52 protein-coding genes (2 of these 52 only partly in view) are annotated in these 57311 nt (G+C 71.6%); 15 read left to right on the top strand and 37 right to left on the bottom strand.

The genetic code is table 11. The annotated features are described in order from the left end of the window. The 9 genes from AB0B55_RS06825 to AB0B55_RS06785 form a co-directional block, all read right to left on the bottom strand. Nucleotides 1-3 carry the 5' end (the start) of a TIGR03086 family metal-binding protein gene (locus AB0B55_RS06825; protein WP_357134316.1) on the bottom strand. It extends 606 nt beyond the left edge of the window, so the window shows 3 of its 609 coding nt (coding positions 1-3); the start codon lies at nucleotides 1-3; the stop codon falls past the left edge of the window. A gap of 180 nt (nucleotides 4-183) precedes the next feature. Beyond that, nucleotides 184-618 carry a metal-sulfur cluster assembly factor gene (locus AB0B55_RS06820; RefSeq protein WP_357134314.1) on the bottom strand — a complete coding sequence of 145 codons (435 nt, stop codon included), beginning with the start codon at nucleotides 616-618 and terminating at the stop codon, nucleotides 184-186. Continuing rightward, nucleotides 615-1088: a Fe-S cluster assembly sulfur transfer protein SufU gene (sufU, locus tag AB0B55_RS06815; RefSeq protein WP_355049630.1), complete on the bottom strand. Its 474-nt coding sequence runs from the start codon at nucleotides 1086-1088 to the stop codon at nucleotides 615-617. The genes AB0B55_RS06820 and sufU overlap by 4 nt, the downstream gene beginning before the upstream one ends. Before the next feature lie 2 nt (nucleotides 1089-1090). Next, nucleotides 1091-2395, bottom strand: coding sequence for a cysteine desulfurase (locus AB0B55_RS06810; RefSeq protein WP_357170854.1), 1305 nt, complete (start codon nucleotides 2393-2395; stop codon nucleotides 1091-1093). A gap of 20 nt (nucleotides 2396-2415) precedes the next feature. Then, complete coding sequence (sufC, locus tag AB0B55_RS06805; protein ID WP_357134310.1) at nucleotides 2416-3189, bottom strand: Fe-S cluster assembly ATPase SufC; 774 nt, start codon at nucleotides 3187-3189, stop codon at nucleotides 2416-2418. Further along, entirely contained in the window at nucleotides 3189-3515 is a 327-nt protein-coding gene (locus AB0B55_RS06800; protein WP_357134308.1) for a non-heme iron oxygenase ferredoxin subunit, read from the bottom strand. The genes sufC and AB0B55_RS06800 overlap by 1 nt, the downstream gene beginning before the upstream one ends. Then, nucleotides 3515-4660 carry a Fe-S cluster assembly protein SufD gene (gene sufD, locus AB0B55_RS06795; RefSeq protein WP_357170852.1) on the bottom strand — a complete coding sequence of 382 codons (1146 nt, stop codon included), beginning with the start codon at nucleotides 4658-4660 and terminating at the stop codon, nucleotides 3515-3517. The genes AB0B55_RS06800 and sufD overlap by 1 nt, the downstream gene beginning before the upstream one ends. A 92-nt stretch (nucleotides 4661-4752) precedes the next feature. Next, the gene (sufB, locus tag AB0B55_RS06790; protein ID WP_357134304.1) at nucleotides 4753-6183 is read right to left on the bottom strand and encodes a Fe-S cluster assembly protein SufB; all 1431 of its coding nucleotides are present in this window, start codon (nucleotides 6181-6183) and stop codon (nucleotides 4753-4755) included. Then, on the bottom strand, nucleotides 6180-6977 hold the full coding sequence (locus AB0B55_RS06785; RefSeq protein WP_357134302.1) for a transcriptional regulator: 798 nt from the start codon (nucleotides 6975-6977) through the stop codon (nucleotides 6180-6182). Before AB0B55_RS06785 ends, sufB begins: the two co-directional genes overlap by 4 nt. A 116-nt stretch (nucleotides 6978-7093) precedes the next feature. Between AB0B55_RS06785 and AB0B55_RS06780 the strand changes: the two genes are divergently transcribed. Beyond that, nucleotides 7094-8035 carry a COX15/CtaA family protein gene (locus AB0B55_RS06780; RefSeq protein WP_357170850.1) on the top strand — a complete coding sequence of 314 codons (942 nt, stop codon included), beginning with the start codon at nucleotides 7094-7096 and terminating at the stop codon, nucleotides 8033-8035. Nucleotides 8036-9032: 997 nt separating this feature from the next. Here AB0B55_RS06780 and AB0B55_RS06775 read toward each other — a convergent pair. The 3 genes from AB0B55_RS06775 to AB0B55_RS06765 form a co-directional block, all read right to left on the bottom strand. Then, nucleotides 9033-9953, bottom strand: a complete 921-nt coding sequence (locus tag AB0B55_RS06775) for a hypothetical protein (protein ID WP_357134298.1) — start codon at nucleotides 9951-9953, stop codon at nucleotides 9033-9035. 14 nt (nucleotides 9954-9967) lie between these two features. Continuing rightward, a complete protein-coding gene (locus AB0B55_RS06770; RefSeq protein ID WP_357134296.1) occupies nucleotides 9968-10303 on the bottom strand; it encodes a hypothetical protein in 336 nt (111 codons plus the stop codon). Nucleotides 10304-10588: 285 nt separating this feature from the next. After that, on the bottom strand, nucleotides 10589-11542 hold the full coding sequence (locus AB0B55_RS06765) for a heme o synthase (RefSeq protein ID WP_357134294.1): 954 nt from the start codon (nucleotides 11540-11542) through the stop codon (nucleotides 10589-10591). A 265-nt stretch (nucleotides 11543-11807) separates the two neighbouring features. On the opposite strand from AB0B55_RS06765, the gene tkt reads away from it, so the two are divergent. The 6 genes from tkt to pgl all read left to right on the top strand — a co-directional run bounded on the left by tkt (nucleotide 11808) and on the right by pgl (nucleotide 20350). Then, a complete protein-coding gene (gene tkt / locus AB0B55_RS06760; protein WP_357134292.1) occupies nucleotides 11808-13946 on the top strand; it encodes a transketolase in 2139 nt (712 codons plus the stop codon). 15 nt (nucleotides 13947-13961) lie between these two features. Beyond that, nucleotides 13962-15137 (top strand): transaldolase, encoded by a 1176-nt coding sequence (gene tal, locus AB0B55_RS06755; RefSeq protein ID WP_357134290.1) that lies wholly within the window; start codon nucleotides 13962-13964, stop codon nucleotides 15135-15137. A gap of 117 nt (nucleotides 15138-15254) precedes the next feature. Further along, entirely contained in the window at nucleotides 15255-16904 is a 1650-nt protein-coding gene (locus AB0B55_RS06750; protein WP_357134288.1) for a glucose-6-phosphate isomerase, read from the top strand. 23 nt (nucleotides 16905-16927) lie between these two features. Continuing rightward, the gene (gene zwf, locus AB0B55_RS06745) at nucleotides 16928-18442 is read left to right on the top strand and encodes a glucose-6-phosphate dehydrogenase (RefSeq protein WP_357134368.1); all 1515 of its coding nucleotides are present in this window, start codon (nucleotides 16928-16930) and stop codon (nucleotides 18440-18442) included. Then, on the top strand, nucleotides 18439-19455 hold the full coding sequence (locus tag AB0B55_RS06740) for a glucose-6-phosphate dehydrogenase assembly protein OpcA (RefSeq protein ID WP_357134286.1): 1017 nt from the start codon (nucleotides 18439-18441) through the stop codon (nucleotides 19453-19455). The genes zwf and AB0B55_RS06740 overlap by 4 nt, the downstream gene beginning before the upstream one ends. 124 nt (nucleotides 19456-19579) lie before the next feature. After that, a complete protein-coding gene (pgl, locus tag AB0B55_RS06735) occupies nucleotides 19580-20350 on the top strand; it encodes a 6-phosphogluconolactonase (RefSeq protein ID WP_357134284.1) in 771 nt (256 codons plus the stop codon). Between the two features lie 54 nt (nucleotides 20351-20404). On the opposite strand, the gene AB0B55_RS06730 is transcribed toward pgl, so the two are convergent. The 10 genes from AB0B55_RS06730 to AB0B55_RS06685 all read right to left on the bottom strand — a co-directional run bounded on the left by AB0B55_RS06730 (nucleotide 20405) and on the right by AB0B55_RS06685 (nucleotide 28822). Then, nucleotides 20405-20746 (bottom strand): RNA polymerase-binding protein RbpA, encoded by a 342-nt coding sequence (locus AB0B55_RS06730; RefSeq protein ID WP_357134282.1) that lies wholly within the window; start codon nucleotides 20744-20746, stop codon nucleotides 20405-20407. A gap of 139 nt (nucleotides 20747-20885) precedes the next feature. After that, complete coding sequence (gene secG, locus AB0B55_RS06725; protein ID WP_357134280.1) at nucleotides 20886-21146, bottom strand: preprotein translocase subunit SecG; 261 nt, start codon at nucleotides 21144-21146, stop codon at nucleotides 20886-20888. 95 nt (nucleotides 21147-21241) lie between these two features. Then, nucleotides 21242-22033, bottom strand: a complete 792-nt coding sequence (tpiA, locus tag AB0B55_RS06720) for a triose-phosphate isomerase (protein ID WP_357134278.1) — start codon at nucleotides 22031-22033, stop codon at nucleotides 21242-21244. A 2-nt stretch (nucleotides 22034-22035) separates the two neighbouring features. Continuing rightward, the gene (locus AB0B55_RS06715) at nucleotides 22036-23235 is read right to left on the bottom strand and encodes a phosphoglycerate kinase (RefSeq protein ID WP_357170848.1); all 1200 of its coding nucleotides are present in this window, start codon (nucleotides 23233-23235) and stop codon (nucleotides 22036-22038) included. Beyond that, entirely contained in the window at nucleotides 23232-24236 is a 1005-nt protein-coding gene (gene gap, locus AB0B55_RS06710; RefSeq protein WP_357170846.1) for a type I glyceraldehyde-3-phosphate dehydrogenase, read from the bottom strand. The genes AB0B55_RS06715 and gap overlap by 4 nt, the downstream gene beginning before the upstream one ends. A gap of 265 nt (nucleotides 24237-24501) precedes the next feature. Further along, on the bottom strand, nucleotides 24502-25482 hold the full coding sequence (whiA, locus tag AB0B55_RS06705; RefSeq protein WP_030337350.1) for a DNA-binding protein WhiA: 981 nt from the start codon (nucleotides 25480-25482) through the stop codon (nucleotides 24502-24504). A 54-nt stretch (nucleotides 25483-25536) separates the two neighbouring features. Continuing rightward, nucleotides 25537-26688 carry a 2-phospho-L-lactate transferase CofD family protein gene (locus tag AB0B55_RS06700; RefSeq protein ID WP_357134272.1) on the bottom strand — a complete coding sequence of 384 codons (1152 nt, stop codon included), beginning with the start codon at nucleotides 26686-26688 and terminating at the stop codon, nucleotides 25537-25539. Next, a complete protein-coding gene (gene rapZ / locus AB0B55_RS06695; protein WP_357170844.1) occupies nucleotides 26685-27590 on the bottom strand; it encodes an RNase adapter RapZ in 906 nt (301 codons plus the stop codon). The genes AB0B55_RS06700 and rapZ overlap by 4 nt, the downstream gene beginning before the upstream one ends. Before the next feature lie 156 nt (nucleotides 27591-27746). Continuing rightward, a complete protein-coding gene (locus tag AB0B55_RS06690; RefSeq protein WP_357134270.1) occupies nucleotides 27747-27950 on the bottom strand; it encodes a DUF397 domain-containing protein in 204 nt (67 codons plus the stop codon). 23 nt (nucleotides 27951-27973) lie between these two features. Next, nucleotides 27974-28822 carry a DUF5753 domain-containing protein gene (locus tag AB0B55_RS06685; RefSeq protein ID WP_357170842.1) on the bottom strand — a complete coding sequence of 283 codons (849 nt, stop codon included), beginning with the start codon at nucleotides 28820-28822 and terminating at the stop codon, nucleotides 27974-27976. Between the two features lie 149 nt (nucleotides 28823-28971). On the opposite strand from AB0B55_RS06685, the gene AB0B55_RS06680 reads away from it, so the two are divergent. Beyond that, entirely contained in the window at nucleotides 28972-29460 is a 489-nt protein-coding gene (locus AB0B55_RS06680) for a hypothetical protein (protein WP_357170840.1), read from the top strand. A gap of 72 nt (nucleotides 29461-29532) precedes the next feature. Beyond that, the gene (recQ, locus tag AB0B55_RS06675; RefSeq protein WP_357170838.1) at nucleotides 29533-31374 is read left to right on the top strand and encodes a DNA helicase RecQ; all 1842 of its coding nucleotides are present in this window, start codon (nucleotides 29533-29535) and stop codon (nucleotides 31372-31374) included. A 54-nt stretch (nucleotides 31375-31428) separates the two neighbouring features. On the opposite strand, the gene AB0B55_RS06670 is transcribed toward recQ, so the two are convergent. The 5 genes from AB0B55_RS06670 to rsgA all read right to left on the bottom strand — a co-directional run bounded on the left by AB0B55_RS06670 (nucleotide 31429) and on the right by rsgA (nucleotide 40573). Next, nucleotides 31429-32103: a C39 family peptidase gene (locus AB0B55_RS06670; RefSeq protein ID WP_357170836.1), complete on the bottom strand. Its 675-nt coding sequence runs from the start codon at nucleotides 32101-32103 to the stop codon at nucleotides 31429-31431. Between the two features lie 1355 nt (nucleotides 32104-33458). After that, complete coding sequence (uvrC, locus tag AB0B55_RS06665) at nucleotides 33459-35513, bottom strand: excinuclease ABC subunit UvrC (protein ID WP_357170834.1); 2055 nt, start codon at nucleotides 35511-35513, stop codon at nucleotides 33459-33461. Between the two features lie 158 nt (nucleotides 35514-35671). Continuing rightward, nucleotides 35672-36154 (bottom strand): Rieske (2Fe-2S) protein, encoded by a 483-nt coding sequence (locus AB0B55_RS06660; protein WP_357134869.1) that lies wholly within the window; start codon nucleotides 36152-36154, stop codon nucleotides 35672-35674. 153 nt (nucleotides 36155-36307) lie between these two features. Continuing rightward, complete coding sequence (gene uvrA / locus AB0B55_RS06655) at nucleotides 36308-39253, bottom strand: excinuclease ABC subunit UvrA (RefSeq protein ID WP_357170832.1); 2946 nt, start codon at nucleotides 39251-39253, stop codon at nucleotides 36308-36310. A 249-nt stretch (nucleotides 39254-39502) separates the two neighbouring features. Next, complete coding sequence (gene rsgA / locus AB0B55_RS06650; protein WP_357170830.1) at nucleotides 39503-40573, bottom strand: ribosome small subunit-dependent GTPase A; 1071 nt, start codon at nucleotides 40571-40573, stop codon at nucleotides 39503-39505. Between the two features lie 258 nt (nucleotides 40574-40831). Between rsgA and AB0B55_RS06645 the strand changes: the two genes are divergently transcribed. Beyond that, nucleotides 40832-41485, top strand: a complete 654-nt coding sequence (locus tag AB0B55_RS06645) for an MBL fold metallo-hydrolase (protein ID WP_357170828.1) — start codon at nucleotides 40832-40834, stop codon at nucleotides 41483-41485. Nucleotides 41486-41726: 241 nt separating this feature from the next. Here AB0B55_RS06645 and AB0B55_RS06640 read toward each other — a convergent pair whose 3' ends face one another. Both AB0B55_RS06640 and AB0B55_RS06635 read right to left on the bottom strand, forming a co-directional pair. Then, complete coding sequence (locus AB0B55_RS06640) at nucleotides 41727-42335, bottom strand: VTT domain-containing protein (protein ID WP_355049579.1); 609 nt, start codon at nucleotides 42333-42335, stop codon at nucleotides 41727-41729. 101 nt (nucleotides 42336-42436) lie between these two features. Beyond that, a complete protein-coding gene (locus AB0B55_RS06635; RefSeq protein ID WP_357127292.1) occupies nucleotides 42437-43132 on the bottom strand; it encodes a 50S ribosomal protein L11 methyltransferase in 696 nt (231 codons plus the stop codon). A 185-nt stretch (nucleotides 43133-43317) separates the two neighbouring features. On the opposite strand from AB0B55_RS06635, the gene AB0B55_RS06630 reads away from it, so the two are divergent. Further along, nucleotides 43318-43521, top strand: a complete 204-nt coding sequence (locus AB0B55_RS06630) for a cold-shock protein (RefSeq protein WP_007072071.1) — start codon at nucleotides 43318-43320, stop codon at nucleotides 43519-43521. A gap of 48 nt (nucleotides 43522-43569) precedes the next feature. On the opposite strand, the gene AB0B55_RS06625 is transcribed toward AB0B55_RS06630, so the two are convergent. The 5 genes from AB0B55_RS06625 to AB0B55_RS06605 all read right to left on the bottom strand — a co-directional run bounded on the left by AB0B55_RS06625 (nucleotide 43570) and on the right by AB0B55_RS06605 (nucleotide 48757). Then, on the bottom strand, nucleotides 43570-44850 hold the full coding sequence (locus AB0B55_RS06625; protein WP_357127289.1) for an MFS transporter: 1281 nt from the start codon (nucleotides 44848-44850) through the stop codon (nucleotides 43570-43572). Next, the gene (locus AB0B55_RS06620) at nucleotides 44847-45422 is read right to left on the bottom strand and encodes a helix-turn-helix domain-containing protein (protein ID WP_357170826.1); all 576 of its coding nucleotides are present in this window, start codon (nucleotides 45420-45422) and stop codon (nucleotides 44847-44849) included. Before AB0B55_RS06620 ends, AB0B55_RS06625 begins: the two co-directional genes overlap by 4 nt. 111 nt (nucleotides 45423-45533) lie before the next feature. After that, nucleotides 45534-46406: a hypothetical protein gene (locus AB0B55_RS06615; protein ID WP_357127283.1), complete on the bottom strand. Its 873-nt coding sequence runs from the start codon at nucleotides 46404-46406 to the stop codon at nucleotides 45534-45536. A gap of 159 nt (nucleotides 46407-46565) precedes the next feature. After that, on the bottom strand, nucleotides 46566-48239 hold the full coding sequence (locus tag AB0B55_RS06610; RefSeq protein WP_357170824.1) for a CocE/NonD family hydrolase: 1674 nt from the start codon (nucleotides 48237-48239) through the stop codon (nucleotides 46566-46568). 2 nt (nucleotides 48240-48241) lie between these two features. Further along, a complete protein-coding gene (locus tag AB0B55_RS06605; protein WP_357127345.1) occupies nucleotides 48242-48757 on the bottom strand; it encodes a MarR family transcriptional regulator in 516 nt (171 codons plus the stop codon). A gap of 122 nt (nucleotides 48758-48879) precedes the next feature. Between AB0B55_RS06605 and AB0B55_RS06600 the strand changes: the two genes are divergently transcribed. Next, nucleotides 48880-51006 (top strand): efflux RND transporter permease subunit, encoded by a 2127-nt coding sequence (locus AB0B55_RS06600; RefSeq protein WP_357170822.1) that lies wholly within the window; start codon nucleotides 48880-48882, stop codon nucleotides 51004-51006. Nucleotides 51007-51055: 49 nt separating this feature from the next. On the opposite strand, the gene AB0B55_RS06595 is transcribed toward AB0B55_RS06600, so the two are convergent. Both AB0B55_RS06595 and AB0B55_RS06590 read right to left on the bottom strand, forming a co-directional pair. Next, entirely contained in the window at nucleotides 51056-51952 is an 897-nt protein-coding gene (locus AB0B55_RS06595) for a lytic transglycosylase domain-containing protein (protein ID WP_357170820.1), read from the bottom strand. Between the two features lie 33 nt (nucleotides 51953-51985). Further along, on the bottom strand, nucleotides 51986-53398 hold the full coding sequence (locus AB0B55_RS06590) for a DedA family protein (RefSeq protein ID WP_357127271.1): 1413 nt from the start codon (nucleotides 53396-53398) through the stop codon (nucleotides 51986-51988). A 133-nt stretch (nucleotides 53399-53531) separates the two neighbouring features. Here AB0B55_RS06590 and typA point away from each other — a divergent pair, with 133 nt between their 5' ends. Together typA and AB0B55_RS06580 are read left to right on the top strand one after the other, a co-directional pair. Continuing rightward, nucleotides 53532-55400: a translational GTPase TypA gene (gene typA, locus AB0B55_RS06585; protein WP_357127268.1), complete on the top strand. Its 1869-nt coding sequence runs from the start codon at nucleotides 53532-53534 to the stop codon at nucleotides 55398-55400. 107 nt (nucleotides 55401-55507) lie between these two features. Next, complete coding sequence (locus AB0B55_RS06580; RefSeq protein ID WP_357127265.1) at nucleotides 55508-56347, top strand: serine hydrolase; 840 nt, start codon at nucleotides 55508-55510, stop codon at nucleotides 56345-56347. 11 nt (nucleotides 56348-56358) lie between these two features. On the opposite strand, the gene AB0B55_RS06575 is transcribed toward AB0B55_RS06580, so the two are convergent. After that, on the bottom strand, nucleotides 56359-57156 hold the full coding sequence (locus AB0B55_RS06575; RefSeq protein ID WP_357170818.1) for a tyrosine-protein phosphatase: 798 nt from the start codon (nucleotides 57154-57156) through the stop codon (nucleotides 56359-56361). 44 nt (nucleotides 57157-57200) lie between these two features. On the opposite strand from AB0B55_RS06575, the gene AB0B55_RS06570 reads away from it, so the two are divergent. Next, nucleotides 57201-57311: the 5' portion of a dipeptide epimerase gene (locus AB0B55_RS06570; protein ID WP_357170816.1), read on the top strand. Its footprint extends 987 nt past the window's final position; the window shows 111 of its 1098 coding nt (coding positions 1-111); the start codon lies at nucleotides 57201-57203; its stop codon lies off the right edge, out of view.

Raw genomic sequence — 57311 nt, 5'->3', positions numbered from 1 at the left:
CATTGTCCCGACCCTCTCCGCTGATCCGCCGAGTTTCCCCGTGAAACGGAACGTTCCGCTCCGTTTCAAACTCAGCTTAGCAGACCGGAACGATCCGTTCCACAATAGATTTCACCTCTAAACACGACGAGCGCGGCACCCCGGAGGGCACCGCGCTCGAACGGAGAAGGTCGGGAGTCGGGGTCAGACGTTGAAGCCGAGGGAACGGAGCTGGTCCCGACCCTCGTCGGTGATCTTGTCCGGGCCCCACGGCGGGAGCCACACCCAGTTGATCCGGATGTCGTTGACCAGGCCGCCACCGGGGCCGGTGGTGAGGGCCTGCCGGGCCTGGTCCTCGATCACGTCGGTCAGCGGGCACGCCGCCGAGGTGAGCGTCATGTCCAGGGTCGCGACGTTCTCGTCGTCGACGTGCACCCCGTACACCAGGCCCAGGTCGACCACGTTGATGCCCAACTCCGGGTCGACGACGTCCTTCATCGCCTCCTCGATGTCGGCGATCATGGCCTTGCTGACGCCACCCGCCGGGGCGGCGGCGTCGCCACTCACCGCGCCGGTCTGCGCCGCGACGGTGTCGCCGGCCTCCGGCGTCGCCGCAGTAGCCGTATCCTCGCTGCTCATGCCTTCACCTCCGGGCTCACGCCCACACCGGCGCGTGCCGCGGCGTCCTTGAACGCCATCCACGGCAGCAGCGCGCACTTGACCCGGGCGGGATAGCGGGCCACACCCGCGAAAGCAACCCCGTCACCGAGTACGTCCTCGTCCGGCGTGACCTGGCCACGTCCGGACATCAACTCGACGAACGCCTCGTGCACCTCGAATGCTTCCCCGGCGCCCCGACCGCGCAGCAGTTCGTGCAGGACGCTCGCCGAGGCCTGGCTGATCGAGCAACCCATGCCGTCGTACGAGATGTCGTGCAGAACGGTGCCGTCGGTGGCCACCCGGACGGTGACCTCGTCACCGCAGGTCGGGTTGACGTGGTGCGCCTCGGCGACCTGGTCGCCCGGGTCGTCGGCGTCACGCAGGCCCCGCCCGTGCGGGTGCTTGTAGTGATCCAGGATGATCTCCTGGTAGAGCTGGTCGAGCTGCACCATCAGTCGAACACCTTCCGTACCTGCTCCAGACCGCCCACCAGGGCGTCGATCTCCCCGGTGGTGGTGTAGAGGTAGAACGACGCCCGGGTCATCGCCGGAACGCCGAACCGGCTGCACACCGGCTTCGCGCAGTGGTGACCCACCCGCACCTGCACGCCCAGCGAGTCGAGCACCTGGCCCACATCGTGCGGGTGCACGTCACCGAGGGCGAACGAGATGGTGCCGCCCCGGCCGATCGGTACGGTCGGGCCGAAGATCCGAAGGTCGGGCACCGACCCGAGGGCGTCCAGCGCGTACGCAGTCAGCTCCTTCTCGTGCCACTGGATGGCCGGCATGCCGATCCCGGTGAGGTAGTCGACCGCCGCGCCGAGCGCGACCGCCTCGGCGATCGGCGGAGTTCCCGCCTCGAAGCGGGCCGGCGGGGCGGCGAACGTCGACCGGGCCATGGTCACCGTCTCGATCATCGAGCCGCCGCCCATCACCGGCGGCATGGCCGCCAGCAGCTCGCCCCGGCCCCAGAGCACGCCGATGCCGGTCGGACCGAGCATCTTGTGCCCGGTGAACACGATGTAGTCGGCGTCGAGGTCGACCACGTCGATGGGCAGGTGCGGCACCGACTGCGAGCAGTCCAGCAGCAGCAGCGCGCCCACCTCACGGACCCGCGCGGTGATCCGGGAGGTGGCGTTGACGGTGCCCAGGATGTTCGACATGTGCACCAGCGAGACGATCTTCGTCCGTTCGGTGACCAGATCTTCCAGGCCCGACTCGTCCAACCGGCCCTGGTCGGTGACCGGGAACCAGCGCAGGGTCGCGCCGGTGCGCTCGCAGAGCAGCTGCCACGGGACGATGTTCGAGTGGTGCTCCATCTCGGAGATCACCACCTCGTCCCCGGGGCCGAGCCGGAACCGCGGGTCGCCGTCCGGACGCAGCGAGGCGTTGGAGAAGGCGTACGCCACGATGTTGATCGCCTCGGTGGAGTTCTTGGTGAACACCACCTCGTCGACGCTCGGGGCGTTGATGAACGCGGCGAGCTTGGCCCGCGCCCCCTCGTACGCCTCGGTGGCCTCGGTGCCCAGCGTGTGCACCGAGCGCGAGACGTTGGCGTTGTGCCGCGCGTAGTGCTCGTCGAGCACGGTGAGCACCTGACGCGGTTTGTGCGAGGTGTTGGCGCTGTCGAGGTAGACCAGCGGGTGCCCGTTGATCTCCCGGTCGAGAATCGGGAAGTCGGCGCGCACCCGGGCCACGTCGAAACGCGGCACGTCGTCGTACTGCGGCATCCCCTCGGGGATCGCGATGCTGGTCATCTCGACAGCGCCTCTCGCACTCAGGCCTTGGCCGAACCGGCCCCGGCGGCGTACCGCTCGTAACCCTCGGCCTCGAGCTTGTCGGCAAGCTCCGGGCCGCCCTGCTCGACGATCCGACCGGCGACGAAGACGTGCACGTGGTCCGGCTTGATGTAGCGCAGGATCCGCGTGTAGTGGGTGATCAGCAGCACGCCGGTGTCGCCGGTGTCGCGGACCCGGTTGACGCCCTCGCTGACCACGCGCAGCGCGTCCACGTCGAGACCCGAGTCGGTCTCGTCGAGGATGGCGATCTTCGGCTTGAGCAGCTCCAGCTGGACGATCTCGTGCCGCTTCTTCTCACCGCCGGAGAAGCCCTCGTTGACGTTGCGCTGGGCGAACGCCGGATCCATCTGCAGGCGCTCCATCGCGCCGCGCAGCTCGCCGCCCCAGGTGCGCAGCTTCGGCGCCTCGCCGTCGATGGCGGTCTTCGCGGTGCGCAGGAAGTTCGCCACCGAGACGCCGGGGACCTCGACCGGGTACTGCATGGCCAGGAAGAGGCCGGCGCGAGCGCGCTCGTCGACGGTCATGGCGAGGACGTCCTCGCCGTCGAGGGTCACCGAGCCGCCGGTGATCTCGTACTTGGGGTGGCCGGCGATCGAGTACGCCAGGGTGGACTTGCCGGAGCCGTTGGGGCCCATGATGGCGTGGGTCTCACCGGACTTCACAGTCAGGTTGACGCCGGCCAGGATCGGCTTGAGCTCACCCTCGGGCAGCTTGACCGACACCTTCAGGTCGCGGATCTCCAGGGTGCTCATTATCGGGTCACTCCATTACTCGGCGTCAGGCTCAGGTAGATGTCGCCGTCGCGGACTTCGACGGGGTAGACGGGTACGGGTTCGGTGGCGGGCAGGCCGGTCGGCGCGCCGGTGCGCAGGTCGAAGCGCGAGCCGTGCAGCCAGCACTCCAGCGTGCAGCCGTCGACCTCACCCTCGGAGAGGGCGACGGCGGCGTGCGAGCACTCGTCGTACGCGGCGTAGAACTCGCCGTCCTCACCGTGCACCAGGGCGATCGGGGTGCCGTCGACGTCCGCTCTGATGGCGGTGCCCTTCGGCACGTCCTCGGTGGAGCAGATCCGGATCATCAGGCGCCGGCCTTGCTGAGCCGGGCCTCGATCGCGTCGCCCAGGCGCTCGCGCAGCGACTCCACCGGGATCTTGTTGATCACCTCGGCGAAGAAGCCACGGACCACCAGGCGACGGGCCTCACCCTCCGGGATACCCCGGGCCATCAGGTAGAACAACTGCTCGTCGTCGAAGCGGCCGGTCGCGCTGGCATGGCCAGCGCCGGCGATCTCGCCGGTCTCGATCTCCAGATTGGGTACGGAGTCCGCGCGCGCGCCATCGGTGAGCAGCAGGTTCCGGTTGATCTCGTACGTGTCGGTGCCGGTCGCCTCGGCCTGGATCAGCACGTCGCCGACCCAGACGGTGTGCGCGTCCGCGCCCTGCAGCGCGCCCCGGTAGCCGACGTAGCTGCGGCAGTCCGGCACGTTGTGGTCGACGAGCTGCCGGTGCTCCAGGTGCTGGCCGCCATCGGCGAAGTAGACGCCGTACAGCTCGGCCTCGCCGCCCCGACCGGTGTACTCCACCGAGGTGAACTGCCGGACCAGGTCCCCGCCCAGGGACACCTGGATGTGGATGACCTTGGCGTCCCGACCCAGCCTGACCTTCAGGTGCTGGGCCTGGACCGCGTCGTCGGCCCAGTCGGCGACGGTGACCAGGGTCAGCTTCGCGCCGTCGGCCACGACCACCTCGACGTTGTCGGCCAGGGTGGCCGATCCGACGTGCTCCAGCACCAGGGTCGCCTCGGCGAAGCGGCCGATCTCGACGAACGTGTGCCCGAACGCCGGCTGCCCCGCGCCCGTGCCGACCACCCGCAGGCCCACCGACTGGCCGAGCACCACGTCCGGGGCCACCCGCACCAACAGGGCCTCGGCGGCAGCGCCGTACGCCAGCGCGCTGACCCGGTCCACCGGAGTGAGCACGCTGCCGATCCGCTCGTCGTCGCGGCCGATCCGGCTGATGGCCACGCCCTCGGGCAGGTCGCCGTACTCGTGCCGGACCGTGCCGGTCTCGGCCGGCACGTCGCCCGAGAGGCCGCGGAGGCGCTTGAGCGGGGTGAAGCGCCAGTCCTCCTCCAGGCCGGTGAGGGCCGGGAAGTCGGCGACGTCGTACGAGCGCAGCGCCTGCGACTTGGTGCTGGGCGGCGGCGCGGAAGCCTGGGTAGTCATGTCTTCCTTGGTCTGTCTGTTCCGTGACGGCGAGGTTGGGCTTCGTGCGGGCGGGCCGGCGTCGCCGGCCCGCCACGCGGGGAACGGCGGCGTCAGCCGACCGCGCCCTCCATCTGGAGTTCGATCAGGCGGTTCAGCTCCAGGGCGTACTCCATCGGGAGTTCCTTGGCGATCGGCTCGATGAAGCCGCGCACGATCATCGCCATCGCCTCGTCCTCGCTCAGGCCCCGGCTCATCAGGTAGAAGAGCTGGTCGTCGCTGATCTTGGAGACGGTCGCCTCGTGGCCCATCGACACGTCGTCCTCGCGGATGTCGACGTACGGGTACGTGTCGGAGCGGGAGATGGTGTCGACCAGCAGCGCGTCGCACTTGACCGTGCTGCGGCTGTGGTGCGAGCCCTCCAGCACCTGCACCAGACCCCGGTACGAGGTGCGGCCGCCGCCCCGGGCGATCGACTTGGAGATGATGCTCGAAGAGGTGTGCGGAGCCGCGTGCACCATCTTGGCGCCGGCGTCCTGGTGCTGACCCTCGCCGGCCATCGCCACCGAGAGCACCTCGCCCTTGGCGTGCTCGCCGGTCATGTAGACCGCCGGGTACTTCATGGTCACCTTGGAGCCGATGTTGCCGTCGACCCACTCCATGGTCGCGCCCTCGTGGCAGACGGCGCGCTTGGTGACCAGGTTGTAGACGTTGTTCGACCAGTTCTGGATGGTCGTGTAGCGGCAGCGCGCGTTCTTCTTGACGATGATCTCCACTACCGCGCTGTGCAGCGAGTCGGAGGAGTAGAGCGGCGCGGTGCAGCCCTCGACGTAGTGCACGTACGCGCCCTCGTCGACGATGATCAGCGTCCGCTCGAACTGGCCCATGTTCTCCGTGTTGATCCGGAAGTAGGCCTGCAGCGGGATCTCCACGTGCACGCCCTTCGGCACGTAGATGAACGAGCCACCGGACCACACGGAGGTGTTCAGCGCGGCGAACTTGTTGTCGCCGACCGGGATCACCGTGCCGAAGTACTCCTTGAAGACGTCCTCGTGCTCCCGCAGCGCGGTGTCGGTGTCCAGGAAGATGACGCCCTGCTCCTCAAGGTCCTCACGGATCTTGTGGTAGACGACCTCCGACTCGTACTGCGCCGCGACACCCGCGACCAGCCGCTGCTTCTCGGCCTCCGGGATGCCCAGCCGGTCGTACGTGTTCTTGATGTCCTCGGGCAGGTCCTCCCAGCTGGTGGCCTGCTTCTCGGTGGACCGCACGAAGTACTTGATGTTGTCGAAGTCGATGCCGGTGAGGTCCGCGCCCCAGGCCGGCATCGGCTTGCGGCCGAACAGCCGCAGGCCCTTCAGGCGCAGGTCGAGCATCCAGGCCGGCTCGTTCTTCTTGGCCGAGATGTCCCGCACCACCGCCTCGTTGATGCCGCGCTGGGCAACCGCCCCGGCGGCGTCCGGGTCGGACCAGCCGTACTCGTAGCGACCCAGGGCGGCGAGCTGCTCTTCCTGGGTCAGGGGCTGGACGATCTGCTCGGTCATCTATCTGTCCTCACAGTGGTGACGGGATTACCGGATGAAGCACGGCCCGGCTGGGTCGGGATGTGCGTGGTGCACACCCCGTCGCCGTGCGCGATGGTGGCCAGGCGCTGCACGTGGGTGCCGACCAGACGGGAGATAACCGCGGTCTCGGCCTCGCACAGCTGAGGAAACTCGGCGGCCACGTGCGCCACCGGGCAGTGGTGCTGACAGAGCTGGCCGCCGGAGGCGATCGTGGTCGCGTTGGCAGCGTAACCCTCGGCGGTCAGCGCTCCGGCGAGCGCCTCGGCCCGCGCGAGAGGGTCGTCGCCGGCGTCCTCCATGGCGGCGCGACAGCGCGACTCGAGCGCGGAGACCTGCTCGGCCGCGAACGTCTCGACCGCGTCCGCACCACCGTTGCGGGCGATCCAGCGCAGCGCCGCTGTGGCCATGTTGTCGTAGTGGTGTGTGCCACAGCGAACCCGAGCCGCCTCGGTCAGGACGAACACCTTGGCCGGACGACCCCGACCCCGGCTGCCCTGCACCGCCTGCTCGCGGGCGACGACGTCACCGTCGGCGAGCATCGCGTCCAGGTGCCGGCGGATCGCCGCCGGGCTGAGGCCGAGCGCGAGACCGAGCTGCGCGGCGGTCGTCGCGCCCCGCTCCAGGAGCAACTGGGTGACGCGGTCCCGGGTGGAGGTCTCCGTCGCGGAGCCACCCAGTACGGACGGCGAGGCCCCGACGAGGGCGGACGCGGACGCGCCGACGGCCGGGACAGCCGCCGGCTGGTGCCCGGAGAGCGCCGCCGCGTTTTTCACAACGCCAACGTTACGTAATTGCCCGGAGGGTCGCAAACCCGGGCCCCGGTGATCCGAACCACCGAGCCGACGGAGTCGGACGGACCTCGATCACTACAGTGCGTAGGATTTGCGCCGTGAACCGATTCGTCCGTCCGGTATCCAGCGTCCTGCTGCGCCGCCTCGCGCTCGCCTCGATCATCGCGAACGTGGCCATCGTCGTCACCGGCGGGGCGGTCCGGCTGACCGCATCGGGCCTCGGCTGCCCCACCTGGCCCCGGTGCACCGACGACTCGTACGTCACCACACCCGAAATGGGCGTGTACGGCGTGATCGAGTTCAGCAACCGGATGCTGACCTTCGCGGTCGGTCTCATCGCGCTGGCCACCGTGCTGGCAGTGCTGATCCACCGGCCCCGCCGGCCCGGGCTCCTCGCGCTGTCCGTCGCCGTGTTCCTGGGCATCCCCGCCCAGGCGGTGATCGGCGGCATCACGGTGCTCACCAACCTCAACCCGTGGGTGGTGGGGCTGCATTTCCTCTCCTCGATGGCGGTGATCGCCGCCGCGTACGCCCTCTGGCGGCGGATCGGCGACCCGGACGGCCCGACGGTCGCCGCGGTACCCACTCCCCTGCGCGCGCTCGCCCGGATCACCACCGGCGTCACCGTCGCGGTACTGGTGATCGGCACCTGGGTCACCGGCAGCGGCCCACACGCCGGCGACCACGGCGCGGCCCGCAACGGCCTGGACCCGGAGGCCATCTCCCAGGTCCACGCCGACGGGGTATTCCTGTTGATCGGCCTGTCGGTGGCGCTCATCTTCGCGTTCCGCGCGGCGGAGGCGCGGCGGGCCACCCGGGCCGCCGTCGTCCTGGTCGCGGTGGAGTTGGGTCAGGGACTCATCGGCTTCGTGCAGTACTTCACCCACGTGCCGGCGCTCCTGGTCGGCGCGCACATGCTGGGCTCGTGCCTGGTGCTGCTGGCCGCCCTGTCCGTCCAGTGGTCCACCCGCGAACGCCACCCGGCCCCCCCGGCACCCCAGCCCACCACAGCGACGGAAGCCCAACCCGTCCCCGCCTGACCCCCGCGCCCCGGCCCACCCCCGCGCCCCGCCCCGCGCGCCTCGCCGGGCCCCGCGCCAAGCACGCCCCGCCCTACACGCGTCGATCTTGCACTTACGAACGCCGAAGTGCCCATATTCGCGCGATAGGTCGGGACAGAAAGTGCAAGATCGGCGCGATGGGCGAGACGTGCGGGGCGCAGCCCTTGCGTCCTGCGCCCGCCGGTGTCCCCTCTCGGGTGCACGCCTGCGCCTCGCGCGCTGTCGTGCGTCCGCGCCTGCGCGCCGCCCCGCCTGCGCTATCGCGTCTGCACGCCTGCCCAAGATTTACGCAAGTTCAGGGTTGTTGCTGCCTCCGGGACGCGGGAGGCAGCAACATCCCCGAAGTTGCGCGGATCTTGACGAGGGGCGAGAGGGGCGAGGGCCGAGAGGCGGGAGGGGCGAAGGGCGATAGGTGCGCGGGTGCGCGGGTGCGCGGGTGCGCGGGTGCGCGGGTGCGCGAGGACTGGCGGGCGTCGCGACAGAGCCGGCGCTGCGGCGGGGCACCCCGCAGGGCTCATGGTCACGCTCGAACCAGGATGTAGTGGCATCGACGTGTCCGCGATACCACTACATCCTGGATGCAGCGCGACCTTGCGGGCGCCGCCGCCGTCGAGGCGGTGCTGGGCCAGCCGCCAACGTCGAGGCAGCGCCGCATCGGCGCCCCGCCCGGCATCCGCGCACCTCCAGGGCGGTCACCGCCTCGCCACGCCACGACACGGCACGACACGACACGGCACGGCACCCACGCCACGGCACGGCACCCACGCCACGGCACGGCACCCACGCCAGGGCACGGCACGGCACGCCACGGCACGCCACGACGCGGCACGGCACGCCACGACGCGGCACGCCACGGCACGGCACGCCACGGCACGGCACGGCACGCCACGGCAGGGCGCGACACGGCACGGCGCGACACGCCACGCCACGGAGCTCGTAGGGGGCACGCCGGGACACCGCCCTACCTCGACCGTGGTCAGGCCGGGTGGGTCAGGTGGGTGGCGATCGCGGTGGCCAGGCGGTCGGGGGCGTTCTCGGCGTACCCGAGGAAGAGCGACGGCTCGGTCAGCTCCAACTCGACCAGGACCGGGTCGCCGGCCGGGCCGGAGATCAGATCCACGCGGGCGTAGAGCAGCTGCCGGGTGCCGCCGGGGACCGCCGCTAGGGTCCGGTCCGCGACGGCCAACTGCTCGACCGCGGCGGTGCGGGCGGTGATCTCCTCGGCCTTGTACAGCTCGTCCGGACCGAGGTCGGGGCCGGTCAACATGGCGCCCTTGCGGATGGCGTGGCTGAACGCGAGACCGTCCGGGCCGGCCAGGAAGAGCAGCGCGGTCTCGCCCTCGGTGTCGACGGCGCTCAGGTACGGCTGGACCATCGTCGTCCGGCCGGCGGCCGAGAGGCGACGTACGTGCGCGTCGGCGAGGGCCCGGTGCTCCGGGTCGGCCAGGTCGTAACGGCCGGTGTCCTGGCTACCGGAGCTGACCGCCGGTTTGATCACGTACTCGCCGGTGTCGGCGGGCGGCGACCAGCTCGCGCCCGGCTCGACCCAGGCGGTCGGCACGGTGGGTACGCCGGCGGCGCTCAGCTCGCCGAGGTAGCGCTTGTCGGTGTTCCACCGCACCACGTCGGCGGGGTTGACCAGGGTGGGCACCGTGGCGGCCCAGGCGACGAACTCGTCGCGGCGCAGCGCGTAGTCCCACGGCGAGCGGAGCACGACAAGGTCGTACGCGGACCAGTCGACGTCCGGGTCGTCCCAGACCGCCGCTTCGGCGATGATCCCCCGCGCGGCGAGCGGGTCGAGGACGAGGCGGTCGTCGGGGTCAAGGTCGACCAGGCGGGAGCAGGTAACGAGAGCGACCCGGGGTTCCCCCCGGGTCGACTGGTGGTGGTTGGTCAATCCAGCTAGCTATCTCAGCGGGCCATCGTGCGCCGGGCCATCGACCGCCAGAGGTCGTTGCTCGGTCGCATCTGGTCCATCAGTTCACGCTCCCAGGCGTTCTCGACGGTGACTCCCGCCTTGGCGCACGCCTCCCGGGCCGTGACGGTGTCCTCGGCGAACTGGTCGCCCCACTCACCGTCGGCGCCCACGAGGACGATCCGCGCGCCGCGCTTACCGACGTACTCGATGACGGCCTTCGCGCCGCCGTGCCCGGCGGCGAACGACTTGAGACCCGCGACCAGACCCTGCGGGGCCTGCTCGCCGGAGCTCTGCTCGGCCGTCAGCGTCGTATCGGAACCATCTGCCATGACGCGAAGCCTAAGCAGAGTTCCACTCGCGCGGGCGAGAACCATGAAGCTTTTGTGATGCCAATTACCTAGAGGTTTAAGGAACAGCAGGGACACTTTGTCCGCTTAAATCAGGACTTTCCCGCCTCAACTTCCGGAGCAAACCAGGCTGCAACTCCCGCAGGTTGAGCCGATCCGACTCATGCCGAAAGTTACTCTGATGTGACGTTAAAGCGGGACAACTCATCCATGACGGTGACTGTTCGCAGGATTGGCGGCGAAACGCGGGCCGCGCGCCGGGCGGCGTCAGATCAGCGCGTCGAGCGCGACGGCCACGAACACGATCGTCAGGTACGTCGTGGACCAGTGGAACAGCCGCATCGGCTTGACCGCTTCGCCGCGCGTCGCCCGCCGGCAGAGCTTGTGCGCCTCAAGGATGAAGATGGCGCCCACCACCAGGGTCGGCACGCCGTAGATCGCGCTGAGCCCCAGCGGCCAGACCGCCAGGGAGGTGAGCACCGTGAGCCAGGCGAAGATCAGAATCTCGGCGTTCACCCGACGGGTCGAGGCCACCACGGGCAGCATCGGGATGCCGGCGCGGGCGTAGTCGTCCTTGTACTTCATGGCGAGCGGGTAGAAGTGCGGCATCTGCCAGAAGAAGACCACCGCGAACAGCGCCCAGGCCGCCGGAGCGAGCCCACCGGTGACCGCCGCCCAGCCGATGAGCACCGGCGCCGCGCCGCAGGCCCCACCCCAGAACGTGTTCGTCGGGGTGGAGCGCTTGAGCCACATGGTGTAGACGACGTCGTAGTAGACGATCGCGGCGAGCGTCAGCCCCGCGGCGAGCAGATTGGTGAACGCCGCCATCAGGACGATCGAGACCGCCGCCAGCACCAGACCGAAGACCAGCGCGTTACGGGGCGACACGGTGTGCGCCGGCAGCGGACGCCGCTTGGTGCGCCGCATCAACTGGTCGATGTCGCGGTCGATGTAGCAGTTGAGGACGCTGGCCGCCCCGGCCGCGAGCGAGCCACCGACGAGCACGACAGCCATCAGCCACAGCGACGGCAGGCCGCCCTCGGCGAGCATCATCGCCGGGACGGTGGTGACCAACAGCAGTTCGACGATGCGCGGCTTGGTCAGCGCCACGTACGACGACACGATCGCGCGCACGTCCCGCCGCGCCACCGGACCCTCGGCCGCCCGTGCCGGGGGCTGCCCGGCGGGGTTGCTCGCGGGGCGCTCGGTGATCATGCTCACGGATTGCCACCTTCCGGCATCGGCACGGGGAGATCGGATCGGCGGGGCCCCGCTCGGGCACCGCACACCGACCCACACACTACGCGTCGTCGTTTTGGCTGCCCGGCCGACCCGACAACGGTGCGGGCCGTCACACCACCGGGTTGAACGACCTGGGCCGCCGTCACGTACCGCACACCATGCGAGATCCCCGGGCGGACGTTTAGTCACGCTCGATAGGGTCACCAGTGAGGGTTCCGCCCATCTGCCGAGGAGCACAACCATCGTGGCTGCCAACCGACCCGAGCACTCCGCACTCAACTGGTCCGACCTCGATCGCCGGGCCGTCGACACCGTCCGCGTGCTGGCCATGGATGCCGTGGAGAAATCCGGCAACGGCCACCCGGGCACCGCGATGAGCCTCGCGCCCGCGGCCTATCTTCTCTTCAACCGGGTCATGCGGCACAACCCGGCCGACCCGAACTGGCCCGGCCGGGACCGGTTCGTGCTCTCCGCCGGCCACTCCAGCCTGACGCTCTACATCCAGCTCTTCCTCTCCGGCTACCCGCTGAGCCTGGACGACCTGAAGTCGCTGCGCCAGTGGGGCTCGATGACCCCGGGCCACCCGGAGCACGGCCACACGCCGGGCGTCGAGACCACCACCGGCCCGCTCGGGCAGGGTCTGGGCAACGCCGTCGGCATGGCCATGGCGGCCCGCCGCGAGCGGGGCCTATTCGACCCGGAGGCCGAGCCGGGCACGTCGGTCTTCGACCACAACATCTGGTGCATCGCCTCCGACGGCGACATCGAGGAGGGCATCAGCCACGAGGCCAGCGCCCTCGCCGGGCACCAGCAGCTGGGCAGCCTCACGCTGATCTACGACGACAACGAGATCTCGATCGAGGACGACACCCGGATCGCCAAGAGCGAGGACGTGGCGGCCCGCTACGAGGCGTACGGCTGGCACGTGCAGACCGTCGACTGGCGCAGCGGGGACGCCGACCAGGGCGACTACCACGAGAACGTCGAGGCGCTGTACGACGCGCTGGTGGCCGCCAAGGCGGAGACCACCCGCCCCTCGTTCATCGCGCTGCGCACCATCATCGGTTGGCCCGCGCCCAACAAGCAGAACACCGGCAAGATCCACGGCTCCGCGCTCGGCGCCGACGAGGTCAAGGCCACCAAGCGCATCCTCGGCTTCGACCCGGAGCAGACCTTCCAGGTCGACGAGGAGGTGCTGGGTCACGCCCGCACGGTGATGGGTCGCGGCTCGGACGCCGAGCAGGCGTGGACCGCGTCGTTCGACGCCTGGAAGAAGGCCAACCCCGAGCGCACCGCGCTCTACGAGCGGCTCGCCGGCCGGGTGCTGCCCGACGGCTGGACCGACGCGCTGCCGGTCTTCCCCGCCGACGCCAAGGGTGTGGCCACCCGGGCCGCGTCCGGCAAGGTGCTGGAGGCGCTCGCGCCGGTGCTGCCGGAGCTGTGGGGCGGCTCGGCCGACCTGGCCGAGAGCAACAACACCACCATGAAGGGCGAGCCGTCGTTCATCCCGGCCTCGCACGCCACCAAGGACTTCCCGGGCCACGAGTACGGCCGCACGCTGCACTTCGGCATCCGTGAGCACGCCATGGGCGCGATCCTGAACGGCATCGCCCTGCACGGCGGCACCCGCCCGTACGGCGGCACGTTCCTGGTGTTCAGCGACTACATGCGCCCCTCGGTGCGGCTGGCCGCGCTGATGAAGCTGCCCGTGACGTACGTCTGGACGCACGACTCGATCGGTCTGGGCGAGGACGGCCCGACCCACCAGCCGGTGGAGCACCTGACCGCGCTGCGCGCCATCCCGGGCCTGGACGTGGTCCGCCCGGCGGACGGCAACGAGACGGTGTGGGCCTGGCGGCAGGCGCTGGAGCACACCGACCGACCGACCGCGCTGGCGCTGAGCCGCCAGGCCCTGCCGACCCTGGACCGGGAGGTTCTGGGCGATGCGTCAGGTGTGGCCAAGGGCGGTTACGTGCTGGCCGAGGCGTCCAACGGCAAGCCCCAGGTGATCATCATCGGCACCGGGTCCGAGGTGCAGCTCGCCCTGACCGCCCGGGAGCGGCTGGAGGCCGACGGCACCCCGACCCGGGTGGTCTCGATGCCCTGCCAGGAGTGGTTCTACGAGCAGGATGAGGCGTACCGGGAGTCGGTGCTCCCGCGTGGGGTAAAGGCACGGGTGAGCGTGGAGGCGGGCATCGCGATGTCCTGGCGCGGGATCGTCGGCGACCTGGGCGAGAGCGTCAGCATCGAGCACTACGGCGCGAGCGCCCCGCACACCGTGCTCTTCGAGCAGTTCGGGTTCACCCCCGACCGGATCGTGGCGGCGGCGCACGCCTCGCTGGCCCGGGTGGGCGACATCACCGGTTTCACCACCGGCAACTGAGGGAGCGTAAACGGCATGACCGACAAGCTGAATGAGCTCACCGCCGCGGGTGTGGCGGTCTGGCTCGACGATCTCTCCCGGGTGCGTCTGAGCTCCGGCGGGCTGGACCAGCTCCGCCGCGAGAAGCACGTGGCCGGGGTCACCACCAACCCGACGATCTTCGCAAAGGCGCTCAGCGACGCCGACGAGTACAACTGGCAGCTTCGCGACCTGGCCACCCGTGGCGTGGACGTCGAAGAGGCCGTCCGGATGCTCACCACGTACGACGTACGGTGGGCGTGCGACGTGATGCGCCCGTCCTACGACGGCAGCGCCGGCGTGGACGGCCGGGTCTCCATCGAGGTGGACCCGCGCAGCGCGCACGACGCCGACAAGACGGTCGCCGAGGCCAAGGCGCTGTGGTGGCTGGTCGACCGGCCCAACCTCTTCATCAAGATCCCGGCCACCGAGGAGGGCCTGTCGGCGATCGCCGACACGCTCGCCGAGGGGATCAGCGTCAACGTGACGCTGATCTTCGGCCTGGACCGCTACTCGGCGGTGATGGAGGCGTTCCTGGCCGGCCTGGAGCGGGCCAAGGCCAACGGTCACGACCTGTCCACCATCGGCTCGGTCGCGTCGTTCTTCGTCTCCCGGGTGGATTCCGAGGTCGACAAGAGGCTCGAGAAGATCGGCTCGGACCAGGCCAAGGCGCTGCGCGGCAAGGCCGCCGTGGCCAACGCGCAGCTCGCGTACGAGCGGTACACCGAGGTCTTCTCCTCGGACCGCTGGAAGGCGCTCGAGGCCGCCGGCGCGCACCCGCAGCGGCCGCTGTGGGCCTCCACCTCGACGAAGAACCCGGACTACCGGGACGTCATCTACGTCGAGGAGCTGATCGCCGCCGGAACGGTCAACACCATGCCGGAGTCGGTCATCCACGCGTACGCCGATCACGGCGAGACCCGCGGCGACACCGTCACCGGGTCCTACGACGCGGCCCGGAAGGTCTTCGCGGACCTGGAGTCGGTCGGGGTGGACATGGCGGACGTGATCGTCACCCTGGAGCGCGAGGGCGTGGAGAAGTTCGAGGCGAGCTGGCAGGAGCTGCTCGACGGCGTCAGCAAGTCGCTGAAGGCCGCGGCGAAGGGCCAGGGTGCGCCGAACAAGGCCGCCGAAGGCAACGCCAAGGCCGCCGAGAAGGCCGGTGGCGCGTGAGCGAGCCGATCAGCACCCAGCGAAGTGGAGTGGCGGCATGAGCGAGCGCAGCGAGCGAATCGGCAAGCCCAGCGTGAAGGCGCCTCATGACGGCACGGAACGAAGTGGAGTGGCGGCATGAGTGATCTTCTTGCCGGGCCGGCGGAGGCCGCCGCCGGGCTCGCCGTCTACGGCGCGGACGCGGTCGACAAGGCCGCGCCCGCCTCGACCCGGGAGGCGCTGGTCAAGGCCGGCGTCCCCGGGCGGCTGGCCGCCAAGGACACGACCCTGTGGGGTTCGGACGCCGAGGCCGAGGCGAAGATCCGGCTCGGTTGGGTGGATACCCACCAGCGCAGCCGGGAGCTGCTGGCGCAGCTCGCCGAGCTGAAGGCGGAGCTGGCCGACCTGGACCACGTCGTGCTCGCCGGCATGGGTGGCTCGTCGCTCGCCCCCGAGGTCATCACGCGGACCCTGGGCCGGCCGTTGACGGTGCTGGACACCACCGACCCGGGCCAGGTCCGGGCGGCCCTCGGTGACCGGCTGGAACGCACCGTGGTGGTGGTCGCCAGCAAGTCCGGCTCGACGGTGGAGACCGACAGCCACCGCCGCGCCTACTGGCAGGCGTTCCTGGACGCCGGGATGACCGAGGCGGAGGCCGGCCGGCACTTCGTCATCGTCACCGACCCGGGCTCGCCGCTGGAGGCGACCGCGACCGAGATGGGCGCGTTCACCGTGCTCGCCGACCCGAACGTGGGCGGCCGGTACTCGGCGCTGACCGCGTTCGGGCTGGTGCCGTCCGCGCTGGCCGGCGTCGACGTGTCGGAGCTGATCGACCAGGCCGACGCGTTGGCCCGGTCGCTCGCCGCCGACAGCGACAACCCGGCGCTGGCGCTGGGCGCCGCGCTGGGCGCCGCCGCCACGCTGGCCCGCGACAAGGTCGCCCTGGTGTCCGACGGCACCGGCATCGACGGTCTGGGCGACTGGGCCGAGCAGCTCATCGCCGAGTCGACCGGCAAGGCCGGCGTGGGCATCCTGCCGGTGGTCGTGGAGTCACCGCAGAGCCCCGGCGCGACCGGCCCCGACGTGCTGACCGTCAGCTACGGCGGCGCGCTGGCCGCCGGTGACGTGCCCGGCGGCGGCGCCGACCCGGACGTGGCCGTCAACGGCCCGCTCGGCGCGCAGTTCCTGGCCTGGGAGTACGCCACCGCGGTGGCCGGCGTGGTGCTCGGCATCGACCCGTTCAACCAGCCGAACGTCACCGAGTCCAAGGAGAACACCAACAAGATCCTGGCCTCGGGGCTGCCGACGGAGGAGCCGTCGTTCACCGAGGGCGCGATCGAGGTGTACGCGCCGCAGGGCGCCCCGGGTGACCTGGCCGGGGTGCTGCGGTGGCTGCTCGACGGGCTGGGCGACGACGGTTACCTCGCGGTGATGGCGTACCTCGACCGGTTCGCCGACGCCGACACGGCCGGGTTGCGGCCGTTGCTGGCCGGCGCGTCCGGCCGGCCGGTCACCTTCGGCTGGGGGCCGCGGTTCCTGCACTCCACCGGCCAGTACCACAAGGGCGGCCCGCAGGTGGGCAGCTACCTGCAGGTGACCGGCGCGGTCGCGGAGGACCTGGACGTGCCGGGCAAGCCGTACACCTTCGGCGAGTTGCAGGCGGCGCAGGCCGCCGGCGACCGGCAGGCCCTCGCCGGCCGGGACCGGCCGGTGCTGCGACTGCACCTGACCGACCGGGCCGCCGGGGTCGCCCAACTGCTCGACGCGGCCGGTCAGCTGCGCACGTGAGGATGGACGACGTGACCCAAGGCGTGAACCCGCTACGCGACCCGCAGGACCGCCGGTTGCCCCGGATCCCCGAGCCGTGCGCTCTGGTGATCTTCGGGGTGACCGGCGACCTGGCCCGCAAGAAGTTGCTGCCGGCGGTCTACGACCTGGCGAACCGGGGGCTGCTGCCGCCCGGTTTCGTGGTGCTCGGCTTCGCGCGCCGCGACTGGGGCGACGGTGACTTCGAGACCCTGGCCTGCGAGGCGGCCAAGAAGCACGCCCGTACGCCGTGGCGGGACGAGGTCTGGGCGCGGCTGGCCGGCAACATCAAGTTCGTGGGCGGCTCGTTCGACGACGACGCCGCCTTCGACCAGCTCGCCTCGACCTTGGACGACCTGCGCCAGACCCACGGCATCGCCGGTAACGCGGCGTTCTACTTCTCCATCCCCCCGGCCGCCTTCCCCGTCGTGCTCAAGCAGTTGGCCCGCACCGGGATGGCCGACAACGACAAGTCCGGCGGTTGGCGGCGGGTCGTGGTGGAGAAGCCGTTCGGCAACGACCTGCCGTCGGCGAAGGCGCTCAACGACCTGGTCGACGACGTGTTCACCCGGCAGGACGTCTTCCGGATCGACCACTACCTGGGCAAGGAGACCGTCCAGAACATCCTGGCCCTGCGGTTCGCCAACAACCTGTTCGAGCCGCTGTGGAACTCCAAGTACGTCGACTCGGTGCAGATCACCATGGCCGAGGACGTCGGCATCGGCACCCGGGCCGGCTTCTACGACACCGTCGGCACCGCCCGCGACGTGCTGCAGAACCACCTCCTGCAACTTCTCGCCCTGGTGGCGATGGAGGAGCCGACCAGCTTCGACGCCGACGAGATCCGGGCCGAGAAGCTGAAGGTGCTCAAGGCGATCACCCTGCCGAAGGACGTGGCCCGGGACACCGTCCGGGGCCAGTACCTGCCCGGCTGGGTGGGCGGCGAGCGCGCGGTCGGCTACCGGGAGGAGCGGGACGTGCCCGCCGACTCCACCACGGAGACGTACGTGGCGGTGCGCCTCGGCATCCAGAACCGGCGCTGGGCCGAGGTACCGTTCTACATCCGGGCCGGCAAGCGACTCCCCCGGCGGGTCACCGAGGTCGCCATCATGTTCAAGAAGGCGCCGCACCTGCCGTTCAACGACGCCGACATGGAGTCGCTGGGCAACAACCAGTTGGTCATCCGGGTGCAGCCGGACGAGGGCGTGGTGCTCAAGTTCGGCTCGAAGGTACCGGGCACCACCATGGAGGTCCGCGACATCGCCATGGACTTCCAGTACGGCGAGGCGTTCACCGAGTCCAGCCCGGAGGCGTACGAGCGGCTCGTCCTGGACGTGCTGATCGGGGACCGCACGCTGTTCCCGGACGCCGCCGAGGTCGAGCAGAGCTGGCAGGTCATCGACCCGCTGGAGCACGCCTGGGTGGGCACCACCCCGGAGCCGTACCGGGCCGGCGAGTGGGGTCCACGGGCGGCTGACGAGATGCTGGCCCGTGAGGGCCGCGCTTGGAGAAGAGCATGATCGGGCTGTGGGACACCACCGGCAACGAGGTGGTCAAGGCGCTGGCCGCCGAGCGGCGTAGCGCCGGTGGTGTGGCCAGCGGCATGGCGCTCACCCTCATCGTGGTGGTGGACGAGAAGCGCGTGCGCGAGGCGGAGGCGGCGGCGACCATCGCCGCCGCCGCCCACCCGTGCCGGCTGGTGGTCGTGGTCCGCTCAGACATCGAGCGGGACCGGAACCGGCTGGACGCGGAGATCGTGGTCGGCGGTCGTCTCGGCCCGTGCGAGGCCGTGGTCACTCGGATGTACGGGCGGCTCGCCCTGCACGCCGAGTCGGTGGTCATGCCGCTGCTGGTGCCGGACGTACCGGTGGTGACCTGGTGGCACGGTGAGCCGCCCGCGGAGATCGCCACCGACTTCCTCGGTGTGGTCGCGGACCGGCGGATCACCGACTCCGCGCAGGCCGCCGACCCGGTGGAGGCGCTGCGCCAGCGGGCCCGGGACTACGCCCCGGGCGACACCGACCTGGCGTGGACCCGGATCACCCCGTGGCGGACCCTGGTCGCCGGGGCGTTCGACACCACCAGCGAGCAGGTCACCGAGGCGACCGTCGTCGCGCCACCCAGCGACCCGACGGCGGCCCTGATGGTCGGTTGGCTGTCCAGCCGGCTCGGCATCACCCCGCGCCGGGTGGACACCGACGAGTTCCCCCGCATGCGCGAGGTGCAGTTGACCTGCGCCAACGGCGACAAGCTGACGCTGACCCGCGAGGACAGCCTGGCGGTGTTCCGGCGGACCGGTCAGGAGGATCGGGCGCTGCCGCTGGTCCGTCGGCCGCTCGGCGACGAGCTGGCCGAGGAGCTGCGCCGCCTCGACGCCGACCAGGTGTACGCGGAGGCGTTGGGCGCGACCGCCGGCCTGCGCGGTCTGGAGCAGCGCCCGCCGCAGCGGGTGCACGTCTGGAAGGATCCGGCCACGGCCCAGCGCGCCGAGGCCGGGGTCACCGCGCACACCGGCACGAGCGGCGAGAGCTGAGCAGTACGACACCGGCAGGGCCGGGACGCACCGTCCCGGCCCCGCACCGCCACCTCCGGACGCTCGGCGTCCGGGCACGACGCGACAGCGACCGCCCAGCGGTCCGGAAACGAAGGCACAACCCATGAGTGAGGCGAGTGTCGCCGTCCACGCCGACGCCGATCTGCTGGCGCAGGCCGTGGCGGCCCGACTGCTGGTGAAGGTGCTCGACGCCCAGGCCGACCGGGGCGAGGCCGCGGTGGTCCTCACCGGTGGTCGGGTCGCCGCCGCCGTCTACCGGGCGGTGGCGCAGCTGCCGGCCCGCGACGCGGTCGACTGGTCCCGGGTCGACGTGTGGTGGGGCGACGAGCGGTTCCTGCCGTCCGGTGACCCGGAGCGCAACGAGACCCAGGCGCGGGCCGCCCTGCTGGACTCGGTGCCGCTGGACCCGGCCCGGGTGCACGCCATGCCGGCCTCCGACGGCCCGGCCGGCAACGACCCCGAGGCGGCCGCCGCCGCGTACGCCGAGGAGCTGGCCCGCGCCGCCCGGCCGGGGCACGCCGCGCTGCCGCACTTCGACGTGCTGATGCTCGGTGTGGGCGAGGACGGGCACGTCGCCTCGGTCTTCCCGGAGCACCCGGTGCACCACGACACGCGGCCGGTCAGCGCGGTGCGGGGCAGCCCGAAGCCGCCGCCGGTGCGGACCACCCTCACCCTGGGGGCGATCAACACCGCCGAGGAGGTCTGGCTGGTGGCCGCCGGCGCCGACAAGGCACGCGCGGTGGGCATGGCTCTGGCCGGCGCGGGGCCGGTGCAGCTCCCGGCCGCCGGGGTGCACGGCGTGGACCGTACCCGCTGGTTGCTGGACCGCGCGGCCGCTGCGGACGTGCCGGCCCGCCTGCGCAGCCTGCGGTAAGTGAAAGGAAGGGCCCCTTATTATCGCCTGGCGTTGAATAAGGGGCCCTTCCTTTCACTCGCCGCGTCGGCGGCGCAGCGCGGCGAGGGCCTCGGCCAGCAACGCCTCCCCCTCCTCGGCGGTACGCCGCTCCTTCACGTACGCCAGGTGGCTCTTGTAGGGCTCGGCGCGGACCCGTCCGGGCGGGTTCTCGGCGTCCAGGCCGGCGGGGAGCCCGCAGCGGGGGCAGTCCCACAGCGGCGGCGCCGTGGCGTCGGCCGCGATCCGGATGTCGGTCTGGTGATCGTTGCGGCACCAGTAGGTGACGGCCTGTCGGGGGGCCGGCTGGTGCCGCTCGTCCGGGCGCATGGGCGCGGACCCGACGCGGGCGCCACGGATGACATTGCCACTGGGCACGGCTGCTCGCTCCTGTCGTCGGAGGGGACCCGCCGCCGTCGGGGATGGGCGGCGGGCGACGCGGTGCAGCGGAGAAAATACTGCGCGCGGCCCGTCGAGTGACGGACCGCGCGCAGATTGTACGACTTGGCGGGCTTGCTCAGGTGCCGCTGTTCATCTGGAGACGGAGCCAAAGACCCAGCCCGACGATTGCCGCGAACCAGACGACACCCACCAGAACGGTGTACCGATCCAGGTTCTTCTCGGCCACCGAGGAGCCGGCGAGGCTGGAGCTGACACCGCCGCCGAACATGCTCGACAACCCGCCGCCCTTACCGCGGTGCAGCAGGATGAGCAGGGTGAGCAGAATGCTCGTGATGACCAGCAACACGATCAACGTGTATGCGAACCAGATCGGCATGGCTGGGGGCAGTCCTCTCGTAGCGATCCTCGCCCGGACAGGTCGGGCACTCCGGCACCGGCCGGTGGACGGGCGGTGTCCAGAATAGCGAGCGATCAGCGAGCGATGTGCTCGGGGAAGCGGCAGATCTGCGCGAATTCCTCCGCGTCCAGGCTCGCGCCGCCCACCAGGCCGCCGTCCACGTCCGGCTGGGCCATGATCGAGGCGACGTTTGACGCCTTGACCGAGCCGCCGTAGAGGACCCGGACGGCGTCAGCGGTCTCGGCGTCGAAGCGCTCAGCCAGCCGCTGGCGGACCGCGCCGCAGACCTCCTGGGCGTCCTCCGGCGTGGCCGTCTTGCCGGTGCCGATCGCCCAGACCGGCTCGTACGCGATGACCACCTGGCGTACCTGCTCGGGCGTGAGCCCGGCGAGGCCCCCGTCGAGCTGGTCGGAGCAGTGCGCCACGTGGGTGCCCTGCTCGCGCACGTCCAGCCCCTCCCCCACGCAGAGGATGGGGGTCAGGCCGTGCGTGAGCGCCGCCTTCACCTTCGCGTTGACGACCGAGTCGTCCTCGTGGTGGTAGGCCCGCCGCTCGGAGTGCCCGACCACCACGTACGTGCAGCCGAGCTTGGCCAGCAGCGGCCCGGAGATGTCACCGGTGTACGCGCCGGAGGCGTGCGGGGACAGGTCCTGCCCGCCGTAGCCGATCAGCAGCTTGTCGCCGTCCACCGCCGTCTGCACGGTGCGCAGGTCGGTGAAGGGCGGCAGCACCACCGTCTCGACCTCGGTGAGCTGCTTCTCGGTGAGGCTCGCGGCCAACTTCTGCACGAGCAGGTTGGCCTCGAGGTGGTTGAGGTTCATCTTCCAGTTGCCGGCCATCAACGGCCGGCGGGTCGTGCTCGCCATGCTCAGTTCTCCAGGGCCGCGATGCCGGGGAGGGTCTTGCCCTCCAGGTACTCCAGGGAGGCGCCGCCACCGGTGGAGATGTGACCGAAGCTCGACTCGTCCAGGCCCAACGCCCGCACGGCCGCCGCGCTGTCACCGCCGCCGACGACGCTGAACGCGTCGGCCTTGGTGATCGCCTCGGCGACACCCCGGGTGCCGGCCGCGAAGGCGGCCATCTCGAACACGCCCATCGGCCCGTTCCAGAAGATCGTCTTCGCCTGGGACAGGGCGGCGGCGAAGCCGGCCACCGTCTCCGGGCCGATGTCCAGGCCGAGCCGGTGGCTCGGGATGCCGTCGACGCGGACCGTGTCGTGCGCGGCGTCCGGCGCGAACGCGTCCGCGACCACCACGTCGACCGGGAGCAGGATCTTGCCGTCGGCCCGCTCCAGCAGGTTGCGGCAGGTCTCGACCATGTCCTTCTCCAGCAGCGAGGTGCCCACCTCCAGGCCCTGGGCCTTGAGGAAGGTGAAGCACATCCCGCCGCCGATGAGCAGCCGGTCGACCGTCGGCAGCAGCGCCTCGATCACGGCCAGCTTGTCGGAGACCTTGGACCCGCCGAGCACCACCACGTACGGCCGCTCGGGCTCGCTGGTCAGCTTGGAGAGCACCTCGACCTCGCGCAGCACCAGCCGGCCGGCCACGTGCGGCAGCCGCGCCGGCACGTCGTACACGCTGGCGTGCTTGCGGTGCACGGCGCCGAACGCGTCGTCGACGTACGCGTCGCCGAACGCGGCGAGCTGGTCGGCGAACGCGCCCCGGTCGGCCTCGTCCTTGCTGGTCTCACCGGCGTTGAAGCGCAGGTTCTCCAGCAGGGCGACCTGGCCGTCGGCCAGGTCGGCGACGGTCGAGCGGGCGGAGTCACCGACGGTGTCGGTGGCGAAGTGCACCGGCGCGCCGAGCAGCTCACCGAGCCGGTCGGCGACCGGGCTCAGGCTGAACTGCGGGTCGGGCGCGCCCTTCGGGCGGCCCAGGTGCGAGCAGACGACCACCTTCGCGCCGGCCTCGACCAGCGCGCCCAGGGTCGGCAGCACGGCGCGGATGCGGCCGTCGTCGGTGATGGCACCGGACTGCTTGTCGAGCGGGACGTTCAGGTCGGCGCGCACCAGCACGCGCCGACCCGACACCCCCTCGGCGAGCAGGTCGTCGAGGGTCCGGATGCTCACAGCGAGGTACCGACCAGCTTGACGAGGTCGACGAGGCGGTTCGAGTAGCCCCACTCGTTGTCGTACCAGCCGACGACCTTGACCTGGTTGCCGATGACCTTGGTCAGCGGCGCGTCGAAGATGCACGACGCCGGGTCGGTGACGATGTCGGAGGAGACGATCGGGTCCTCGTTGTAGACCAGGATGCCCTTGAGCGGGCCCTCCGCGGCGGCCTTCAGCGCGGCGTTGACCTCGTCCACGGTGGTCTCCCGGCCGACCTCGACGGTCAGGTCGGTGGCCGAGCCGGTCGGGATCGGCACCCGCAGCGCGTACCCGTCGAGCTTGCCCTTCAGCTCCGGCAGCACCAGGCCGATGGCCTTCGCGGCGCCGGTGGAGGTCGGGACGATGTTCAGCGCGGCGGCGCGCGCCCGGCGCAGGTCCTTGTGCGGCGCGTCCTGCAGGTTCTGGTCCTGGGTGTACGCGTGGATCGTCGTCATCAGACCCTTGGTGATGCCGAACGTGTCCTGCAGGACCTTCGCCATCGGGGCGAGGCAGTTCGTCGTGCACGAGGCGTTGGAGATGATGGTGTGCTTCGCCGGGTCGTAGGTGTCGTGGTTGACACCCATGACCACGGTGACGTCCTCGTTCTTCGCCGGGGCGGAGATGATGACCTTCTTGGCGCCGCCGTCGATGTGCGCCTTGGCCTTGGTGCCGTCGGTGAAGAAGCCCGTCGACTCGATGACGACGTCCGCGCCGACCTCGCCCCACGCCAGCGCCGCCGGGTCCTTCTCGGCGAACGCCTTGATGGTCTTGCCACCGACGGTGATCTCGTCGGCGGTGGCCTTCACCTCGTACGGCAGGCGACCCAGGATGCTGTCGTACTTGAGCAGGTGGGCGAGCGTGCCGTTGTCGGTCAGGTCGTTGACCGCCACGACCTCGATGTCGGCGTCGGACGCCAGCACTGCCCGGAAGAAGTTACGGCCGATTCGGCCAAAGCCGTTGATGCCAACCCGGATGGTCACAGGTCCCATCTCCTCGCGTTCTGGTCCGCCGGCTTGACTCAACGGGCCGGCGGGAATGGTGTGCGCCGACCGTTGGAGCCGGCCGTCGACGGTTCATCTCGGCCACCCCGCCGCGCGGTCTGAGGACCTGACCGCCCGAGGCGGTGGGCACGACGAGAGGTGCCGATGTCGGCCCCCTTGCCGTACTCAGCGACCCTATCCGAGCGTGCGGGAGCACGCCGCGCCGGGGCGTGCTCCCGGCGCACCGTACGGGCCCACCGTCCTATCAGACCACGAGCATGTCGGGCGTGACGGCTGCTTCCGTATCCGGGATGCCGAGGTCCCGGGCCCGCTTGTCGGCCAGCGCCAGCAGGCGGCGGATCCGCCCGGCGATGGCGTCCTTGGTCAGCGGCGGGTCGGCCAGCGCCCCCAGCTCCTCCAGCGACGCCTGCCGGTGCTCCAGGCGCAGCCTCCCCGCGTCGGTGAGGTGGTTGGGGGCCTCGTCGGCCAGGATCTCCAGGGCGCGGGTGACCCGGGCGGCGGCGGCCACCGCGGCGCGCGCCGAGCGGCGCAGGTTCGCGTCGTCGAAGTTCGCGAGCCGGTTGGCGGTGGCCCGCACCTCCCGGCGTACCCGACGTTCCTCCCAGGCCAGCACGCTGGAGTGCGCGCCGATGCGGGTGAGCAGCGCGGCGATCGCGTCGCCGTCCTTCACGACGACCCGGTCCACCCCGCGTACCTCACGGTTCTTGGCCGTGATGCCGATCCGGCGGGCCGCGCCGACCAGCGCGAGCGCCGACTCCGGCCCCGGGCAGGTGATCTCCAACGCGCTGGAGCGGCCGGGCTCGGTGAGCGAGCCGTGCGCCATGAACGCGCCCCGCCACGCCGAGACCGCGCAGCAGACGTTCGCCGCCACCACGTGCGGGGGCAGCCCCCGCACCGGCCGGCCGCGCACGTCCAGCAGGCCGGTCTGCCGCGCGAGCGCCTCGCCGTCCTTGACCACCCGGACGATGAAGTGGCTGCCCTTGCGCAGCCCGCCGGAGGCGAGCACGTGGATCTCGCTCGGGTAGCCGTAGACCTCGGCGATCTCCCGGCGCAGCCGACGCGCCACCGCGCCGGTGTCCAGCTCCGCCTCCACCACCACCCGGCCGGAGACGATGTGCAGCCCTCCGGCGAAGCGCAGCAGCGCGGCCATCTCCGCCCGCCGACAGCAGGGCTTGGGCACGTCGACCCGACTCAGCTCGTCCTTGACCGCAGCCGTCATCGCCATTGTGCGTCCCCTCACGGACCTGTTCCGGCGTGTCGCCGGTGATTACGTACGTGTCTAACGATCGGCGCCCAGGACAGGCACCAGCGCGGCGCCCAGGGCAGCCGGATCATGGCGGGGAGTGCCGTCGGTGACGGCGACGGGGGCTAGGACCAGGCGGGCACCCAGCGATTCTGCCGCACGTTCGACCGGTTCCGGGTCACCCACCGCCTTGGCGTCCGCCAGCACGAGATCAACCTTCAGCTCCGGCAGGTACCAGTGCAGCGCCGCCAGATGATCGGCGACCGAGAGGCCGAGGGTCTCCTTCTCCGCGGCCAGGTTCAGCGTGACCAGGCGTCGGGCCGAGCTGGACACGATCGCGTCGGCCAACTGCGGCACCAGCAGGTGCGGCAGCACGCTCGTGTACCAGCTACCCGGCCCGAAGATCAACCAGTCCGCCGCGCCGATCGCGGCCAGGGCCTCGGCGCAGGCCGCCGGGGCGGCCGGCGTCAGGCGCAGCGACTCGACCCGCCCGGTCGTGACCGCCACCTGGTGCTGACCGCGCACGGTCCGCACCTCGTCCGGGGCGTCCGGGTCGACCCCGCGCACCCGCGCCTCGATGTCGACCGGCTGGCGCGACATCGGCAGCACCCGCCCGACCGCGCCGAGCATCGCCCCGGCGTGCTCCAGCGCCGCCACCGGGTCGCCGAGCAGCTCCATGAGGCCGCTGAGCACCAGGTTGCCCACCGCGTGCCCGGCCAGGCCGTCCGCGCGGGCCCCGTCACCCGCCGCCGGGTCCGCGTCTGTCGGCTTTCGGGCAACCGGGTCCGCGTCCGTCCGCAGCGCGTCGCCGGCTGCCGGGGTCGCGTGCGCTCGGGCAACCGGGTCCGCGCCCACGCCGGGCGCGTCGCGCGCCGCCGGGGCCGCGTCGGTCCCGGCATGCTGGGGTACGCGGACAGCCTGCGCCGCCGCGAAGCGGTGCTGGAAGAGCCCGGCGCTGCGTCGGGTGGCCGGATGGTCGCCGGCCAGCGCGACCAGGGCCTGCCGCAGGTCACCCGGGGGCAGGCCACCCCGTTCGGCGCGCAGCCGGCCACTGGAACCGCCGTCGTCGCCGACCGTCACCACGGCGGTGATGTCCAGGTCGAGTTCGGGGGCGCAGTGCCGCAGCGCGCGCAGCGACGCCGACAGGCCGTGCCCGCCGCCGAACGCCACCACCCGGCGCGTCGTCATTCCCGCCCCAGGTCGCGGTGCTGGGCGTTCGCCGCCAGCCCCGACTGACGCAGCCGGCCGGCCAGCTCCTCGGCGATGGCCACGCTGCGGTGCTTGCCGCCGGTGCAGCCCACGGCCACGGTCAGGTACCGCTTGCCCTCCCGCTCGAACCCCGTGGTGGTGGCGTTGACCAGGTCGGCGTACGAGGCCACGAAGGCGTCCGCGCCCTCCTGCCCCAGCACGTACGCGCTGACCGCCTCCTCCCGGCCGGTGTGCTCGCGCAGCTCCGGCACCCAGTACGGGTTGGGCAGAAACCGGGCGTCCAGCACGAAGTCGGCGTCCGGCGGCAGGCCGTACTTGAAGCCGAACGAGAGCACGGTCACCCGCAGCCGCCGGGCGTCCTCGCCGCCGAACAGCTCCTCGATGCGCCGGCGGAGCTGGTTGACGTTCAGGTGGCTGGTGTCGATGATCACGTCGGCCTGGTCGCGGGCCTCCTCCAGCAGCCCGCGCTCGACGGCGATACCGTCGGCGAGCCGCCCGTCACCCTGCAACGGGTGCGAGCGCCGGACACTCTCGAACCGACGGATCAGCACCTCGTCGTCGGCGTCGACGAACACCACCCGGGGCGAGAAGCCGCGCTCCTTCAGCTCCCGGATCGCCCCCGCCAGGTCGGTGGAGAAGGCGCGCGAGCGCACGTCCAGGACCATCGCCGTACGCCGGGCGGCGCCGCCGGCCTTGAACGCCAGCTCGGCCATGTCGAGCATGAGCGCCTGCGGCAGGTTGTCCACGACGTAGTAGCCGACGTTCTCCAACGCGCGGGCGACGGTGCTGCGACCGCCACCGGACAGCCCGGTGACCACCACCAGGGTGGTCTCCGACTCGGCCGTCGGCTGCCCGTCACCGACAGTGTGCGCCTCGCTCACCCGTACCCCCAAGACGTGGCGCCGCGGCCGCCATCGGCCGCGATTGGTCAATCAGCGACTCTATCCCGCCGGTCGGGGTGGGCACGGGCACGCCCGCCGCCGCGCGCCGCGGGCGGGCCGGGGGCGTGGTAGCGCCGCCCTCCGGCGACGGAACGTTCAGCCGCGCGGATCGCGTCGCAGGCCGGTCACGAACGACGACCAGGCGTCCCGGCCGAAGACGAGCGCCGGGCCGCCCGGGTCCTTGGAGTCCCGCACCGCCAGCCCCTCGGGGAGTACGGCCACCTCGACGCAGTTCGAGCCGCTTGCACTGCTCCGGCTGCTCTTACACCACGTGGCCGTGGGAGTGTCCGGAGCCGTCATCGGTCAAACCCCTTGCGTCCCGGTCAGTAGTCACCCGCCACCCGTGCCAGGAAGCCAGCCGACTCGTCAGGGTCGAGCGCCTTGGCCATGAGGTGATCGAACATGAGTCTATATCGGGCGACGTGCCTCTCCTCTTCGAGCAGGAGCGTGCTGGAGTCGTTGTCGAGATAGACGACGGTGGGGTCCAGGCTCGGATCGGCATAGTCGAGCAGGGTGAACGGGCCGCCCATTCCCGCGTGCGCGCCGGCGGCGAACGGCAAGATCTGGATCTCGACAGTAGGCAGCTCACATGCCTCGATCAGGCGGGCGAGCTGCGCTCGCATCACGTCCCTGCCACCCACGACGCGACGGACAGCCGCCTCATCAAGCACCATCCACAGCTTCGGCGGCACGTCGCGCGAGAGCATGGCCTTGCGGGCGAGTCGGGCTGCCACCCGCCGGTCGGTCTCGTCCTGGTCGGCGGTGCTGCGACCCGCTCTGACGATGGCGCGGACGTACTGCTCCGTCTGCAACAGGCCGGGAACGTACAGACACTCGAACGCGCTGATCGACGTCGCCTCCGCCTCGAAGCCGACGAAGTCGTCCGGCAGCACGTCGCCGTACGCGCTCCACCACCCCTTCTGCCGGGACTGCCGCAGCAGCGCGTTCAGCGACTCCCGCTCGCCCTCGGATGCGTCGTAGAGGTCGAGCAGCGGGGGCAGGTCCTTGGGCATCACCCGCGAGTGTCCGAGTTCGAAGCGGATGACCTTCGTCCGGTGCCAGCCCAGGATCTTGGCGACCTCCTCGGCGGTGTGCCCGGTGCGGTCCCGCAGGCGGCGCAACTCGCGCCGCAGCCGGCGGGCTCTGATCGTCGGACTGGGCACCTGTGCCATCGCCGCCGTCACCTCCACTGTGAGTGATCGATTCTTACCCAAGAGCGACGACACCTCAAGCATCTGTTTCCAAAGAATGGCGACGTTGCATTTTTGCCTCGCCTGGTCCAGGCTCTTGACGAGGATCCGCTACGGAGAGGCAGGGCATCGTGACGGACAATCGATCGTCTCGTTGGGATGGTGAGTCCCGGCGGCCCCGTGACGGCCAGGACGACCTGACCGACCTGCTCGACCGGGCCGACGTGTCCGAGCGGGTCCGGGCCGCCATCGAATTCGCGTTGGCAACGCCGGAGACACTGTCGTCGTACCTCATCGCTCTGGGTCCGACGGAGCGCGAGCGGCCGGCGGCCCGGCGCTGGACGCTGCACCTGTCCTACCTGGCGACGGACCTGACGGAGGCCCGCGACCAGGCCGTCGTCTACACGGAGGGGTTGACCGCCCTGCGCCCCGAGGTGGCCGCCGGGGCCGCGCTGCTGTCCCGGGCCGACGCCTGGCACCACGTCGAGCCGGTGTTCTGCGGCCGGAGCGGCCCCGACAACGAAGTCTGCATGGACGTCAACGGACACCCCGGCTTCCACAGCGCGGCCGGCATCGGTGGGCTCTGCTGGGGCGACGGAGACGGCACGTCGGCGCAGTGACCGTCGCGGCGCGGCGGACGCGCCGGCCGCCGTGCGGGCGATGCTGTCGGGGAGGGCTCGTAGACTCCCCGGATGGCTTCCCCGACCGAGCTGCGGACCGACGACGCGCTGGCGGCGCTGCGCCGGGTGTTCGGCTACGACGCCTTCCGCGGCTTCCAGCAGCAGGTCATCGACCATGTCGTCGCCGGCGGCGACGCGCTGGTGCTGATGCCCACCGGTGGCGGCAAATCGCTGTGCTACCAGATCCCGGCCCTGGTCCGCGACGGCGTCGCGGTCGTCGTGTCGCCGCTGATCGCGCTCATGCAGGACCAGGTGGACGCGCTCACCGCGGTCGGCGTACGCGCCGGCTTCCTCAACTCGACGCAGACCCTCGACGCCCGCCGCCGGGTCGAGGCGGCCTTCGTGGCCGGCGAGCTGGACCTGCTCTACCTGGCGCCGGAGGCGCTCGGCGTCCGGTCCACCCTCGCCCTGCTCGACCGGGGGCGCATCTCCCTGTTCGCGATCGACGAGGCGCACTGCGTGTCGCAGTGGGGGCACGACTTCCGGCCCGACTACCTGGCCCTGTCGATGCTGCACGAGCGGTGGCCGCAGGTCCCCCGCATCGCGTTGACCGCCACCGCGACGAGCGCCACCCGCCGCGAGATCGCCAGCAGGCTGGGCCTCGACGACGCGCGACACTTCGTGGCCAGCTTCGACCGGCCCAACATCCAGTACCGGATCGTGCCCAAGCGGGAGCCCCGCAAGCAACTGCTCGCCCTGCTGCGCGACGAGCATCCCGGTGACGCGGGCATCGTCTACTGCCTGTCCCGCGCCTCGGTCGACAAGACCGCCGAGTTCCTGACCGCCAACGGCATCGCCGCGCTGCCCTACCACGCCGGCCTCGACGCGGCGACCCGCGCCGCCAACCAGCACCGCTTCCTGCGCGAGGACGGCCTGGTCATGGTGGCCACCATCGCCTTCGGCATGGGCATCGACAAGCCCGACGTCCGCTTCGTGGCCCACCTCGACCTGCCCAAGTCGGTCGAGGGCTACTACCAGGAGACCGGCCGCGCCGGCCGCGACGGGCTGCCGTCCACCGCCTGGCTGGCGTACGGCCTGCAGGACGTGGTGCAGCAGCGCAAGCTGATCGAGACGTCCGACGGCGACCTGGCCCATCGCCGCAACCTCGCCGCGCACCTCGACGCGATGCTCGCGCTCTGCGAGACGGTCCGGTGCCGCCGGGTGCAGCTACTCGAATACTTCGGCGAGAGCGAAACCTCGGCCTGCGGCAACTGCGACACCTGCCTCAACCCACCGGAGTCCTGGGACGGCACGGTCGCCGCCCAGAAGCTGCTGTCCACCGTGTTCCGCCTCGACCGCGAACGCAACCAGCGGTTCGGCGCCGGGCACTGCGTCGACATCCTGCTCGGCAAGCAGACCGACAAGATCAGCCAGTACGGTCACGACGCGCTGACCGTCTTCGGTATCGGCACGGAGTTGAGCGAGGCCGAGTGGCGGGGCGTGGTCCGGCAGCTCCTCGCCGAAGGGCTGCTCGCCGTCGAGGGCGACTACGGCACGCTCGCGCTGACCGAGGCGAGCGCCGACGTGCTTGGCCGTCGTCGTACCGTCACCATGCGCCGCGAACCGGAGAAGCCGGCGTCGAGCCGCTCGTCGAAGCCGCGCGGCTCGTCCACCGTCGCGGCCGAGCTGACCCCGGCCGCCGCGTCCGTCTTCGAACGGCTGCGCGCCTGGCGGGCGGCCACCGCCAAGGAGCAGGGCGTGCCGGCGTACGTCATCTTCCACGACGCGACGCTGCGCCAGATCGCGAGCGACGAGCCCACCTCGCTGGCCGAACTGTCCCGCGTCAACGGCGTCGGCGAGAACAAACTCGCCAAGTACGGCGAGCAGATCCTGGCCGTCCTCGCTGGCGAGTGACCTTATGCCGAAAGGGCCGGACCCCGTGGGGTCCGGCCCTTTGCGGTGTGGTTGTCAGCTGGTGGCGTAGCCGCGGGTGGCGATCCAGTCGGCGAGGTGTTCGACGGTGATGTCGTAGGCGGCGGTGTTCGCATCGGCGGAGTCGGCGATCCGCACGGTGTTGCCGTCATCGCGGTAGCCCACGACGCTGATGTAGTGCCCGCCCTCGAAGGAGTGCGTGTTGCCGTCGGTGTCGACGCTGGTGCCGGCGATGTTCGCGACCACGGCCCGACCGTCATCAACGGTCTTGACGATGTCGGCGCGCAACCGGTCGGTCTGGGTGGCGTCGGCGTCGGGCTTGCTGATCTCCACGCTGTGGTAGGCGTCCGACTTACCGGTCTCCTTGTTCAACACCGGCGTGATGTCGTTAATGCTGTTGGTGCCGGCCTCGGTGGTGCCCATCTCCTTGGCCATCGCGTCCACGCTGATGTCCTTGCCCTGCACACTCAGCGCGTTACGGGTAGCGGCCGGACCGCAGTAGTAGAAGTTCGGCTGCGCCTCATACCGCACACCCAACTGCCGCTCACCATGACCCTTACGCTCAGCCTGCGACTGCGACTGCGACTGGGACGTCGGCTTGGCGGTGCTCTCCGCGGCGAACGCGGCCGTGACGGGGCCGGCGATAGCGCCGCCGGTGAACGCGAGACCAGCAGCGGTCAGAGCGGTCTTACGAATCAGATCGGTACGCATGATGGCGTGCTCCTCTGCGTCGGGGGAAACGCGCACTCGGCACACGGGGGCATGCCGGGCGGGGAAAGATCGTGGGGGGATCAGCCGGCGGCCCAGCAGGGGCCTGCTCGGATATTCCGGAGGGTGGTCCAACGGTCCGGGTCAGCGGATCATTCCCCCGCTGATGGACCGGGCGCCGGCCGGTGGTGCTCGGCCGTGCGGGGGATGTAACGACGCCGGCCTGGCGGGTGTTCCCGGCCGCGGCTACCGGCTCTGGGCCGGCGTGCTGCTCGGCGGCGCGGGGGATGTAACGACACCGACCCGGCGGGTGTTCCCGGCCGCGGCTACCGGCTCTGGGCCGGCGAGCTGCTCGGCGGCGCGGGGGATGTAACGACGCCGGCCCGGCGGGTGTTCCCGGCGGCTGTGGCGCACTGCGACCGGTGTCGTGCGGCTGTGACCCGAGGGTCGCGGCGGCGTGCCAGATACAACGACCCGACCCGGCCCGCGATTTCCGCCGCCGGGATGCGACCCGTCACGGCACCCACCCCTGAACAGGACAAACCGCCCAGGCGGGACAGACCGTCAGGCCCCACCGGGGATGATCGACTCGACATCGCCGAAGTGGCGGCATCTGCGCACAAAGGATGCCCCCACATCGGCGACCTGGAGTCGATCGAGGCGCGGGCACGATCGACCCCGAGTACCCAAGCGCCACCCGACCACCAAAACCGGACAAATCGTGACGCCCGACCCGACCCGACGCGAGCCGAGCCGACCCGACGCGAGCCGAAGCGAGCCGAAGCCGAGCGGACGCGAGCCGACCCGAGCCGAGCCGATGCCGACGCCGACAGGCCACGCCTGGGCGGGTCCGATGATCTGCGCAATATCGGGGATGTTGCTGCCTCAGCCCGTCGTGAGGCAGCAACATCCCCGAAAGTGTTGTCTCACCAACCAGGGCGCACCAGCCCAACTGAGGGTGAGACGGCGCACGAGGGGCAAGATCGTGCTCGAACTAGGAAAGAGGCCCCTCGCCGCGCGGCCGAGGCCACTACAACCAGGATCGAGCACGATCATGGGGTCTGCGGCGGCGGCGCGTTCCGTATTCAGGTAGGTGGACAGGCAGCTGCTCACTGGCGACACCGGGAGCAGGCGTGCGGAGCAACGCCCAGGCCGGCAAAGTGCCACTTCGCCCCGGTGACCCCACCATGCCGGCCCGACAGGACGGGCCCGGATCGTCGCCCATATCAGGTCATGTCGCCCATACGGCGCGCGGCAGGAGCATGCGCGCCTCGGGGCGAGGTGGTGATCCACACGACTTCGGCGATAGCGCGCTATACCAGCCGGTTGATAGCCCGATATCGCCGAAGTCGAGTCGATCATGGCGAAGGCAAGCCCTCGACCGCTGGCTCAGCGGCAGAAGCCGCCCCCGCAGGGGGTGCGCTCTCCGCGTCGGAGGTCGCCTCCGCGCCGGTGTCGGCCGGCACCCCCGTCTCCAGGGCGGCCAGGATCGCCTCGGCGGTACGACGACCGACCCCGGGTACCTCGGTGATCTCGTCGACGGTTGCCGTGGAGAGCCGCTTGAGCGAGCCGAAGTGGCGTAGCAGCGCCTTGCGGCGTACCTCGCCCAGGCCGGGGACATTGTCCAGCGCCGACTCGGTCATCCGCTTGGAGCGGCGCTGGCGGTGGAACGTGATGGCGAAGCGGTGCGCCTCGTCGCGGACGCGTTGCAGCAGGTAGAGGCCCTCGGAGGTGCGCGGCAGGATGACCGGGAACTCGTCGTCCGGGAGCCAGACCTCCTCCAGCCGCTTGGCGAGGCCGCAGAGCGCGACGTCGTCGATGCCCAGGTCGGCGAGGGCCTGCGCGGCGGCCGCGACCTGCGGGGCGCCGCCGTCGACGACCACCAGCTGCGGCGGGTACGCGAACTTTCGCGGCCGGCCGGTGGTCGGGTCGATCAGGACACCGACCTGCGGATCGACGGGGTCGACCGGGGTGGACGGGTCGTCGGCCGACTCCACACCCACCTCGCCCGTCTCGGCCCGCGCGTCGAGGTAGCGGGCAAAGCGGCGACGCAGCACCTCGGACATCGCGGACAGGTCGTCGGTGGCGCCCCGGACGATGAACCGCCGGTACTCGCTCTTGCGGGGCAACCCGTCCTCGAAGACCACCATGCTGGCCACCACATCGGTGCCCTGGATCTGGGAGATGTCGAAGCACTCGATGCGCAACGGCGAGGTGCGCATGCCCAGCGCCTCGCTGATCTCGTCGAGGGCCTTGCCGCGGGTGGTCAGGTCGCCGGAGCGTTTGAGCTTGTGCCGGGCCAGCGCGTCCTTGGCGTTGCGCTCGACCGTCTCCAGCAGGGTGCGCTTGTCGCCGCGCTGCGGCACGCGCAACGACACCCGGCTGCCGCGGTGGCTGGTGAGCCAGTCGGCGAGCGCGTCCGCGTCGGCCGGCAGCTCGGGCACCAGAAGCTCACGGGGTACGTCCGCCTCGCCGTGCTCGCCGCCGTACACCTGGGTGCAGAAGTGGTGCACCAGGTCGCCGGTGGTCAGGTCCTCGGTCTTCTCCACCACCCAGCCGCGCTGGCCGCGGACCCGGCCGTCGCGGACGTGGAAGACCTGCACGGCCGCCTCGAGCGGGTCGTCGGCGAACGCGACCACGTCGGCGTCGGTGCCGTCGCCGAGCACGACGGTCTGCTTCTCCATGGCCCGGCGCAGGGCGGCCACGTCGTCGCGCAGGCGGGCGGCCCGTTCGAACTCCAACGCCTCGCTGGCCTCGGTCATCTCGCGTTCGATCTTGCGGACCATGGTGTCGGTGCGGCCGGCCATGAAGTCGCAGAACCCGTCGACGATGGCACGGTGCTCGTCGGCCGAGACGGTGCCGACGCACGGGGCCGAGCACTTGCCGATGTAGCCCAGCAGGCAGGGGCGGCCGACCTGGCCGGCCCGCTTGAACACGCCGGCCGAGCAGGTCCGCGCGGGGAAGACCCGCAGCAGCAGGTCGAGGGTCTCGCGGATGGCCCAGGCGTGCGAGTACGGCCCGAAGTAGCGCACACCCTTGCGTTTCGCGCCGCGCATCACCTGGAGGCGCGGGTACTCCTCGTCGAGGGTGACGGCCAGATAGGGGTACGACTTGTCGTCGCGGTAACGGACGTTGAACCGGGGATCGTACTGCTTGATCCAGGTGAACTCCTGCTGGAGCGCCTCGACCTCGGTGCCGACGGTGATCCAGTCCACCGACTCGGCGGTGGTGACCATCTGGCGGGTGCGCTCGTGCAGGTTCCAGACGTCGCCGAAGTAGGAGTTGAGCCGGCTGCGCAGGTTTTTCGCCTTGCCGACGTAGATCACCCGGCCGGTGCCGTCGCGGAAGCGGTAGACCCCCGGTGACTCCGGGATGGTGCCGGGTGCGGGACGGTAGGTCGAGGGGTCAGCCACACCGCCAAGCCTAGTCCGCACCCCCGACACCCCACCGCAGGCGCGTGATCCACCCCGGCTTCCCGGAAGCCGGGGTGTCGGAGAGCCGCAGACACCCCGACTTCCGGAAACGCGAGTTGATCAATGGCCGACCGGCGCGACCGGCGCGCCCAGGTGGGTCAGGCCAGCGAGATCTGGTCGCCGGTGACCTTGATGTCCTTCGGCGGCAGCGGCTTCTTCGCCGGACCGGCCTTCACCGAGCCGTCCTCGATCGAGAACTTGCTGCCGTGGCAGGTGCAGTTGATGGTGCCGCCATCGACGTTCGACACGGGGCAGTTCTGGTGCGTACAGATCGGGCTGAAGCCCTTGAACTGGCCGGCCGCGGGCTGGGTGATCACCACGCCCTCGGCGGCGAGGATCTTGCCGCCGCCGACCGGGATGTCGGCGGTGGTGGCCAGCGACTGGGCGTTCTGCCGGTTGCCGCCGCCGGCGTCCCCGGTGCTGGGCACGGCGGGGCCGCCACTGGTGGGTCCGTCGCTGCCGCTGCCGTCGTCACTGCCGCAGGCAGCCAGGACGACGGCCGCGCCGACCGCCCCGACGCCGGTGAGCAGGGTACGACGGGTCTGCGTACCCGGTCCGGTCAGCGCCTGATCGTCGCTCATGCCTCGCCTCTCTCTCGCCCAGTGCGCCGGTCCGAAAGCCGGCCACACTTCCTTCCACGCGCAACTGTGCCGGATAGTTCACCCCGGCATCCGGGCGACCCCGGCAAAAGGGGCGGGTCGTCAGCCGACCCGCCCCGAAGAGATGCGGGAAAGTCAGCGCGCGCCGGCCGGCACCTTGCGGGTCGCCCGCGTCTTGGTCGCGCCGTTGGCCTTGGCGGCCCGGGTGGTGGCCGCCGCCGCGCCCTTGGCCTCGCCGTCGAGCTTGAGCACCTGGCGCAGGAACTCGCCGGTGTGGCTCTCGGCGACCTCGGCGACCTCCTCCGGGGTGCCGGTGGCGAGCACGGTACCGCCCCGGTGACCGCCCTCGGGGCCCATGTCGATGAGCCAGTCGGCCGTCTTGATCACGTCGAGGTTGTGCTCGATGGTGATCACGGTGTTGCCCTTGTCGACCAGTCCCTCGAGCACCATCAGCAGCTTGCGGATGTCCTCGAAGTGCAGACCGGTGGTCGGCTCGTCGAGCACGTAGACCGTGCGCCCGGTGGAGCGCTTCTGCAGCTCGGAGGCGAGCTTGACCCGCTGCGCCTCACCGCCGGAGAGCGTCGGAGCGGGCTGCCCGAGGCGGACGTAGCCCAGGCCGACGTCGACGAGGGTCTTGAGGTGCCGGTGGATGGCGGGGATGGCGGAGAAGAACTCGGCGGCCTCCTCGATCGGCATCTCCAGCACGTCCGAGACGGTCTTGCCCTTGTAGTGCACCTCCAGGGTCTCCCGGTTGTACCGGGCGCCCTTGCAGACCTCGCAGGGGACGTACACGTCGGGCAGGAAGTTCATCTCGATCTTGATGGTGCCGTCGCCGGAGCACGCCTCGCAGCGGCCACCCTTGACGTTGAACGAGAACCGACCCGGCCCGTACCCCCGGACCTTGGCCTCGGTGGTCTCGGCGAAGAGCTTGCGGACGTGGTCCCAGACACCCGTGTAGGTGGCGGGGTTGGAGCGGGGCGTACGGCCGATCGGCGACTGGTCCACGCCGACGACCTTGTCGACGTGCTCCAGCCCGGAGACCCGGGTGTGCCGGCCGGGCACCAGGCGGGCGCCGTTGATCTGGTTGGCCAGCACCGCGTACAGGATGTCGTTGACCAGCGTCGACTTGCCCGAGCCGCTGACGCCGGTGACCGCGATGAGCTGGCCCAGCGGGAACGAGACGGTCAGGTTGCGCAGGTTGTGCTCCCGCGCGCCGTGCACCACCAGCTCACGGTCCTTGGTCTGCGGACGGCGGCCGGTCGGCGTCGGGATCGACCGCCGACCGGAGAGGTACGCCCCGGTGATCGACTCCTTGTTCTTCAGCAGCGCCGGCACCGAGCCGCTGTGCACGATCTTGCCACCGTGCTCGCCCGCGCCGGGGCCGATGTCGACGATCCAGTCGGCCACCCGGATGGTGTCCTCGTCGTGCTCCACCACGATCAGCGTGTTGCCCAGCCCGCGCAGCCGGATCAGCGTCTCGATGAGCCGGTGGTTGTCCCGCTGGTGCAGCCCGATCGACGGCTCGTCGAGCACGTAGAGCACCCCGACCAGGCCCGAGCCGATCTGGGTGGCGAGCCGGATGCGCTGCGCCTCACCGCCGGAGAGCGTGCCGGCCGGCCGGTCGAGGGAGAGGTAGTCCAGGCCGACGTCGAGCAGGAACCGCAGCCGGGCGTTGATCTCCTTGAGGACGCGCTCGGCGATCAGCTTCTGCCGGTCGGTCAGCTCGATGCCGGCGAGCAGGTCGGCGCACTCCCCCACGGACAGGTTGCAGACCTCGGCGATGCTCTTGCCCGCCAGGGTGACGGCGAGCACCTCGGGCTTGAGCCGGGCGCCCCCGCAGGCCGCACACGGCACGTCCCGCATGTAGCCCTCGTACTTGTCGCGGGACCACTCGGACTCGGTATCGGAGTGCCGGCGCTCGATCCACTGCACCACGCCCTCGAAGCCGGTGTAGTAGGAGCGCTCACGGCCGTACTTGTTGCGGTAGCGCACGTGCACCTGGTCGTCGGAGCCGTGCAGGATCGTCTTCTGCGCCCGTGCCGGCAACGCCCGCCACGGGGTGTCGATGTCGAAGTGCTGGGCCTCGCCGAGGGCCTCCAGCAGACGCAGGAAGTATTCCAGGTTGTGCCCGGTGGACCAGGGCTGGATGGCGCCCTCGCGCAGGCTGCGCTCCGGGTCGGGAACCAGCAGCTCCGGGTCGACCTCCTTCTTGGTGCCCAGGCCGGTGCACTCCGGGCAGGCGCCGTAGGGCGCGTTGAAGGAGAACACCCGGGGCTCGAGATCCTCGATAGCCAGCGGGTGGTCGTTGGGGCAGGCCAGGTGCTCCGAGTAGCGGCGCTCCCGCTCCGGGTCGTCCTCCGGCAGGTCGACGAAGTCGAGCAGCACCAGGCCGCTGGACAGCCCCAGCGCGGCCTCGACCGAGTCGGTCAGTCGCTGCTTGGCGCTCGGCTTGACGGTGAGCCGGTCGATCACCACCTCGATGGTGTGCTTCTCCTGCTTCTTGAGCTTGGGCGGCTCGGTCAGCGGGTGCACCACGCCGTCGACGCGGGCCCGGGCGTAACCCTTGGCCTGCAGCTCGGCGAAGAGGTCGACGTACTCGCCCTTGCGGCCCCGGATGACCGGGGCGAGCACCATGAACTTGGTGCCCTCGGCCATCGCGAGGACCCGGTCGACGATCTGCTGCGGGCTCTGCTTGGAGATCCGCTCGCCACAGACCGGGCAGTGCGGCTCGCCGATGCGGGCGAAGAGCAGCCGCAGGTAGTCGTAGACCTCGGTGATGGTGCCGACGGTGGAGCGCGGGTTGCGCGAGGTGGACTTCTGGTCGATCGAGACGGCCGGGCTCAGCCCCTCGATGAAGTCGACGTCGGGCTTGTCCATCTGACCGAGGAACTGCCGGGCGTACGACGACAGCGACTCCACGTAGCGCCGCTGCCCCTCGGCGAAGATCGTGTCGAAGGCCAGGCTCGACTTGCCCGACCCGGACAGCCCGGTGAACACGATGAGAGCGTCCCGGGGCAGGTCGAGACTGACGTCACGCAGGTTGTGCTCGCGCGCGCCACGGATGATGAGTCGGTCGGCCACGGTACGTGTACTCCCGGGTGAAGGTGAAGCGGAGGGTCTGTCCCGCTCTGTGCTGTTTCCGAGCGGTCGTAGCTGCTCATGAGCGGTCGGTACGGGCGCGGAAAACACGCCTCGGCAACTCTAGCCCCGAGGTACGACAGTTTCCCCCGCCCGCACATTCCCCCAGCTCAGCCCGGTCGGCCGCGCCGGCCGCGAGCCTTTGGCACCGGCCGTTGCCGCCGGGCACGTACCCCGACGGCAGAGCCCCGGTCAGTAACCCCCGGGCGACGGCGGGCGTGCCGCCCGGCGTCGCGCCGAGCGCCAGCCGCCGCGTCGCTCGGCGGCGAGGCGGGCGGCACGCCGCCCGCTCTCGTGCGCCACCTCGCCCTGCAGCCGCCGCCAGCTCTCCCAACGGCGGGCGGACAGCTCACCGGTCCGCAGCGCGTCCCGGACCGCGCAGGCCGGCTCGCCGTCGTGCCGGCAGTCGGCGTACCGGCAACCCTCGGCCAGCCCCGCGATGTCGGCGAACGCCCGGTCCAACCCGGCCACGCCGTCGAGGAGACCGACCGCGCGTACGCCAGGCGTGTCGATCACCGCGCCGCCGCCCGGGATGGGCACCAGGGCCCGCCAGGTGGTGGTGTGCCGGCCCTTGCCGTCGACCCGGCGGATCGCCTGGGTCGGCATCATCATCGCGCCGGCGAGCGCGTTGACCAGGCTCGACTTGCCCGCGCCGGACGGCCCGAGCAGCCCCAGCGTGCGACCCGGCGCGACCTCGGCGCGCAGCGGCGCCAGCCCGGTGCCGTGCTCGGCGCTGACCGGCAGCACCGGCACACCGGGTGCGACGGCGGCGAGTTGGCGGGCCAGCGCGGCCGGGTCGGCCGCGAGGTCGGACTTGGTCAGCACCACGAGCGGCCGGGCCCCGGACTCGTGGACCAGGGACAGCAGCCGCTCGATGCGGGCCACGTCCGGCTCCGGGTGCACCGGCTCCACCACGGCGGCCGTGTCGAGGTTCGCGGCCAGCACCTGGCCGCTGGCGTCCTTGCCGGCGGTACGGCGGATCAGCGCGGCTCGCCGGGGCAGCACGGCCCCCACCGTGATCCGGCGGTCCGGCCAGTGTGTGAGCAGTACCCAGTCTCCCGCGCAGGGCAGCGCGGAGGGGTCCTGGACGGCGGCGGCCAGCACGGACGGGCCGAGGCTGGCGCGGACCGGGCCGTCGACGGTGAGCACCGTGCAGACTCCCCGGTCCACCCGGGCCACCCGGCCCGGGTGGCGCTCGCCACGTCGGGCGGCGTACGACGCCCGGTCGGCGTCCCAGCCGAGGGCGGTCAGATCGATGGTCATAGCATCCTCATCGGTGTCGAGCTGGTGATGGCGGAACACGCGTGCCACGTCCGGCATGAACTCCACCTCCGTCCGACGTCCGAGTGCCGCTTGTGACGCCGACGGTAGGGCGCGACGCGCCGTGCCGAAAGCGATTTCCGCGACGACGGTGCGGCGCCCGCCCGCTAGGGTCGACGCGTGCGCACCGCCGCGCCGCCCGCGCGACGCCACCGCACAGCCGCCGAGCGCCTCCTCCACCGGAATGGATGTCGACACGTCATGACCTACAGCGGAGATGTCACCCACGGCGGCCCGCCGGCGGTCCGCGAGTTGTCCGGGCTCACGATCAGCAAGCTGTCGGTCGGCCCGATGGACAACAACGCCTACCTGCTGCGGTGCGCCGGCACCGGCGACCAGGTGTTGATCGACGCCGCCAACGAGGCGCCCCGGCTGCTGGAGCTGATCGGTGACGACGGCCTGACCGCCGTGGTCACCACCCACCAGCACATGGACCACTGGGTGGCGTTGGAGGAGGTGGTCGCCAAGACCGGCGCGCGGGCGCTGGTGCACGCCGACGACGCGTCCGGGCTGCCGATCGAGGCGGAACACCTGGCCGAGGGCGACACCGTCGCGGTGGGTGACTGCGCGCTGGAGGTCATCCACATCAAGGGGCACACGCCCGGGTCGATTGCGCTGCTCTACCGCGATCCGGCCGGCACCGCCCACCTGTTCACCGGCGACAGTCTCTTTCCCGGCGGTGTGGGCAACACGGACAAGGACCCGCAGCGCTTCGCCGCGTTGATCGACGACGTCGAGCACAAGCTGTTCGGCCAACTGCCGGACGACACCTGGTTCTACCCGGGCCACGGCAAGGACAGCACCCTGGGCACCGAACGCCCCGCCCTCCCCCAGTGGCGAACCCGAGGCTGGTAACCCACCCCACGGACCAGGTCACCCACGAGAGCCCGAGCGAGCCACTCAATTGGGCCACCCAACGCTGACCAAGAGCCACTGAAGGTCGAACAACCCGCCGGAAGACCGCGACCCGACCGGCGGACCAAGACCCCGACGGGGGCGGGGGCCTGCCGTGCCCGGCGCAGGGATCAAGCCTGACCGCCCGGAGCCGGGCACGGCAGGCCCCCGCCCCCCACCGCAACCACAGCCAGCAAGAAGCTCAGCCAGCCAGAGCGAACAGCCGCCGCCGCGCCCCCAGCAGCACCACGGTGGCCAGCACCAACCCCACCCCCATGGTCACCAGCAACGGACTGGGCGCGCCCGGCAGCAGCGCGGCCAGCGACCGTGACGCGATGCCCAGCGCCAGGTAGAGACCGGCCCAGGCCGCCGCGCCGAGGGCCGCGCAGCCGAGGAACCGCCGGTACGACATCCGCAGTCCGCCGGCGGCCAGCGGCAGCAGGGCGTTGAACACCGGCAGGAACGGCGCGACCATCACCATCCGCCCGCCGCCACGGCTGAGGATCCCTTCGGCCGCACTCCAGCGCGACTCGCCGATCCAGCCTCCGACGCGACTGCGGCGCAGGGGTTCGGCGTACCGGCGACCGATCAGGAAGCTCAGCGACCAGCCGGCGAGGCATCCGGCGAGCACCGCGGCGAAGGTGGCCAGCCCGGTGGCCGGGCGGCCCACCCCGACCGCGGCCAGGATCGCCACGTCGCCGGGGACGAGGACGCCGAGCAGCGGTACGGCGTCGAAGAGCATCACCAACCCGAGTACGCCCATCAGCACCAGGATGGGTAGCTCTCCGACCTGGGCCAGCCAATGCGTCATGCCTCGTACGCTATGGCCGTCGTGCCACCGTGGACATCCGGTCGCAGCCCTTACCGCCCCCTGGTGTCCACCTCGGGGTCACCCCTGAGATGGCCGGCGGGTCAGGCGGGTCGCAGCACCCGCACCCGACGCGGCGACGGGTCCACCGACGGCTCGGTGGTGGGCACCGGGTAGTCGGCCAGCACCAGCAGCCCGTCGACCGGCAGGTGCGCCCGGCCGGGGTCCCCGACCAGCACCTCGGCGCCGGAGGCGACGGCCCGTCGCAGGAACGGCAGCATCCGGGCAGCCATCGGACGGCTGTAGAAGACGTCCCCGGCGACCACCAGGTCCGCGTCGGCGCTGTCGCGGTCGAGCAGGTCGTCGCCGTTGACGTCGACGGTGACCCGGTTGGCGCGGGCGTTGACCGTGACGGCCGCCACAGCGTACGGGTCGATGTCGTTGGCGACGACCTCGGCGGCGCCGGCCAGCGCGGCGGCGATGCCCACGAGTCCCGAACCCGCGGCGAGGTCGAGGACGCGACGCCCGGCGGCCAGCTCGGGGTGGTCCAGCAGGTGTCGGGCCAGGGCCTGACCGCCGGGCCAGACGGAGGCCCAGTACGGCGCCGTCAGGGGGTGCCCGGCGAGCGCCTCCATCCGGGCCCACCAGACGATCGCGTCCTCGGCGAGGTGCAGGCGCACCTCCGGGACGAACGGGGTGGGGACCAGCCGGAGCCGGTCCAGGCCGGCGCCGGGCGCGTCGATCTCGCGCTCCAGCTCGGACAGCGCGGTGGCTGCGGGACCCCTCATCGGCGCAAGCATGCCGCACGACGAAGCGGTCGGGGCGGCTTTGGCACGCGGGCGACGCGGAGTGTTCATCTGAGTTCGAGAAAAGACCTACGGCACTTCGGCCGGCGGATCGGGGTTTTGCCCGTTACTGTCGAACAGGTACGGGCGACCATCGGCCTCGAGGCCGGTGGTCCGCCGCTTTGAACAGGGAGAGATGCATGGCAACCGGCACGGTTAAGTGGTTCAACTCGGAAAAGGGCTTCGGCTTCATCGAGCAGGATGGTGGAGGGCCGGACGTGTTCGTCCACTACTCCGCCATCGCGACGAGCGGCTACCGGGAGCTCAACGAGGGCCAGAAGGTCGAGTTCGAGGTGACCCAGGGCCAGAAGGGCCCGCAGGCGGACAACGTCCGCCCGATGTAGCTCCGTGCCGGTGACGGCGGTCGGTTCCCGGCCGCCGTCGCAGTGCACTCACGACGCTGCCGGGGCGGCGGGCAAGTCCCGCCGCCGCCGGAGCGGTCCGATCAGCAGGATCAACGGGGTGAGCGCCGACCAGGCGGTCATCACGGTGATCGCGGTGCCGACGCCGTAACGCGCGCCGAGCGCCCCGGCCAGCACGGCTGCCAGCGGGATGGTGCCGTAGTTGAGCAGGTGCATGCTCACCGTCACGCGCCCGAGCAGGTGGTGCGGCGTGTACGTCTGCCGGAACGCGCCCTTGACCACGTTGCCGATGGCGACGCCGAGGCTGACAAGCACGCCGCCGAGCGCCGGCCAGAGCAGGCCGACTCCGGGCCCGGCCAACGGGATGAGCAGGGCGGACGGGCCGGTGAGCGCCGCCGCGACGAGCAGGGCACGGGCGCTGCCGAAGCGCCGGGCGACCACGGTCGCCAGCAGCGCGCCGATGATGCCTCCGACGCTCATCACCCCGACGAGCACGCCCACCAGGCCCGGCGCGAGTCGTAGTTCGCGGACCAGGAACACGACCAGGACCGCCTGGTAGCCGGTCAGACCGATGTTGCTGGCCGCGCCGTAGAGCGTCAGCACCCGCAGGTACGGGTCACCGATGACGAAGCGGAGCCCGTCGGCCATGTCCCGGCGCAGCGATCGGGAGTGGTCCCGCCGTTCCGGACGCGTTTCGGCGGTGCGGATCCGCAGCAGGAACACCGCGGAGAGCAGGAACGTCAGCGCGTCCAGCAGCAGCGCGGCGACCGCGCCGGCGAGTTGGGCGATCAGACCGGCGATGCCGGGCCCGACGACGTAGCTCATCGTCTGGGTGGCCTGGAGCTTCGCGTTGCCGTCGGGTAGCTGCTCGGGTCGCAGCAGCACCGGCAGGTAGACCTGGTCGGCGGTCTCGAAGAAGACCCGCGCCACGCCCGCGCCGAGCGCCACCAGCAGGAGTTGCGCGACGGTGAGGCGGCCCAGCAGCGCCGTCACCGGCACGCTGAGGAAGGCGAGCGCGCAGATCAGGTCGCAGACCACCATGAGCGGCCGGCGTGGCAACCGGTCCACCCACGCGCCGGCCGGCAGGCCGATCAGCAGCCAGGGCAGCCAGGCGGCGGCGGTGAGGACCGCTACCTGGAAGGTGCTGGCGTCGAGTACGGCGACCGCCACCAGCGGGAGCGCGACAACGGTGACGTTGCTGCCGATGCTGCTGACCGTCTGGCCGGCCCAGAGCAGGCGGAAGTCGCGGTGGCGCAGCAGCCCACCGGCCGGTCGGACCGGCGTGGGACCGGTCCGGGTGGCCGCCGTCACGGCCGGGCCGGTACGCCGTGGACGAACACGAACACCGGGTGCCGCTCGACGCCGTCGTCGGACCGCTCGCGGTTCTCCCAGCGGGCGAGCAGGGCGTTGATTTCGGCGCCCAGCTCGTCCAGCTCCTCGGGCGTGAGGTGCAGCCACCGGTCGGAGGAGAACGGCGCGTCGCCCCAGGCGGCCTGCGCCGTCTCCTCGGCGGCGTGCCAGGCGCGGGCCAGCGCGACGTGCCGGTCCAGGTTGAGCGAGGTGGCGGCGTCGGCGACGGCGCGGTCGGCGGGGTCGGTGTCGAAGTCGGCCGAGGACCAGCGCACTCCCCGGGTGACCAGTTTCCACCAGCGTTCGCGGCGGTCCCGGGCCAGCTCGGGGGCTTCGGTGACCAGGTCGGCGGCGGCGAGGACCTTGAGGTGGTGGCTGACGTTCGCCGGCGCCTGGTCGGTGCGTTCGGCGAGCAGGCCGACGGTCGACGGCCCGTGCACCTTGAACACGTCCATCAGGCGGCGGCGCAGCGGGTGGGCCATGGCCGCGAGGACCCGCGAGTCGGTGACCTGGCGTACGTCGGGCTTCTCCATACCGGCAGCATGGCATCAGCAAGAGATGTTGCGCAACTATTATTGCTCAACATCCGTTGCGCAACTGCCGGACGGGTGGGGGCGGCCCGGTGGGGTCGGGCCGCCTCCCGTTCAGGCGACGAGCCGGCGGGCCAACTCGTCGGCGACCTGCTTGGCGATGGTGGGCGGGATGGCCGCGGCGATCTTCTCCGGCGTCAGCCCGGCCAACACGCCCGCAACGATCGCCGCCTCGTCGGTGACGTCCTTTCCGGCCAGCGCGTTGAGCGTGGTCTGCAGGTCGGTGAGCTGCTTCGTCATCGACTGCAGGTTCCAGTTGCCGACGACCGGGGCGCCGGTGTCGTCCCGTCCCTCGCCCAACCGGGTGTAGATCTGTCCGATCGGGTTGCGGCCGTCCAGCACGGTCAGGTTCTTGTGGACGGTGGCCAGCCAGTTGTGCTCTTCGGGGGTCATGTCGTCGTCCTCCAGGAGTCCGATGGAGCTGAGGTAGCGGCGGAACAGGGGCCGCTGGTCGCGGCCCGCCTTGATGGCGTCGCGGAAGAAGCTGAAGTGGGTGTGCCAGCGGTGCGAGCTGTCGCCGCTGGTGCGTTTGCCGAGCCGGTCCCACCGCTTCACGGTCGTACCGTCGGGGCTGTAGATGATCTCGCGGATGTCCCGGGTGTCGGCCGCGTTCGCGGCGCACTGACCCACACACCACACCGAGAAGCTGGCCAGGGTGTGCCTACCGCCACCGGAGCGGACGTCGAACTCGCCGACGTCGATCGCCGCCGCGTCCAGGGTCAGTCCGGACCGGTCCCGGGGTGACTCGACCACCGAGTAGTCGTTCGGGACCACCCGGTCCGAGCCGCAGTGATAGCCGCCCCGGTGGGCCGGGTCGCCGACGATGCCGACCTCCGCCGGATCGAGGTCGTCCGGGCCGGGCGCGTTGTCGAGGTGGGTGAGGAGCAGACGTCGAAGGTCCAACAGATTGTCCGGGGCCCGCGTCATGGGGTCCCCCTTTCGGCTGGGGCGGGGACCGGGCGCGACGTCACACCGCGTACGCGGTGGTGGGCTGTGGGCGAGCCCGGTCTGGTGCTGCACGGCGCCGGGCGTTGACCCAACCATAGCCCGCAGTTCCGATGAATGCCCAGCTCAGAGGCGCTCTGTTCAGATTGGAGGCAGAGCCGGGGCAGAGTGGACGATCGGCAACAGCAGCGCCGACGGGTGAGCCGGGCCAGAAAGCACCTGCCGCCAACCGGCACGCAGCGTCACCGCCGTACCGAGAGGTTCGCCGGTGCCGGGGTTGCGTGCCCACCGCGGATGGGCGCCACCGGCGACCTGCACCCGCAGCCGGTGCCCGGTGGCGAACCGGTACGCGGTCGGCCAGAGCGTCACCGGCACCCGCAGCACCCCGGACGAGTCGGTGGGGAAGCGTTCGGGCGTCACCCGCACCAGACCGTCGCACACGTTCCACGACCGACCGCGCCGGTCCACATCGCACAGCCGCACGAAGACGTCCAGATGCGGCAGTTCGCTGCGGACGTGCAGCTCGGCGCGGACCGGGCCGATCACCTCGACCGGCTCGACGAGCGGCGCGCTGGTGTAGGTCAGCACGTCGGGGCGGGCTTCGACCTGCCGGTTGTCCACCGGACCGGCTCGCTGGGCGACCAGCAGCGGCCCACCCAGCGACGGGGTGGGGTCGGCCGGGTCGTACCGAAACCCGTCGGCCGTCGACGCGACCGGGGGACGTACCGCCAGCTCACCGCCCGGATGCAGGTGCCAGGCGGTCCCGACGGTCGGCGGTGGCCAGTCCGGCAGGTCCCGCCAGCCGCCGCCGGGACCCCCCACGTGCAGCCGGACGGGGGCGGCGCGGCGCGGGGGTTCGTCGTCCAACGGCCCGTCGAGGTGCTCGTCGAGCCAGGTCAACCCCTCCCGCAGGGCCGCCACGAACAGCCCGGGGCTGCCGTGGGTCCAGGGCCCGATCACCAGGCGCGGTCGAGCGCCGGTGGCGCGCAGGGTGGCGTAGTCGTCGAGTTGGGCGGGCAGGAAGATGTCGTGCCAGCCGGTGACCATGACCACCGGCGCCCGCACCCGGGCCACCCGGTCGGCGAAGACCCGCTCGCGCCAGTACGCCGCCTCCGGCGTGTGGTGGCGCAGCCACTCCTGAAAGAACGGGATGCGGACACCGGTGGCCACCCGGTCGGCGTCCGCGAGCGGCAGATGCGCCAGCGCGGCGGCCAGCCGGGGCTGGCCACGCTTGAGTTCCCACTGCCGGGCCAGCCACGGCACGGTCTGGGCGTGCAACAGCTCGGCCCAGGTCAGCACGGTGTCGAGGGCGAACGACTCCCCCGCGTACGTCGAGTCCCGGGTGGCCGAGGCGGTCACCACCGCGACCATCGCGCGCAACTCCTCGCCGGCATCGGCGGCCAGCGCCCACTGGGCGAAGCCCTGGTAGCTGACGCCGAACATGCCGAACGCCCCGGACCACCAGGGCTGGCGGCGCAGCCAGTCGAGGGTGTCGACCCCGTCGTCGCGCTCGTGCACCAGTGGGGCGAAGGTGCCGCCCGAGCCGCCGGTGCCCCGGCACGACTGGATCACGGCGTGCCGGCCCCGCGCGGCGAGCAACCGGCCGAGCAGCGGCAAGGGACCACCCCGACCGTACGGGGTGCGGATCAGCACGGCCGGCGCGGATGCGCGGTGCGGCGCGTAGTGGTCGGTGCGGAGCACCACGCCGTCCCGGGCGCGGACCGGAATGCCCCGGGTGGCCCGGACCGGGCCGAGACGCGTCACGGGCAGCCGCAGCGCGGCGGCGGCGAGGCGGGCGACGAGCCGGCCGGGCACGGTCAGCCCGTCGTCCGGTGGGGCGCGCCGGGCCGGGCGGCACGGACCGCGTCACGGTGCGCCCGCAGCGACTCGCCCATCTCGCCCAGGAACCGGTGCACGACCTCCAGCTCGTCGTCGTCGAAGCGGTCCATCACGGTGTCGGTACGGGCGCCCAGCGGCCGGAAGAACTCCATCGCGAGGGCGGCGCCCTGGTCGGCGTAGTGCAGCAGCACCTTGCGCCGGTCGGTGGTGTCCCGGTCGCGGCGGATGTGCCCGGCCCGTTCCAGGCGGTCGATCAGGGCGGTGACCGATCCGGAGGACAGGTTGAGCTGCTCGCCGAGGCGGCCGGGGGTGATCGGGTCGCCGAACAGTTCGGCGTCCATGACGGCGATCAGCGCGTTCAGGTCGGTCGGGTTGAGGCCGTGCAGGGTGGCGAAGGCGTGACCGACCTGCTGAGCGTCCACCGCGTACCGCCGGAGGTTGTTGGTGATCTCGGCGACCAGCTGCTCGCGGCGCGTGTCGCGCCGCCGGTACATGCCGTGAGTCGCCACGTCGCGCCGCTTCTCCCCGTCGTCGGTCTGCCGGTTGCAGCATAGAGCAGCCGCCGATAACCTCGGCCATCAAGATACTTGGCTTTCGAAAGACCTAGGGGTCAGTGATGTCCGTCTTCAGCAGGGTCGCGCGGGGTCGGCTGGCCGCCTGGCTGACCGTCGCCGCCGCGCTCGTCGTCGCCGCGGTCGTCTTCGGTGTCCCGCGGCCGGACAATCCGACGCCGGTCTCCGCCACCGGCCTGGACGCCACCTGGCAGTCGACCCAGGTGCAACGTCTCCAGGACCAACTGCCCACCAGCGACGTCCAACCGGCCATCGTGGTCGTCAGCCGCGAGGGCGGCGGAGCGCTGAGCGACGCTGACCGGGCCGCCCTGACCTCCCGCTCCGGCGACCTGGGCCGGTTCGCGGTGGGCGGCCGGGTGAGCCCCCCACAGGTCTCCCCGGACGGTACGGTCGCGCTCGTCGCCGTCCCGCTGGACACCGCCGGTGGTCAGGAGGAGGTCACCACACGGGTCGCCGAGCTGCGCGACGCGCTGTCGGACCTGCCCGACCCGCTGGCCGCCGAGGTCACCGGCGCCCCCGCCCTCACCGCCGACCTGTCGTCGGTCTTCGAGGGCGCCGACGTCACCCTGCTCGCGGTGACCGCCGCCGTGGTCGCCCTGCTGCTGCTGATCACGTACCGCAGTCCGTTCCTGTGGATCGTGCCGCTGGTCGTCGTCGCCGCGACCGAACAACTCACCCTGCGCGCGGTGGAGACGATCGTGCCGACCGTCGGCATCAACCTCCAGCAGGGCCAGGTCACCGGCATCGCCAGCGTGCTGGTGTTCGGCGCCGCCACCGACTACGCCCTGCTGCTCATCGCCCGCTACCGGGAGGAGCTGCGGCGCGAGCAGGACCGCTTCGCGGCGATGCGGGCCGCGCTGCGCCGTACCGCCGAGCCGATCCTGGCCAGCGGCGGCACCGTGGTGCTCGGGGTGCTCACCCTGCTGCTCAGCGAGCAGGAGACGAACCGGGCACTGGCCGTGGCCTGTGCCACCGGGGTGGTCTTCGCCATGCTCTCGGCGCTGTTCGTGCTCCCCGCCGTGCTGGTGCTCTTCGGTCGCGGCCTGTTCTGGCCGTTCGTACCCCGGGTCGGCGGCCCGGCCCGGGAGGGCCGACTCTGGGGCCGGCTCGGCGGCCTCGTACGACGCCGACCGGTGGTGGTCGCGGCGCTGTCCACCGTGCTGCTCGGCGGCCTGGCCCTCGGTGGGCTCGGGATCCGCACCGGCCTGTCCGAGACCGAACAGTTCCGGGCCGCGCCCGAGGCGGTGACCGGCGCGCAGACCCTGGCCCGCGCGTTCCCCGCCGGCAGCACCCAACCGGTCGCCGTGCTCACCACCCCGGCGGCGGTACGGGCGGTCACCGACGTCGCCGCCGCCGTACCCGGTGTCGCCTCGGCCCGACCGGGGGACGCCGGCCAGGCCGTCGCCCAGGTCGACGTGGTGCTGGACGCCGAGCCCGGCACGCCCGCCTCGGATCGTGCGATCGAGGCGCTGCGCGACGCGGTCGCCGCCGTTCCCGACTCCGCTCCCCCGGCCGTCAGCGGCGTCGAGTCGCCCGCCGGGGCGATCGTGGGCGGCTCGGTGGCCGCGACGTACGACTCCGACGAGGCCAATGACCGGGACCTGCGGCTCATCCTGCCGATCATCCTGCTGTTGGTCGGCGCGGTGCTGGTGCTGCTGCTGCGGGGCCTGGTCGCGCCGGTGCTGCTGGTGCTCACCGTGATCGCGTCGTTCTTCGCCAGCCTCGGCGCGGCGTGGCTGCTCTTCGACCACGTGCTGGACTTCCCGGCGCTGGACAGCGGCGTGCTGCTGCTCGCCTTCGTGTTCCTGGTGGCGCTCGGTGTGGACTACAACATCTTCCTGGTCACCCGGGCGCGCGAGGACGCCCGCAGCGCCGGCACCCGCGACGGCATGCTGTCCGCGCTGCGGGTCACCGGAGGTGTCATCACCAGCGCCGGGGTGCTGCTCGCCGCGGTGTTCGCCGTGCTGGGCGTGCTGCCGCTGATCACGCTGACGCAGATCGGCATCATCGTCTGCATCGGCGTGCTGCTGGACACGCTGCTGGTCCGTACGGTCCTGGTGCCGGCGCTGGCGTTCCTGCTGGGGGACCGCTTCTGGTGGCCGGGCCGCGTCGAGGCCGAGCCGGCCGTCGACGCCCCGGCAACGCGGGAGCCGGTGGCCGTCCGCGACTGACGCGCACGGAAAAGGGGCGGGGGTCCACCCCCGCCCCTTTTCGTCGTGTTCAGAAGCCCAGGCAGACGCACTCGGTCATCAACGCCCGCACGTTACGCACGTACGACGGATTCGGGATGGCCAGCGGCTCGCCCTCCTGCGCCACCGCCCCGTGCCCGAAGTTGTACGCGGCGATGACCGCGTTGAGCAGGCAGGAGTCCAGTTCGGCGGTGCACAGGTCCGCGTCGAGCCGGAAGTCGGACTCGAAGTACATGTCGCCGATGTACTTGGTCAGCCAGGCCAGGTAGTTGGCGCCCAGGTACGCGTTGTCCTGGTAGGCGGCGATGTCGTAGCTCTGGTCGAAGCGCTGGTTCATCCAGGTCGCGGTGGCCGGCATGACCTGCATCAGCCCGACGCCGCCGTCGCAGGCGTAGATGTTGGACTGCCAGCCGCTCTCCTGCCAGGCCGTGGCCTTGAGCAGGTTGAGCGGGATCTTGAGGTCAGGGGCGGAGCTGGGCCAGTAGGTGCGGGCGGCGGCCGCGGACAGCGCCGTCTTCACGTCGGCACGGCTCGCCTGCGTGCCCTTGTAGCTGGGCTTGCAGGACGAGGGGGCGGGCTTCGGTGGGGCCGGCGGGACCTTCGTCTCGGTGGGCGCCTTGGCGACCACCCGCGGCTTCGTGGGCGGCGACGTACGCGTCGGCTTCTTCGACGGCTTCGGGGAGGCCGACGCGCTGCGACTCGGGGCGGCGCCCATCGCCGCCACCCCGCTCGCTGAGGGGCTCGCCTCGACGGACGGCTCGTCGACCGGCTCGTCGACCGGCTCGTCGGTCGGCGCGTCGGTGACCGAGACGGGGGCGGCGGCCTGGTCCTGCGGGCGTTCCCCCTTGCCGGCACAACCCACGGTGCCGCCGGCGATCAGGAGGCCGGCGAGCACGAGCGCGCCCACCCGACCGGCTCGTTGACGCATGGTGATCCTCCCCCGTCGAACAGTCGCCGCAGATTAGCAAGGTTCGACGGGCCGGGGTTGCCCCTGCGACGGGCGGACCGGACCGCTCGACGGCTCCCGTCCGCCGACCGCACGGTCCCGGGTGGCCCAGGCGACCATGAACACCACCGTCCACAGCACGCCGAGCAGCACCGCCGCCGCCGTACCGCTCGCCGTGTCCAGGCCCAGGTACAGCCGGGCGACGCCGACCCCCAGCACGCCCGCCGCGGCGGCCGTCCACGCGGCCACCGCCACCGGCCAGCGCGCGTTGCGCGACACCAGCCAGGCGAGGGTGCAGAGGCTCGCCGCGACCACGGCGTTCTGGGTCGGGAACGGGACGGCCTCGTTCCCACCCGGGCCGCCGTGCGTGCCGGTCAACTCGGCCACCCCGGCCAGCACCACCAGCGGCACGAACGCGCCGACCGTGCCCACCACGCTCAGCAGGTCGGTACGCAGCGGGCGGCGACGCCACGCCAGTACCGCCGCCACCATCGCCACCAGCACGATCAGCGCCCACCCCCGTACCAGTGACACCACGACCAGGGTGGCGTCGGCGGCGTCCGGAGTGCGGCGGGCGGTGAACCAGACGTCGATCGCCCCGTCCAGGGCCGCCAGTCCGCTGTTGCGCACCACCACGGCGAGCAGGCCGGCGATGGCCAGCCCGGCGGCGAAGAGCAGCAGCAGCCCGACGGCCAGGTTGAGCAGCAGCGTCCAGGTCGGTCCGATCCGCATGGCCACCAGGAAGAACAGCACCCCGTAGCGGGCGCTGAGCCAGCGCACCGGCGGCAGCGCGGCGGCCCGCGACAGCAGCGCGCGCGCCGGGTCGGGGTTGCGCCCGAGCCACCGGCCGGCGAGCACCACCCCCAGCAGTCCCGCCAGCAACGCCAGTGCCGCGCCGGTGGCCCGACCGAGCACCCGGGAGACCGTGTCGTACGACTCACCGGCGAGGTGGCCGAGCAGGATCGAGCCGCCCACCCAGGTCGCCACCCCGGCCAGGTTCCAGACGGCGAACCGCCGGTACGGCATGCCGGCCGCGCCGGCCAGCCGGGGCACCAGGGTGCGGGCGAAGGCCACCCACCGCGCGGCGAACACGCCCCGCCCACCGAGGCGGGCGAGCATCGCGTCGGCCCTGCTCCACCGCTCGGGCCCGACCCGGTGACCCAGCCCGGCGCGCAGCCGGGGGCCGTAGCGCCGACCGGCGCGGAACGCCAGCGCGTCGCCGGCCAACGCCGAGACGATCATCGCGAGCAACGCCGGCCCGAGGCGCAAGGTACCGTTGTAGGTGAGGAAGCCGACGAGCAGCAGGGTAGCCTCACCCGGCACCAGCAGGCCGAAGATCACCGCGGTCTCGCCCGCCACGATCAGCGCGGCGACCAGGTAGATCCACAGGGTGGGCAGACCTTGCACCCAGGTCAGCAGGTCGTGCACTCAGGCCCCCGGGACACGGGAGCCAGCATGCCAGCCGGGGGAACCACCGGCACAGCGGTTTCACCATAGATCAGGGGCACCTGGGGGTGACCCCGACGCAGCCTGCGCGAGCGCAGGCGGAAGGATAGAGGGTATGCAGCTTCGCACCGACCTCCGCAATGTCGCCATCATCGCTCACGTCGACCACGGCAAGACCACCCTGGTCGACGCCATGTTGCGGCAGGCCGGCGCGTACGGCGCACGAGGCGAGAACACCGAGCGGGTGATGGACTCCGGCGACCTGGAGCGGGAGAAGGGCATCACGATCCTGGCGAAGAACACCGGCGTGCGGTACCTGCCCGCCGATGGTTCGGACCCGGTCACCATCAACATCATCGACACCCCGGGCCACGCCGACTTCGGCGGCGAGGTCGAGCGCGGCCTGACCATGGTCGACGGCGTGGTGCTGCTCGTCGACGCCAGTGAGGGCCCTCTCCCGCAGACCCGCTTCGTGCTGCGCAAGGCGCTGCGGGCCCGGATGCCGATCATCCTGGTGATCAACAAGGTGGACCGTCCGGACGCCCGGATCAAGGAGGTCGTGGACGACACCTACGAGCTCTTCCTCGACCTGGACGCCGACGAGGAGCAGATCGACTTCCCGATCGTCTACGCCTGCGCCCGGGACGGCATCGCCTCGCTGACCCAGCCGGCCGACGGCTCGGTGCCCGACGACAGCGACTCTCTGGAGCCGCTGTTCCGCACCCTGCTGGACACCATCCCGGCCCCCGCGTACGAGGACGACGCGCCCCTGCAGGCGCACGTCACCAACCTCGACGCGTCGCCGTTCCTCGGCCGGCTCGCGCTGTGCCGCGTCCGACAGGGCACCATCAGCAAGGGCCAGACCGTGGCCTGGTGCCGCACCGACGGCAGTACCCAGCGGGTCCGCATCTCCGAGATGTTGATGACCGAGGGTCTGGAGCGCAAGCCGGCCGAGACCGCCGGGCCGGGCGACATCATCGCCGTCGCCGGCATTCCGGAGATCATGATCGGTGAGACGCTCGCCGACGTGGAGAACCCGGTGGCGCTGCCGCTGATCACCGTCGACGAGCCGGCCATCTCGATGACCATCGGCACCAACACCTCGCCGCTGGTCGGCAGGGTCAAGGGCTCCAAGGTCACCGCCCGGATGGTCAAGGACCGCCTCGACAAGGAGCTGGTCGGCAACGTGTCGCTGCGGGTCCTGCCGACCGAGCGGCCGGACGCCTGGGAGGTGCAGGGCCGCGGCGAGCTGGCGCTGGCCATCCTGGTCGAGCAGATGCGCCGGGAGAGCTACGAGCTGACCGTCGGCAAGCCGCAGGTCGTCACCCGGGAGATCGACGGCAAGACCTGCGAGCCGGTCGAGCGGCTGACCATCGATGCCCCGGAGGAGTACCTGGGCGCGATCACCCAGCTCCTCGCGACCCGCAAGGGCCGGATGGAGCAGCTGGTCAACCACGGCACCGGCTGGATCCGGATGGAGTGGTTGGTGCCGGCGCGTGGCCTGATCGGCTTCCGCACCGAGTTCCTGACCGACACCCGGGGCACCGGCATCCTGCACCACGTCTTCGAATCGTACGAGCCGTGGTTCGGCGAGCTGCGCACCCGCAACAACGGGTCGCTCGTCGCCGACCGCTCCGGCGTGGTCACCGCCTTCGCGATGATCAACCTGCAGGAGCGCGGCCAGATGTTCGTCGAGCCGACCACCGAGGTGTACGAGGGCATGATCGTCGGCGAGAACTCCCGCTCCGACGACATGGACGTCAACATCACCAAGGAGAAGAAGCTCACCAACATGCGGGCCTCGACCTCCGACGAGACCGAGAAGCTGATCCCGCCGCGCAAGCTCTCGCTGGAGCAGGCGCTGGAGTTCTGCCGCGAGGACGAGTGCGTCGAGGTCACCCCGACCTCGGTGCGCATCCGCAAGGTGGTGCTCGACCAGCAGCAGCGCGGCCGGGCCGCCGCCCGCCGCAAGCACGCCGGCTGATCGACAGCCACACCGGGCGCGTCGGCCGCTTGCGGCCGGCGCGCCCGTGCGCTTCCCCGCCGGGGTACGTCCGCCCGACGCCGTCCTCCTCGACTACGGTCACCGGCATGACCTGGGATGATCTCGACGCCTTCCTGGACGCGGTGCCGGGCACCGTCTCGGCGTACGTGGGTCGACTCGACGCGCCCCCGAGCTGGACCCGCCACGCCCACGCCGGCCACTACGCCGCCAGCACCATGAAGGTGGCGGTGCTGGCGGCGCTGCACCGCGCCGCCGAGGCCGGCACGCTGGACCTGGACGCCGACGTCCCGGTGGTCAACGAGTTCGACTCGGCCCAGCCCGGCGCGCCCCGGTTCTCCTGCGCCCCGCACTACGACAACGACGACGCGGTCTGGGACCGGCTCGGCCGCACGGCGTCGCTGCGCTGGCTGGCCGAGCGGATGATCGTGCGGTCCAGCAACCTGGCCACCAACCTGGTCATCGGGCACGTCGGGCTGCCCGCGGTGGCGCAGGTGTGGGCCCTCGCCGACGCCCGCGACAGCGTCACCGGCCGCGGCATCGAGGACTTCGCGGCCCGCGACGCCGGCATCACCAACACCGTCACCGCCGCCGACCTGGCCGCCCTGCTGGGCGCGCTGGCCAGCGGCGTCACGACCCCCGGCCGTCTCGCCTCGCCGACCGGGTGCGCCGCCATGCTGGACGTGCTGCTCGCGCAGGAACACCGCGAGGACCTGGCCGCCGGCCTGCCCGAGGGCACCCGCATCGCGCTGAAGAACGGTTGGGTACGCGGTGTGCGGCACGGTGTCGGCGTGGTGCTGCCCGACGACGCCCCGCCGTACGTGATCGCCGTGTGCACCACCACCGACCTGGACGACGGCGACGACGACGCCTGTCGGCTGATCGCGCGCGTCTCGGCCCAGGTGTGGGCCGACCGGCACCGCCTCTGAGCCCGACGCCCTCACTCCAGCAGGTGCGCCCGCAACGCCTCGACCACGTCGTCGGTCAACCCCAACCCGTCGCGCAGGTACGCGTCGAACGAGCCGTGCACCCGGCGGACCTCCTGGTAGCCGGCGTCGAGGTACGCGGGGCGGACCTCCAGTACCGGCAGCACCGCGTCTACGTCCAGCGCGGGCTCGCGGCGGCGCATCGCCTCGACGATCACCGCGCGCAGGCTCTCGGTCAACGCGTTGTTGCGAAGGTAGTCGGCGCGGATCGCCTCCTCGTCGACTCCGAGCGCGGTGAGCAGGATGACGGTGAGCCAGCCGGTGCGGTCCTTGCCGGCCGAGCAGTGGTACAGCAGCGGCAGGTTCTCCGGGTCGGCGGCCAGGCGTACCGCCGCGCCGAAGTTCCGCCGGGCCGACTCGCCGGTGACGAACCACCGGTAGATCTCGGCCATCGCCCCCGCCGTGCCCTGCCGGGCCAACTCAGCGTACGCGTCGAGGTCGTGCCCGAGCAGCACCGCCGAGACGTACGTGAAGACCGGGTGTTCCGGATCGTGCACCGGCAGGTGCGCCACCCGGGGCTCGCCGGCCAGCCGGTCGGGCGGCGCGACGTCGATCTCCGTGCCGTCGCGCAGGTCGACCACGCAGGCCGGCGCGAGTGTCGCGAGCACCGGCAGGTCGGCGTCGGTGAGCCGGCCCAGCGCCGGGGTGCGGACGAGCTGGCCGGCGCGCACTCTGCGACCATCGGCGCCGACCAGGCCGCCCAGGTCACGGGCGTTCGGCGCGCCCACCAGTTGCCAGTCCCGTACGACCATCCGGCCCGCCCTCCCGCCGTGTTCCTGCGTATAGGGTGCCCCATATGACGATCTCGGCGGTACGCACCCACCGGGTTTCCGCCCCCTTACACACCCCGTTCGTCACGGCGCTGCGCCGCACCACCACGGTGGACACGTTGATCGTCGAGCTGGTC

The sequence above is a fragment of the Micromonospora sp. NPDC049107 genome (genome assembly GCF_040648595.1).
Classification (GTDB): domain Bacteria; phylum Actinomycetota; class Actinomycetes; order Mycobacteriales; family Micromonosporaceae; genus Micromonospora.
The sequence above is the reverse complement of the archived record's forward strand: the minus strand, read 5'-3'. Positions and strand labels throughout refer to the sequence as shown.

Coding starts and splice junctions, on each gene's coding strand:
- AB0B55_RS06820 (WP_357134314.1), bottom strand. CDS start 618: ATGAGCAGCGAGGATACGGCTACTGCGGCGACGCCGGAGGCCGGCGAC.
- AB0B55_RS06640 (WP_355049579.1), bottom strand. CDS start 42,335: ATGACGCATTGGCTGGCCCAGGTCGGAGAGCTACCCATCCTGGTGCTG.
- sufD (WP_357170852.1), bottom strand. CDS start 4,660: ATGACTACCCAGGCTTCCGCGCCGCCGCCCAGCACCAAGTCGCAGGCG.
- AB0B55_RS06800 (WP_357134308.1), bottom strand. CDS start 3,515: ATGATCCGGATCTGCTCCACCGAGGACGTGCCGAAGGGCACCGCCATC.
- AB0B55_RS06670 (WP_357170836.1), bottom strand. CDS start 32,103: ATGCGTACCGATCTGATTCGTAAGACCGCTCTGACCGCTGCTGGTCTC.
- AB0B55_RS06575 (WP_357170818.1), bottom strand. CDS start 57,156: ATGGTCGTACGGGACTGGCAACTGGTGGGCGCGCCGAACGCCCGTGAC.
- AB0B55_RS06660 (WP_357134869.1), bottom strand. CDS start 36,154: ATGAGCGACGATCAGGCGCTGACCGGACCGGGTACGCAGACCCGTCGT.
- AB0B55_RS06645 (WP_357170828.1), top strand. CDS start 40,832: ATGACCTACAGCGGAGATGTCACCCACGGCGGCCCGCCGGCGGTCCGC.
- pgl (WP_357134284.1), top strand. CDS start 19,580: ATGAGTGAGGCGAGTGTCGCCGTCCACGCCGACGCCGATCTGCTGGCG.
- AB0B55_RS06630 (WP_007072071.1), top strand. CDS start 43,318: ATGGCAACCGGCACGGTTAAGTGGTTCAACTCGGAAAAGGGCTTCGGC.
- AB0B55_RS06635 (WP_357127292.1), bottom strand. CDS start 43,132: ATGCTTGCGCCGATGAGGGGTCCCGCAGCCACCGCGCTGTCCGAGCTG.
- AB0B55_RS06615 (WP_357127283.1), bottom strand. CDS start 46,406: ATGACGCGGGCCCCGGACAATCTGTTGGACCTTCGACGTCTGCTCCTC.
- rsgA (WP_357170830.1), bottom strand. CDS start 40,573: ATGACCATCGATCTGACCGCCCTCGGCTGGGACGCCGACCGGGCGTCG.
- AB0B55_RS06740 (WP_357134286.1), top strand. CDS start 18,439: ATGATCGGGCTGTGGGACACCACCGGCAACGAGGTGGTCAAGGCGCTG.
- AB0B55_RS06605 (WP_357127345.1), bottom strand. CDS start 48,757: ATGTACCGGCGGCGCGACACGCGCCGCGAGCAGCTGGTCGCCGAGATC.
- AB0B55_RS06750 (WP_357134288.1), top strand. CDS start 15,255: ATGAGTGATCTTCTTGCCGGGCCGGCGGAGGCCGCCGCCGGGCTCGCC.
- sufB (WP_357134304.1), bottom strand. CDS start 6,183: ATGACCGAGCAGATCGTCCAGCCCCTGACCCAGGAAGAGCAGCTCGCC.
- whiA (WP_030337350.1), bottom strand. CDS start 25,482: ATGGCGATGACGGCTGCGGTCAAGGACGAGCTGAGTCGGGTCGACGTG.
- AB0B55_RS06690 (WP_357134270.1), bottom strand. CDS start 27,950: ATGACGGCTCCGGACACTCCCACGGCCACGTGGTGTAAGAGCAGCCGG.
- AB0B55_RS06595 (WP_357170820.1), bottom strand. CDS start 51,952: ATGCGTCAACGAGCCGGTCGGGTGGGCGCGCTCGTGCTCGCCGGCCTC.
- AB0B55_RS06685 (WP_357170842.1), bottom strand. CDS start 28,822: ATGGCACAGGTGCCCAGTCCGACGATCAGAGCCCGCCGGCTGCGGCGC.
- AB0B55_RS06770 (WP_357134296.1), bottom strand. CDS start 10,303: ATGGCAGATGGTTCCGATACGACGCTGACGGCCGAGCAGAGCTCCGGC.
- secG (WP_357134280.1), bottom strand. CDS start 21,146: ATGCCGATCTGGTTCGCATACACGTTGATCGTGTTGCTGGTCATCACG.
- AB0B55_RS06600 (WP_357170822.1), top strand. CDS start 48,880: ATGTCCGTCTTCAGCAGGGTCGCGCGGGGTCGGCTGGCCGCCTGGCTG.
- AB0B55_RS06810 (WP_357170854.1), bottom strand. CDS start 2,395: ATGACCAGCATCGCGATCCCCGAGGGGATGCCGCAGTACGACGACGTG.
- AB0B55_RS06620 (WP_357170826.1), bottom strand. CDS start 45,422: ATGGAGAAGCCCGACGTACGCCAGGTCACCGACTCGCGGGTCCTCGCG.
- sufC (WP_357134310.1), bottom strand. CDS start 3,189: ATGAGCACCCTGGAGATCCGCGACCTGAAGGTGTCGGTCAAGCTGCCC.
- recQ (WP_357170838.1), top strand. CDS start 29,533: ATGGCTTCCCCGACCGAGCTGCGGACCGACGACGCGCTGGCGGCGCTG.
- AB0B55_RS06700 (WP_357134272.1), bottom strand. CDS start 26,688: ATGACGACGCGCCGGGTGGTGGCGTTCGGCGGCGGGCACGGCCTGTCG.
- typA (WP_357127268.1), top strand. CDS start 53,532: ATGCAGCTTCGCACCGACCTCCGCAATGTCGCCATCATCGCTCACGTC.
- tpiA (WP_357134278.1), bottom strand. CDS start 22,033: ATGGCGAGCACGACCCGCCGGCCGTTGATGGCCGGCAACTGGAAGATG.
- AB0B55_RS06580 (WP_357127265.1), top strand. CDS start 55,508: ATGACCTGGGATGATCTCGACGCCTTCCTGGACGCGGTGCCGGGCACC.
- tal (WP_357134290.1), top strand. CDS start 13,962: ATGACCGACAAGCTGAATGAGCTCACCGCCGCGGGTGTGGCGGTCTGG.